The organism is Rhodococcus sp. NPDC057529 (assembly GCF_042802055.1).
GTDB lineage: Bacteria > Actinomycetota > Actinomycetes > Mycobacteriales > Mycobacteriaceae > Rhodococcus_F.
This window is the reverse complement of sequence record NZ_JBHVEY010000001.1, coordinates 612,857-669,457: the sequence shown is the minus strand read 5'-3', so window position 1 is coordinate 669,457 and position 56,601 is coordinate 612,857. Positions and strand designations below refer to the sequence as shown.

Here is a 56,601-nt window from a genome sequence, read left to right as displayed (position 1 = left end):
CGATACCCAGCGCAACCGGCATCGCGAGCACGAGCGCGAACAGCGACACCAGAACCGTCACCTGGAAGAGGTCGAGCACACCGAACGCCATGGCGTTGATGTTCTGGGTGACCCATTCGCGGCTGGTGAGGAAGTTGACCTGGTTCCGGCTCAGCGCCGGAACGGCACGCCAGACGAGGAAGATGCCGATCGCGGCGATGAGGATGGAGATGACGATCGCCGACGTGGTCGCGAGGAACTTGAAGATCCGGTCCCCCGGCCTCGCGACGGCCTTGCCGCGAGGAGTGCCGGTCGGGGTCGGGGTTTCGGCCTTGGTGGAACTCAACTCGGCCTCCGGGGTGCCGTTCGGACCGCCCACCCCGGCCCCGCCGGAAGCGGAGCCGGAGGCGCGAGGTACTGATTCGGTGTGCGCTTCGCTCATCTGCGCTCCCAATCTTTCATCGTCAGAATATCGAGTCATGGGCGGGTCCGAACGACTTACCGTGTGAATCAGCCGATTGCGGCGACCGACGCGTTCAGCTTCTCCTTCATGGAGTCGGGCAGCGGCACGTAACCCTGCTCGGCCAGGTTGTTCTGGCCCTCGTTGGCGGCGCTGGTCAGGAACGACTTGACCGCTGCGGAGGTGTCGGCGTCATAACCCTTCGAGCACACGATCTCGTAGGTGGCGAGCACCAGCGGGTACGCGCCCGCTTCCTTGGTACCGAAGATCGAGGCGAGGTCGAGCGTCAGATCGCCCACACCCGCACCCTTGAACTGCGCACCCTCGATGGCCTTCGCGGCGGACTCGTCGGACAGGGCGACCGGGCCGGAGCCGGTGTCGATCTGCGCTGCCGACAGCTTGTTCTGGTCCGCGTACGACTTCTCGACGTAGGTGATCGATCCGGGCGCGGAGGCCACTGCCTGAGCGACACCGGCGGAACCCTTGGCGCCCTCACCGATGCCACCGGTGAAGTCGGAGCCGGCACCGGTGGTCCAGGCGCCGTTGGAGGCGGCCGTGAGGTACTGCTGGAAGTTGTCGGTGGTTCCCGAGGAATCCGAGCGGATGATCGCGGTGATGTCCTGGTCCGGCAGGGTGGCGCCCGGGTTGAGGGCGGCGATGGCCGGGTCGTTCCACTTCTTGATGGTGCCGTTGAAGATCTTGGCGGTCACTTCACCGTTCAGCACCAGGTCCTCGACGCCGTCGAGGTTGTAGGCCACTGCGACGGGTCCGAAGACGAGGGGAAGGTTCCACGCCTCGCCGCCGACGCAGCGCGCCTTGGCCTGCTCGGCCTGCTCGGCCTTGATCGCCGAGTCGGAACCGGCGAAGTCGATCTGGCCGGCGATGAACTGGGTACGTCCGTCACCGGAACCGCTGGGGTTGTACGCCAGGTTGACGGTCTTGCCCTTTTCCTGGCACACGGAGATGTAGGTGGAGACGAACTGGTCCATGGCGTTCTTCTGCGCCGAGGAGCCGGCCGAGGAGAGGTTGGCCTTGCCCTCGCACGTCGCGTTCGAGGCGGCTGCGTCGACGCCGCTCGACGCGGTGTTGTTGTCGCTGCCACACGCGGCCAAGGTCATGGCACCCAGGGCCACTGCACCGAGCAGGGCGCCACTGCGCTTGAGATTCACCTAGTCCTCCGGAAATACCGTCTCGCCCTCGATCGGGCGGCGACATGAGGCGCGGACCGGGAGGATCCTGCACCAGGCAGCACGGCGCTGCCCACGGAGAAACCTAGGGGTAGCTAATGTCCAGTTGGACCACGATCGGTGAACGGAAAGTGAACAGACCGAGCATTCGCCCATATTTCCGAGACGAACGACGGGTGCCGAAGTAGAGGAGCGCCTCAGGCTCGCGCGTACGCGACGTCGGTGTGGAACCGCTCGAACCCGAGCCGGTCGTAGGTGTGCAGCGCCGACGTGTTGTCGCCCTCGACGTAGAGCAGCACCGCACCGAGCCCGCGGTCGCGCAGGTAGTGCAGTCCGGCGAGTGTGAGCAATCGGCCGAGACCGCGCCCCTGGGCGTCGGGTCCGATGGCCACCACGTAGACCTCGCCGATGGCCGGCTCGTCGCCCTGCTGCGGGTGCACCTTGGTCCAGTGGAATCCGAGCAGCCGCTCCTCGTCCGACGTGGCGAACGCCATGAACAGCCCGGCCGGATCGAACCAGGCCTCCGCGCGGCGTTCGGCCATCTCTCGTTCGGTCCACGACCCCTGCTCGGGATGCCAGGCGAAGGCGGCGGCGTTGACCCGCAGCACCTCCGGATCGTCCTCGACGCCCCGGTACACGCGAAGCGAAATATCCTCCGGAACAACGATTTCCGGAAGTTCCGCCCCGTCGAGCGGGCGCCGGAGCTGTAGCAGTTCACGGGCACCGCTCAGCCCGAGGCGGTGCGCCACCGCCTGTGCCGCGGGCAGGTTGCCGTGCGCCCACACCCGGGTGTCCGGGCCACCCTCGGACAGGACCTCGGTGACCAGTCGGCCACCGACCCCCCGGCCGCGGGCCTCGGGATCGACCACGAGTTCGGCCATCGCGGGGTGCTCGCCACGACCGGGCTGCAACTGCGCGTACCCGACGATCCGATCGGCGTCGGTCTCCACGAGATGACGGACACCGTCGCCACCGGCGCCGGACACGGCGTGCACGCCCTGCTCCGACACGGGCGCGGTTCCGTCCGCCGCGGTCGCGCGGTCGAGCAGCGCGGACACGTCCGCGGCCTGCTTCCCGTCGAGTCGATCGGTCCAGGACTGCACCGAAGCGCTCACTGGATCACGGGTCCTTCCGCGGATTCGAAATCTGCATCTTCGGCGTCGAGGTCGTCGACCGGCGGCACCGGCGCACCCGACTTGCTGCGCGTGGGACGCACGGCCTTGTATCCGACGTTGCGGACTGTACCGATCAAGGATTCGTACTCGCTGCCCAGCTTGGCCCGCAGGCGACGCACGTGGACGTCGACCGTGCGGGTACCACCGAAGAAGTCGTATCCCCACACCTCCTGCAGCAACTGCGCGCGGGTGAAGACGCGACCCGCGTGCTGCGCCAGGTACTTGAGGAGTTCGAACTCCTTGTAGGTGAGGTCGAGGGGGCGGCCACGCAGCCGGGCCGTGTACGTGCCCTCGTCGATGACCAGTTCGCCGAGCGTGATCTTGCCCGACGCCTCCGGGCTGGCGACGCCGCCGGTGCGTCCGACCAGCAGTCGGAGGCGGGCGTCCACCTCGGCCGGTCCGGTGCCCGGGAGCAGGATGTCGTCGAGCCCCCAGTCGGAATTGACTGCCACCAGGCCACCCTCGGTGAGCACCGCCACCACGGGGACCGCTGAACCCGTGCTGCCCAGCAGCCGGCAGAGGCCGCGGGCCGCCGCGAGATCGGTGCGCGCGTCCACCAGGGCGATGTCGGCGGAGCTCGCTTCCAGGAGAGAGGACACCTCCGTCGGGGCAGGCCGCACCGAATGCGCCAGCAGGGCGAGGGCAGGCAGCACTGCCTCGGGGTTGGGGTCGGAGGTAAGAAGCAGTAGCTCCACACAGCCTCCCATCTCGTCGCCGTCGTACCTGGACCGGCCGACGGATCGTTCGTCCGCCGGTCCAGGTAGATCGACACTGAAGGTATCGACACTTTTGTCGGTGACAGAGTAGCGCGCCGCCGTCAAGGTCCGTCGCACCGAACCCCGGCAACCGGCGCGGAGGTTGCACCGGCGCCGCTTGGAACTGTGTCCGTCACAATGGGGCCGTGCGGAAACTCATCATCGGAATCGTCTTCCTCGTGGCACTCGGACTCGTCGTCGACTTCGGTTCGGCGGCCTACGCCGAGTACCGGGTGTCGCGGGAACTGCGGGCCGGCGCGTCCCTCACCGCCGATCCCGAGGTGACGGTGCACGGCTTCCCGTTCCTCACCCAGGCGTGGGACGGAAAGTACGAGAACATCGAGATCCGCGCCCAGGGAGTGAAGAGTGACGTGGTGGGTGAGGTGACCATCGAAACCACCCTGCTCGGCGTGTCCGCGCCGCTGTCCGACCTCGTCGACGGCTCCGTGAAGACCCTTCCGGTCGATCACCTCTCCGGCCGCATGCTCATCGACGCCACCGACCTCGGGCGCTTCCTCGACATCCCCGACCTGCAGGTTTCCGCCCCGCCGGCCAGCAAGTCGGACGGCACCGGCGGTTCCGGCGGCTCCGGGATGCCGACCGCGGGCGGCGTCGTCCTCACCGGCACCGTCCCCGTCGGACCGATCGAGACCACCGTCAGCGTGCAGGCCGACCTGGTCCTCGACGGCGGACAGGTGAAGATCGTCGCCAGCGACTTCTACTTCGGGCCCGAGGGCCACGCCGACTTCACCATCCCCGACCCCCTCGCCCCCGCGATCCTCGGCCTGTTCACCCGGACGATCGACCCGAAGGAACTCCCGTTCGGCGTCCAGCCGACAGAGGTGTACGCGGAGGGCTCCCAGATCGTCATCGAGGGCGTCGGCGACAACGTCACGATCGACCTGAACGAACTGCAGAGCCGATGACCGGAATCACACTGTTACTGATCGCACTGGTCGCGGCCGTGGTGTTCGGGCTCGTCTGGCAGCGTCGCCAGGGGAAGGTCCGGACCACCGGCGAGACGACCGCGGTCGTGACCGGCGAGCGTCGCACGCTCCTCGAGGCGGCGGGTGTCGGACCGGGTTCGGGGCACGGTCGGCAGGCCACCGTTCTCCACTTCTCCGCCGAGTGGTGCGGACCCTGCGCGGCGGTGCGCAGGGTCGTCGGACAGGTCGTCGCGGACCTCGCCGGCGAGCCCGAACCACCCGTGGAGGTGGAAGTCGACATCGACGAGTATCCCGCTCTCGCCAAGGAACTCGGCGTTCTGTCGTTGCCGACGACGTTCATTCTCGACGCCGACCTGCAGCAACGCTTCCGGGTGTCCGGCGTGCCCTCGGCGGCCGACCTGAAGGCGGCGCTCGGACCCCTCACCCGGCCCCCGGCTTCAAAATCCTGAAGAACCGGGTAAACTCGTCGCCGTGCAATCCAGCCACGAGCTCATGCTCACCCGACGCCGCACGGTAGACCTGTGCCGCCTCGGGGCTTGTTGCTGTACCTGTTGCTGATCACCAGGGCTGTCGCTTTCTGCTGACACCGCGGACTCCGCGCACGTGATCGAAACCCGATGACGACGTCGTCCGTCGTTGCTCGGCGCCAGGCAAGCATTCAGGACTCAACGCAGGAGCACTTCTCATGTCCACAACACTCGAGGTCGAGCAGGTCGACGTTCGTGGCCCCCGGTTCGCCGCCTGGGTCACCACCGCCGTCCTCGTCGCCGTCCTCGTCGTGTCGACGTTCTCGCTGGTCGCAGCCGGAATTCTGCTGGCACTGCAGGCGGTCGTCTTCGCGGCAGGTGCGGCCTCCGGGCCGCGGCGCAGCCCGTACGGCCGGATCTTCGGCACCCTCGTCGCGCCGCGACTCGCTCCGGTGAGCGAACGCGAACCGGCCGCACCGCTGCGGTTCGCGCAACTCGTCGGATTCGTCTTTGCCGCCGTCGGCACCGTCGGCTTCCTCGCCGGCTCCGGCATCGTCGGCGCCGTGGCCACCGCATTCGCCCTGTTCGCGGCGTTCCTCAACGCCGCATTCGGGTTCTGTCTCGGCTGCCAGATCTATCCACTCGTCGCACGCCTGAGGCCCGCGGCCTGAAAGTTTCACACCCGGAACCACCGCACGATCCACCCGACACAAGTAAGAACACATCGAAAGGAACACCATGGCTCGCTCCGATGTCCTAGTCTCCGCCGACTGGGCTGAGCAGAACCTCAACGCCCCCAAGACCGTTTTCGTCGAGGTGGATGAGGACACCAGCGCATACGACGGCGGCCACATCGAAGGCGCCATCCGCCTCGACTGGCGGAAGGACCTGCAGGACGGGGTCCGTCGTGACTTCCTGAACCAGCAGCAATTCTCCGACCTCCTGTCGGCCAAGGGTGTCGCCAACGACGACACCATCGTTCTCTACGGTGGCAACAACAACTGGTTCGCGGCATACGCGTACTGGTACTTCAAGCTGTACGGCCACCAGGACGTCAAGCTGATCGACGGCGGCCGCAAGAAGTGGGAGCTCGACGGACGCCCCCTCTCCAAGGAGACCGTGTCCCGCCCGGCCACGCAGTACAAGGCCGACGCACCCGACCTGACGATCCGCGCCTTCCGCGACGAGGTCATCGACGCCATCGGCAACAAGAACCTCGTCGACGTGCGTTCGCCCGACGAGTTCTCCGGCAAGATCCTCGCCCCCGCGCACCTGCCGCAGGAGCAGGCGCAGCAGCGTGGACACGTCCCCACGGCCATCAACATCCCGTGGAGCACCACCGCGAACGAGGACGGCACCTTCAAGTCGGACGACGACCTGGAGAAGCTGTACTCGGAGAAGGGCTACGACGAGTCGAAGCCCACCATCGCGTACTGCCGAATCGGCGAGCGCTCCAGCCACACCTGGTTCGTGCTCAAGGAAATCCTCGGCAAGTCCGATGTCAAGAACTACGACGGCAGCTGGGTCGAATACGGCTCACTCGTCGGCGCACCCATCGAGTTGGAGGTTCACTGAGCCATGTGTGGAGCACCTGTACAGACCCAGACCCTGCCCGCGGGCGTCGACGTCGAGAAGGAAACGGTCATCACCGGCCGCGTTCTCGCCGCTGACGGCCAGCCGATCGGTGGAGCGTTCGTGCGTCTCCTCGACGGCGGCGGAGAGTTCACCGCCGAGGTCGTCGCCTCGGGCACCGGAGACTTCCGCTTCTTCGCCGCTCCCGGCGACTGGACCGTGCGTGCACTGTCCAGCTCCGGCAACGGCACCGCCACGGTGAGCCCGACGAGCGCAGGCGTGCACAACGTCGACGTCACGGTCGGCGAGTAAGACTCGGCACCAACGCAGGAAGGCCCCGCTCCGGCATTCGGAGCGGGGCCTTCTTCGTGCGGCTCCGCCGCCTACTGCTTCTGCGCGAGCGCGGTGATCCAGTCGACGATCTTCTCGCTCTCCCAGTACCAGGGGTCGTTCGGGTTGTTGTTCCAGTAGAACAGGTGCTGAATGAAGCCGAGGAAGATGTACGGCTTGATCACGAGTTCGAAGACGTCCCGGTTGTCCTCGACGAACCCGGGGCCCTCTTTTGCGAGCTTCGCCTTCACGACGTCGGAACCGGGGCCCATCGCCCAGTTCAGCGCCTCGACCATCTGCTCCTGCGACACCTGCGTGTTCCGGTCCGGTCCGTCGGGGTCGTAGGTCCGGTCGGCCACCGTGCGCAGGACGTCGAGGAAGGACTCGTCGGAGGCGAACCAGTCGTCGTGGGTGACGATGTGCACGATCGACCGCGCCGCCATGTTCGTCACCGCGTTCGCGAAGTCGGAGACGGTCTGGCCCGGGTTCAGCAGGGTGAAGTGCAGCTGCCCCAGCACACCGAGCGCCAACTCGAGGACGGCGATCTCCTGCGGCGCGTCGCACGCGATGTCGTAGGGGCGGCACGCGTAGATGATCTTGCCGTCGAGGGCGCCGTAGTCGGCCGGCTCGGAAGACATGAATCCGCCTCCGGCAGGGCCCGGTTCGCCCAGCGACGGGGTGCCCGCCGGGCGGTACGGGTCGCCGACCAGCGCGACACCGGCGATGTCGTCGGCGGTAACCAGAGAATTGCTGTCCCGGTGTCCGAGTTCGCGCGACACCCGTTCGACGACCTCCGCGCCGACGCTGTAACCGAGCAGCACGTACTCGGTGCCGTCGCCGCACTTCGCCTTGCTCTCGTCGAGGATCCTGTTCGTCGACGCCACACCGGCAGCCATCGAATCCTGGTATGTCGGAACAGGTTGCAGCAGACCGAGACCGTACGTGGACGGGTAGGGCACGTACATCCACCCCACCGTCCCCGGCTCGTCCGCGTTCGCCTCGCCGGCCGGCACCGTCACGTTGCCCACCCAGTTCGACCACAGCTGACGGTTCTCGTCAGCCAGAGGGTTGCGGTCCGCCGTCGAGTCGGTAGCACCGGACACCGCGACGATCATGACGTCGGGGCAGTCGGCGGCGTAGTTGTTCGGATCGACACGGTCGGTGTCGTCTTTCCCCGAACCGGCGCTTCCCGACCCTGCACTGCCGGAGTCCGGGGCCGCGACGGCCAGGCCGGGAGCGCCGAACGCGGACACGGTGAGCAGCAGAACCGTCGCCGTGACCGCGGCTCGCGCCAGGCCGGGGAGGGCGGGGCTGGATCGACGCATGAGACCTCCGGGAGGAGCGGGAGACGAGACGACGGCATGAGGATATCCGGAACCGACCGGGTGGTCGCCTTCGAGAAACCGTAGCCGCAGAGACGGTAAGCCGCCTCCCGTTTCGACCGTTCGACGGGTTCGGTTTAGGATGTCACCGTGGTTATCTTCTTCGAGGTACTTCTTGTCCTTGCCGCCGTGTTGATCACGTGGTTCTCGCTCTACACGATCTACCGCCTGGTCACCGACGAGTCGTGAGTCAAACCCCGGACGCAGGCGCAGATCCGCCTTCCGAGCACCCGACTATCAGCGAGCCCGCTGGGGACTCCCCCACCGTGCGTCGTGGTAGCGGTGACGCAGCCGTCGCGGACGCCATCGAGCGTTCCAAGACGACGGCGTCGCGGAACATCCCGCAGCTTCCGGACCTTCCGCTGCCCGAGGACACCGCGAATCTGCGCCTCGGCCCGGATCTGAACAACGAACTTCTCGCGGTCCTGCCGCTCGTGGGTGTCTGGCGCGGTGAAGGGGAAGGCCACGACCCCGACACCGGCGACTACCCCTTCGGGCAGCAGATCATCGTCTCCCACAACGGGGGCAACTACCTCAAGTGGGAATCGCAGACCTGGGTTCTCGACGCCGACGGCGAGTACGTGCGCCCCGACCTCCACGAGACCGGCTTCTGGCGGATCAGCGGAGACGGCATCCCCGGCAGCACCAACGAGGAAGTCGTCGAACTCCTTCTCACCCACAGCTCCGGCATCGTCGAACTCTTCTACGGGCGCGCCCTCACGCAATCGTCGTGGGAACTCGCGACCGACGTCGTGATCCGCAGCACCTCCGGTGTTCTCGTCGGCGGCGCCAAGCGTCTCTACGGCATCGTCGAGGGCGGCGACCTCGCGTACGTCGAGGAACGCATCATCGCCGACGGTGAGCTGCGCCCCCATCTCTCCGCGCGGCTGTCCCGCTACGTTGGCTGACTGCGGCTCCGCCGCCCGTGAGTACTTATTAACCACGGGCCGTTAACAAGTACTCACGGCTCGGGTTATCCACAACCTGCCATTCATCCACAGGCCAGTTGAAATCGGGCCTTCTGGGGCTTTTCCTGTCGGCCGGGTTCCGCACCGTCGCGTCCATGACACCTGCGACGATCGACTTCAAACCCGAGTTCCAACGTGTCCTCGACCACCAGCACGGCCTCGTCACGGCCCGGCAACTGCGTGGGCTGGGCATCACGACCCGGCAGATCCAGCACATGGTGGAGTCGGGCCAGTGGTCGGCGGTTCTGCACGGCGTCTACGCCGTCACCAACGGACCCCTCGATCGGCCGATGATGCTGTGGGCGGCGCTGCTGTTCGGTGGTCCCCGCGCGATTCTCAGCCACCGGACCGCGGCCGAGGAGTGGGCGCTGGTGCGCATCGATCCCGAGGGTCCGATCCACGTCACCGTGCCCTACGGATTGTCCGCGGAGCACCAGGGGCCGACGTATCGCAAGGTCGGACGGCGATCCGACCGCCTGGTTCCCCGCGAGGGCGACCTGAGGTCGGTGGCCTTACGCGACCGGCGTCGCGGCAATGCGGCGGAACTGGCGGGCAAGGCCACGCTGGTCTACGGCTGGGAGGAGGTGACGCGACGCTCGTGTGAGGTCGCGGCGCAGGTGCGGACGGTGCTCGAGCGGGGTGGCTGGAGTGGGTCGAACCCGTGCCCGCGATGCCGTGAGTACTTGTTAACCGCCGGCGGTTAAGAAGTACTCACGGGCGCGAAGCGCACAACGGCCCCCGAGCCTTCCGGTGCTGGTGCACCGGGTCCGATCTGGACCAGACCGGGGGCTCGGGGGCCGGGTAGCTGCCTGGGATTCGCTCGCCGCTCGCGCGGTCAGTGAATTCCGTCAGCGGTAGCGGCTAGCTGGCAGCCACCTCACGTGTCCGTCTGTCATTCAATTTCAGACCACCTCCTTCCTCGTGTACTCAAGAACGTACGCCCCACTCACGGAGTCGGCAACGCATTTTCGCTCTCGGCTTTCTCCACCCGTATCACCAGGTCAGCGCTGGTATCCTGCGGAAGCTGGTGGGTGACGACCACGACGGTGCGCTGCGCGGAGACCAGTCCGCCGTCGCGTGCGAGCAATCTCCGCAGCAGGTCGGCGCCCGCGTCGGCGTCGAGGTGTTCGGTCGGTTCGTCCAGCAGCAGCACCCGAGCGGGCGACAGCAGCGCCCTGGCGAGGAGCAGTCGGCGACGCTGCCCGCCGGACACCGCCCGGGCACCGCCGGCGAGGGTCGTGTGCACGCCCTCCGGCAGCCCCGCCACCCAGTCCCCGAGCCCGACGGACTCCAGGACGGTCACCGCCTCCGCGTCGTCCAGGTCGCCGCGTGCCACCCGCAGGTTCTCGAGCACGGACGTGTCGAAGAGGTGTGCGTCCTCCGCGAAGAATCCGACGTTCCGGCGGAGCGACTCGGACCTGATCTGGTGGAGGTCGATGCCGTCGACCCGGACCGTTCCCGAGCCGGGCGGGAGCAACCCGGCCAGCGTCATCAGGGTGGTCGTCTTCCCCGACCCGCTGCTCCCGACGAGCGCGACCCGGGCACCCGGGCGGAGGTCGACGTCGAGTGGGGCGGTGACCTGCCCGCCGGGCCAGCCGCACCGCAGGTCCTTCGCGACCATGTCTGCCGGTCCGTCGAGGTCCCGGTCTCCGGGGTGCGGATCCGCGACGGCGGCGTCGAGCACGGCGAGGATGCGGCGGGACGCGATGCGGGCCCGCGTGAGCGCGACCGCTGCGGCGGGCAGTGCCGCGGTGGCTTCGAAGGACGACAGCGGCAGGAGCACGAGGATGCCCATCCCCATCGGGCTCATGGTCCCCGACGAGTACAGGTCCATGCCGATGATCAGGGACGCGATGACGCTCACCCCCACGGCCAGCGGTGTGGCGGCGTCCGCGAACGCGCTGGGTGCGGCGGCGCGGTCGGTGGCCGAGACCGCGGCGTGCTCCGCGTCGACGGCCCGCGACACGGCGCGGTCGAGGCGGCCTGCCACGCGCAGTTCCGCGGCGTGATCGAGGGCGGTGACGGCGTCCTCGCTGAACCGGGCGCGCGCCTGCGCCCCCGACGTCTCGGCGAGGCGGGCGGCCCGCGCGGACAACCAGGGCGCCGCGACCCCCGACACCGCGAGCGCGACCGCGAGCACGAGCGCCGCGGCCGGCGAGATCACCGCGAGGATACCGACGGCGGCCACGGCCAGGACGACGGCCACGGCGATCGGGACGAGGGCGCGGACCACGACGTCCCCGAGGGTGTCGACGTCGGCACCGGTGCGCGCGAGGAGTTCGCCGCGGCGCAGTCCGGCCGCGGCCGCGGGGTCTCCGTCGGCGAGCCGCTGGTACAGCCGGGTGCGGGCGGACGTGGTGCCGCGCAGGGCCGTGTCGTGGGTGGCCAGCCGCTCGAGGTAGCGGAAGACGCCGCGGGAGATGCCCAGAGCCCGCACCGCCACGACGGCCACGCTGAGGTCGAGGACGGGCGGCATCTGCCATGCCCTCGTGATCAACCAGGCCGACAGCGCCGCCAGCGCGAGGGCACTGCCCAGGGTCGCGACTCCGGCGGCGACGGCCCGTGCGACCCGTCCCGGTTGCAGGTCGAGGAGCGGCAGCGCCCGGAGCAGCGGGTCACGCGACATCGGCACTCACCTCGATCACCCGGTCGGCGGCGGCGAGCACGGCCGGGCGATGCCCCACCATCACGACCGTCCGGCCGGCGACGGCCAGGCTGCGGAGGGAATCGAGCACGGTCCGCTCCGACGCGTCGTCGAGGTGTGCGGTGGGCTCGTCGAGCACCAGGACCGGACGCCGGGTGGCCAGCACCCGGGTCAGTGCGAGCCGTTGCCGCTGTCCGAGCGACAGTCCCGTTCCCCCGGAACCGACACTCGTGTTCCAGCCGTCGGGGAGTTCGGCGAGGACCTCGTCGAAACCCGTGGCCGCGCAGGCCTGTTCGAGGTCGACGACGTCGCCGATGAGCCGGAGGTTCTCGTCGAGGGTGCCGGGAACGAGGACGGGGTGCTGCGGCAGCCACGCCACCTGCGACCACCACGCGGACCGGTCGAGCGAACTCACGGGGACGCCCGCGACCCGCACCTGTCCGCCCGCGGGTTCGACGAGGCCGAGGAGCGCGTGCACCGCAGTCGATTTCCCGGACCCGTTGGGTCCGGTCAGCACGGTCACCGCGCCGGGTTCGACGGTCCCGGACAGTCCGTGCGGCGCCAGGCCGCGGCGCGACGCGACGTCCACGTCGTCGAACTCGAGGCGCGCCCCGGTGGCGTCCACCACGACCGCACCGTCGGCCGGGTCGGGACGATCGGCATCGATGACCGCGAAGGCCCTGCTCGCGGCGGCCATTCCGTCCTCGGCGGCGTGGAACTGGGTTCCGACCATCCGCAGCGGGAGGTACACCTCGGGGGCGAGGATCAGTGCCACGATCCCGGCTTCGAGTTCCATGCCCCCGTAGACCAGCCGGAGCCCGATGCTCACGGCAACGAGCGCGACGCAGAGGGTGGCGAGCAGTTCCAGCACCATCGAGGAGAGGAACGCCACCCGCAGCGCCGACATCGTGGTGCGGCGGTGTGCGTCGCCGAGTTCGCGCACCCGCGTCGCCGGGCCCTGCTCGCGGCCGAGGGCGCGGAGCGTGGGCAGGCCGGCCAGCAGGTCGAGCAGTTGCGAGGACAGCGTGGTCATCGCGGTCAGCGTCTTGACGGCCTTGCCCCTGGTGAGCAGGCCGATGAGGATCATGAAGACCGGGATGAGCGGCAGCGTGACGACGATGATGGCCGCCGATGTCAGATCCTGGAATGCGATGACCGCCAACGTCGCCGGCGTGAGTGTGCCCGCGAGGACCAGGGCGGGGAGATACCCGGTGAGGTACGGCACGAGTCCGTCGATGCCGCGGGTGAGGACGGTCGCGATCTCGTCGCGCCGCGGGTCGAGTGCGCGCGGCCGCATCCGGGTCGCGACACCGAGCACCTCGCCCTTCAGTTCCGCCACGACCCGCGACGCGGACCGGTGCGCGAACCGGGACTGCGTCCAGGTGCCGAGGACCCGGATCCCCACCGCGGCCGCGAGGACCGTCAGTTCGGTGGACCACCGCCCGAGGTCGGTGGCGTCGTCGACGATGACGCCACCGAGCACCCGGCCGATCACGATCGCCGACACGATGACCATCGCGACGTTGACGATCGACAGGCCGACCGTGAGGACGAGATACCCGCGGGCCGCCGCCGAGTACCGCCACAGGCGGGGATCGACGGGGCGCCGGGAACCACGCTCCCCGGCGGGGCGGGGTGCGTCGCCGACCGCTGTGCTCATCTGCGCTCGAGCGGGAGACCGATCGACGGCGGGATGTGCTTGGTCGAGATCCGTTGACGGAACACCCAGTACGTCCAGCCCTGGTAGATCAGCACCACCGGGGTGAGGAAGGCGGCGGCCCACGTCATCACCTTCAGCGTGTACGGGCTCGACGACGCGTTCTCGATCGTCAGGCTGTACGCGGCGTCCAGTGTGGACGGCATGACGTCGGGGAACAGCGAACCGAACAGCAGGGCCACGGTGCCGATGACGGCGATCGACGTGAGCGCGAACGCCCACCCCTCACGTTCGACGCGGGTCAACGCGACGACCCCGAGGAGGGCGGCGGCCGCGGCCACCACGAGGACCCACGTCCAGCCCGTGCCGTACGCCAACTGTGTCCACAGCACGAACGCGCCTGCCACCGGAACGGCGGGGATCGCCAGCCGGGACGCCAGTTCGACGGCGTCCGTGCGCACTTCGTCGGCCGTCTTCAGGGCGAGGAACACCGCGCCGTGCAGCGCGAACACGAGCGCGGTCGTCAGACCGCCCAGCAGCGCATACGGATTGAGCAGGTCGAAGAGGCCGGAGGTGACCTGCTTGTCGGCGTCGATGTCGACGCCTCGCACGATGTTCGCGAACGCGACGCCCCACAGCACCGCGGGCACCCAGGACCCGAAGACGATGCCCCAGTCGCAGCGCCGGCGCCAGGTGTCGTCGTCGATCTTGCCGCGGTACTCGATGGCGCAGATCCGGACGATGAGGGCGACGAGGATGATCAGCAGCGGCAGGTAGAAGCCGGAGAACAGGGTGGCGTACCACTCGGGGAACGCCGCGAACAGGGCTCCGCCGCCGGTGATGAGCCACACCTCGTTGCCGTCCCACACGGGGCCGATCGTGTTGAGCACCACCCGCCGCCGCGTGTCCCCGTCCGGGTCCTTGCGCCTGCCCAGCACTGGCATGAGCATGCCGACGCCGAAATCGAATCCCTCGAGGACGAAGTACCCGATGAAGAGCACCGCGATCAGGATGAACCACACTTCTTGAAGTCCCATGACCGTCTCCCCTAGTACGCGAACGAGAGTTGCTCGGGCTTGCCCGGTTCTTCGGGCTCGTCGTGGCCGTCACCCGGTGGATGCGCGTCGTGTTCGAGCGGTCCCTCCACCGTGTAGCGGCGGATCAGCGTGAACCACACGACGGCCAGGGCACCGTAGACCACGGTGAACGTGATGAGCGACACCCACACGGTCCATGCCGAATGATGCGAGACACCTTGGTCGACAGTCAGTCTGATCATGTCGACACCGGTCGGGTTGGGTGCCACGACCCACGGCTGGCGGCCCATCTCGGTGAACACCCAGCCCGCGCTGTTGCCGAGGAACGGCGTCGGGATGACCGCGATCGACAACCAGCCGAACCATTTCTTGTCCGGGACGCGACCGCCGCGGGTCATCCACAGGCCGACGACGGCGAGCAGGGCCGACCCGGCAGCCCAGCCGATCATCGCGCGGAACGTCCAGTAGGTGACGAACAGGTTGGGCTTGTAGTTGCCGGGTCCGTACAGCTCCTCGTAGCGGGCCTGGATCTCGGTGACGCCCTCGACGGTGGAGTCGAACGTTCCGTCGGCCAGGAACGAGGTGAGTCCGGGAATCTTGATGAGCTGGGTGATGCTCTCGCAGTTGTTCTGGGTGCCGACGGTGAGGATGGAGAAATCGGCACCGGTTTCGGTGTGGCACAGCGATTCGGCCGACGCCATCTTCATGGGCTGCTGTTCGAACATCAGCTTGCCCTGGATGTCTCCGGTGATCGCGAGTCCGACGCCGGAGGCGACCATCACCCACAGCGCGAGGATCGTGACCGGACGGAACATCGTCCTCGCGGTCTCCTCGTGCTTCTTCGCCACCTCCGGTTCGGTGGCGTCCTTCGCCCTGCGCATGCTGCGCACCATCCACCAGCCGCCGACGCCGGCCACGAACGTGCCCGCGGTGAGGAATGCCCCGGACACGACGTGCGGGAAGGCCGCGAGGGCGGTGTTGTTGGTGAGCAGCGCCCAGATGCTCGTGAGCTCTGCGCGCCCGGTCTCGGGGTTGTAGATCGCTCCGACCGGGTGCTGCATGAACGAGTTGGCGGCGATGATGAAGAACGCGGACGCGTTCACACCGATCGCGACGAGCCAGATGGTGGCGAGGTGGACGAGTTTGGGCAGCCTGCCCCAACCGAAGATCCAGAGTCCGAGGAACGTCGACTCGAGGAAGAACGCGACCAGGCCTTCGAGGGCGAGGGGGGCGCCGAACACGTCGCCGACGAATCGCGAGTACTCGCTCCAGTTCATCCCGAACTGGAATTCCTGCACGATGCCGGTGGCGACGCCGAGCGCGAAGTTGATCAGGAAGAGCTTCCCGAAGAACTTGGTGAGTCGATACCAGTGGGTTTTACCGGTGACCACCCACATCGTCTGCATGACGGCGATGAGCGGGGCGAGCCCGATCGTCAGCGGAACGAGGATGAAGTGATAGACGGTGGTTATGCCGAACTGCCACCGGGAGACGTCCAAGGCATCCATGGCTACTCCGAAACTGGGCCCGTAGGACAGGCTTCAGGGCCGGAGCGTGGGCTTCCGCCCGACCCTTGAAAACAACGTACTGCGGGGTCGTTTCCCCCGCAGGACTTTGCTACTACGAAATGTAGTAGACCTGTCAAGCCTCCGCGGACTCGGCTCCCGACGTCTCGACCGCGAGGTCGACCAGCTCCACGATCTCGTCGGCGAGGGGCGCGTCCGGCAGCGCGAGGCCGTCGATCTTGCGCACCCGGGCAGCCATGGTGATGCTGGAGATGAGCCAAACACCTTCCGCCGTAATGAGATCCGCCGGACGCAGCGCCGCGTACTCGCAGCGGAACCCCTTGCCGGACGCCACCTCGTAGAGGGCCTGCTGGGTGGTGCCCGGCAGAATTCCGTGCTCCGGCGGCGGCGTCAGGAGCGTCTTCTCGCGGGCGATGACCACCGTGGAACGTGGCCCTTCCAACACGTTGCCCTCACTACTGACGAAGATCACATCGTCGGCCCCGAACGTGGCCGCGTACCGCAGGGCGGCCATGTTCGTGGCATACGACAAGGTCTTCGCCCCGAGCAGCTGCCACGGCGCGCTCGCCGACAGATCCACCGAATAGCCCCGGGCCAGTGTGAGTACCGACACTCCGTCGCGCCGCGCGGCCAGGATCCGGTCGGAGACCGGCCCGACGGTGACGAAGGCGGTCGCGTCGCCGCCGGACTCCCGGCCGCGGCTGAGCACGAGGCGCATCGCGCCCTCCCGCTCGGACCCCCACTCCTCGACCGCCAACTCCAACGCCAACCGCCAGTCGTCCAGGTCCTGCACCGGCAGGCCGAGGGCCCGCGCCGACGCGACCAGTCGAGTGAGGTGCGGCTCCACCTTCAGTGCACGACCGCCGCGCACCAACAGCGTCTCGAAGACACCGTCACCGCGCACCACCGCCAGATCGTCCGCGTGCAGCAGCGGGGCATCCGCGTCGCGCACCTCGTGGTCCAGTGTCACCAGCACTCGATCAGACATGAGACCCAGCCTATCGACCCTGCTGACCGCCACCCGAGGTCCATGGTCCCTAGACTGGGTTCGTGGTCGACAAACTGCCCGTCTCACCCAGTCCACTCGTCACGGCCCCTGGTGCGGTCCCCGCGCCCGAAGGCTCCCCCGACGCCGGCGTCGCCTGGCACCACGGCGATCCGCTCGGCGAACAACGCAGCGCCGAGCGTTCCGCGGTGGTCGTCGACCGCTCCCACCGGTTCGTCATCGCGATCAGCGGACCCGAACGACTCACCTGGCTGCACACCATCTCCAGCCAGCACGTCGCCGCGCTCGCCGACGGCTCGAGCGCCGAGAACCTCAGCCTCGACGTCAACGGCCGCGTCGAACACCACTTCGTCCAGACCGACCTCGACGGCGTCACCTGGATCGACACCGAAGCCGACCGCGGACCCGACCTTCTCTCGTTCCTCACCAAAATGGTGTTCTGGTCCAAGGCCGAGCCCCGCGACGGCAACGAACTCGCCGTCCTCAGTGTGATCGGCCCCGACGCCACGGCCGTCCTCGACGCCGCCGGGGTCGCCGTGCCCGCCGAGCCGTATGCCGCGGCCGCAGTGGCCGGCGGCGGTTTCGTCCGCCGCATGCCGTGGCCGACCGCCGACTCCTTCGACCTGCTGGTCCCGCGGGAAGGCCTCGCGACGTGGTGGGGCCGGCTCACCTCCGCCGGCGCCGCCCCCGCCGGAACGTGGGCGTTCGAGGCACTCCGGGTGGCTGCCGTGCGTCCCCGGATCGGGCTCGACACCGACGACCGCACCATCCCGCACGAGGTCCGCTGGATCGGCGGTCCCGCCGAGCACGGCGCCGTCCACCTCGAGAAGGGCTGCTACCGCGGTCAGGAGACCGTCGCCCGCGTCCACAACCTCGGCAAACCGCCGCGGCACCTGGTCCTGCTGCACCTCGACGGCAGCGCCGAGGGCAGGCCGGAACCGGGTGACCCGGTGACGGCGGGCGGCCGCGCGGTCGGACGGATCGGCACGGTGATCGACCACCACGAACTCGGCCCCATCGCGCTGGCCCTCGTCAAACGGTCCGTCCCCACCGACACCGAATTGGTGACCGGCCCGTGCGCGGCGTCCATCGACCCCGACTCCGTACCCGTCGACGACGCGGTCCAGGCGGGCCGCGCCGCCGTCGACCGGCTCCGCGGCCGGTGAGCGGGACGACCGCGGCGGCCGGCGAGGTGCTGGCCGTCTGCGTGCTGCACACCGAACGCGACAGCGGCACCCGGCGGGTGACCCGCACGGCGATCGACAAGCGACCCGTCGACGGCCCGGTGTCCGTCACGACCGCCGGACTGGCCGGCGACCGTGTCTGCGACACCGAATACCACGGCGGGCCGTTCAAGGCCGTCTACGCGTACCAGGAGGACGAGGCACAGCGCTGGGCGACGGAACTCGGCCGGGAACTGCCCCCGGGATGGTTCGGCGAGAACCTCCGCCTGGACGGCATCGCCGCGAGCGACGCCGTGATCGGCGAGCGCTGGCGGATCGGCTCCACCGAACTGGAGGTGTCCGGCCCGCGAACACCGTGCGGCACGTTCGGCGTGTGGGCCGCCGAGCCGCGGTGGGTCAAGCGGTTCTCCGAACGCGGCGACACGGGCGCCTACCTGCGGGTGGTGACCGAGGGGTCGATCACCGCAGGCGACGCCGTCCACCGCATCCACGTGCCCGGGCACGGCGTCACCGTCCGCGATCTGTTCACCGGCCGCGACCCGGAACAATTCGTGGCTCTACTCGAACAGCAGGAGAACCTCGCTCCGACCGTCGCGGACAAGGCCCGCCGACGGATCGCCGGACTGGAAGTGCAGGTCACGTATTGAGCATCGAACTGGTCGAGGTCGTCCGTTCCGGATTCCGTGAGTGCGTCCACCGCGGTTCGGCGGTGATTCTGAGCGCGGACGGCGAGATCGCGCTCGCCCTCGGCGAGGTGCACACGCCGATCTACCCGCGGTCGTCGAACAAGCCGTGGCAGGCCGTGACGATGCTGAGGAACGGCTTCGAACCGACCAGTTCCGAAGAACTCGCGATCGCGACCGCATCCCACGAGGGCGAGTCGGACCACATCGAACTCGTCGAGCGGCTGCTCGCCCGGTACGGCCTCGACGAGGATCAGCTCCGGTGCCCCGCGGATCTACCCTCCAACGAGCTCGCCCGGGCCGAACTGCTGGCCGCCGGAGAACTCCCCCGCCCCGTGTACATGAATTGCTCCGGCAAGCACGCGGCGATGCTGGCCACCTGCCTGACCGCCGACTGGCCCCTGGACAGCTACCTGGAGCCGACGCATCCCCTGCAACTCGCGGTGGTCGAGACACTCGGCTCGATCAGCGGCGACGTCGACGCCGAACTCGGCATCGACGGATGCGGGCTGCCGATCGTCCCGCTGTCGCTGACGCACCTGGCGCGGGCGTTCGCGCGGCTCGTCACCGCCGAACCCGGATCCCCCGAACTCGCCGTCGCCGACGCCGTCCGCGAGCACCCCTATCTCGTCTCGGGTACCGGAAAGGACGACGCGCGCCTGATGCCGGTCGTACCCGGGCTGATGACGAAGGCCGGCGCCGACGGGGTCTACGCGGGCGCTCTCCCCGACGGCTCGGCGTTCGCGCTGAAGATCGACGACGGTCACGAACGGGCCCGGTTGCCCCTCGCCGCAGCACTTCTCCACCGGATGGGCGCCGAATGGACCGAGGATCTGGCGGCCCTCGCATCGCAGCCCGTGCTCGGCGGCGGCGTCCGGGTGGGGACGGTCCGGGCAATTCCGGGAGTGTTCTGAAGTCGAAATACCGGCATCGGGGCAGCTCGCGACCTCGATGAGACTAAACAGACACCTGTTCGGGGTGTGGATGGAAGCGCGAGGGACTTTTCCACGCTAGAGTGTGGGGCAGGAACTTACACACTCAAACGGGGCCGCCAAATTCCCCAGGCCGCCCCGCGAAAGCGCGAGGGGGTCAGCCATGGGCCGCGGCCGGGCTAAGGCAAAGCAGACCAAGGTTGCACGCGAGCTGAAGTACAGCGTACCGACCACGGATTTTGACAGCCTGCAACGAGAGCTCTCAGGTGGGTCGTCCAACTCGCATCGGGACGAGGTCTTCGCTGACCAGCGTGCCGACAGGGAGGGTCACTCCCGGGAGGACGACGACGACTGGCGGCGCTGAGATCTGAAGACACAGAAATGAGGGGGAGCCGATACCGGCTCCCCCTCATTTCCACATCTTCAGCCGGTCGGGGCCACTAGCTCGCCCCGTTCCGACCGACGGCGTCCGACCCTCAGAACCTCGGGTGATCGCCGGCGAGAATCGCGCGCTCGGCGGACACGTCGTGCGACTTCTTGATGCTGCCCAGCGTCCAGCAGTCGATGTGCCGCGCCGTCAGGACGGCCAGTGCACGATCGACGTCCTCGGGCGCCACGATCGCGACCATGCCGACGCCCATGTTGAACGTCTGCTCCATCTCGGCCCGCTCAACGCGTCCGCGCTGCGCGATCATCGCGAAGATCGGAGCGGGGCTCCACGTGCCGCGGTCGAGTTCGGCAACCAGGCCCTTCGGCATGACCCGCGCGAGGTTGTTGGCCAGTCCACCACCGGTGACGTGGCAGAACGTGCGCACGTCGGTCTCGGCGGCCAGCGCCAGGCAGTCCTTGGCGTAGATCTTCGTGGGCTCGAGCATCTCCTCACCCAGGGTGCGGCCGAACTCGTCGACGTGCGCCGTCAGGCTCATGTGATCGATCTCGAGCAGCACCTTGCGGGCCAGCGAGTAACCGTTGGAATGCAGACCGGACGAACCCATCGCGATCACGACGTCGCCGGGACGGACCCGGTCGGGGCCCAGCACCTGATCGGCCTCGACCACGCCGACACCGGTCGCGGACAGGTCGTAGTCGCCGTCCGCCATCACGCCGGGGTGCTCGGCCGTCTCGCCACCGAGCAGCGCGCACCCGGCCTGGATGCAGCCTTCGGCGATGCCGCTGACGAGTTCGGCGACCCGCTCCGGGACGACCCGCCCGACGGCGATGTAGTCCTGCAGGAACAGCGGCTCGGCGCCGCAGACGACGAGGTCGTCGACGACCATCGCGACCAGGTCGAGGCCCACGGTGTCGTGCTTGTCGAGTGCCTGGGCGACGGCGAGCTTGGTGCCCACACCGTCCGTGGACGCCGCGAGCAGCGGCTCCTTGTAGTCACCCTTGAGCGAGAACAGTCCCGCGAATCCACCGAGACCACCGAGAACCTCGGGACGGCTGGCGCGCTTGGCCAAGGGAGCGAAGAGTTCCACCGCCCGATCGCCTGCGGCGATGTCCACTCCTGCGGCGGCGTAGGACGCGCCAGGGCGACTTGTCGGATCCTCGGTCATGTGGTTGTTACTCCAGCCTTCTGTTGCTCGTCAAAATCGTGTCGGTCGGGCAATCGAGTGCTGTGATTGCGTCCTTACGGTACCGGAGTACGTTCTCCGGCCGGCTCCCGATGTACCGGCCTACGGCCGACTGAGGGCGTTCGCGTTGTCGTTCTCCCGCGTCGCGGGACCGCCTGCCGCGCTCTCGAGCATTCCTTCGAGAACGTTCTTTCCGATCGACGTCTCCGTGGGGAGCGCGATGGGGTACGTGCCGTCGAAGCAGGCCGCGCACAGTCGTGACGCCGGCTGTTCGGTGGCCGCGATCATGCCGTCGATGGAGATGTAGCCGAGGGTGTCGGCGCCGATGGAGCGGCGCACCCCTTCGAGCATCTCGTCGAAGCTGCCGGGCTCGCCGCTACCGCCCGCACCGTTGGCGATCAACTCGGCCGGGGAGGCGAAGTCGATGCCGTAGAAGCAGGGCCACTTGACCGGCGGCGACGCGATCCGGACGTGGATCTCCAGGGCGCCTGCCTCGCGGAGCATCCGGATGAGCGCGCGCTGGGTGTTGCCGCGGACGATCGAATCGTCCACCACCACGAGGCGCTTGCCGCGGATGACTTCCTTCAGCGGGTTGAGTTTGAGGCGGATACCGAGCTGGCGGATCGTCTGCGAGGGCTGGATGAAGGTGCGGCCCACGTAGGCGTTCTTCATCAGACCCTGGCCGTACGGAATGCCCGACCCCTGCGCGTACCCGACCGCGGCGGGAGTGCCCGATTCGGGGACCGGGATGACGAGGTCGCCCTCGGCGGGGTGCTCGGTGGCGAGGCGACGACCGATCTCGACGCGGGTCGAGTGCACCGAACGTCCGCCGATGACGCTGTCCGGACGCGCCAGGTACACGTACTCGAACACGCAGCCCTTGGGCTCGGGGTTCGCGAAGCGGGAGGAGCGGACGCCGTCGGCGTCGATGGCGAGGAGTTCGCCGGGTTCGATGTCGCGGACGAACGACGCGCCGACGATGTCGAGTGCGGCCGTCTCGCTGGCCACCACCCAGCCGCGGTCCAGTCGTCCGAGGCACAGGGGGCGGATGCCGTGCGGGTCACGCGCCGCGTAGAGCGTGTGCTCGTCCATGAACGTGAGGCAGAACGCGCCGCGCAGCGTCGGCAGCAGCGTCATGGCCGCCTGCTCGATGGTGCTGTCCGCGGCGGCGTGCGCGAGGAGGGCGCCGACGACGTCCGAGTCGGACGTGGCGCCGCCGGGGCGCTTGTCGTTGACGAGGCCCGCCGCACGGGCGCGCTGCGCCAGTTCCGCCGTGTTGACGAGGTTGCCGTTGTGGCCGAGGGCGATGCCGCTGCCCGCCGCGGTGGTGCGGAAGATCGGCTGCGCGTTCTCCCACGTGGTCGAGCCCGTGGTGGAGTAGCGACAGTGACCGACGGCGACGTGGCCCGGCATCGCTGCCAGGGTCTGCTCGTCGAACACCTGGCTGACCAACCCGAGGTCCTTGAAGACCAGCACCTGCGAACCGTCGGCGACGGCGATGCCCGCCGCTTCCTGACCACGGTGCTGCAGGGCATAAAGCCCGTAGTAGGTGAGTTTCGCCACATCCTCTCCCGGCGCCCAGACGCCGAAGACTCCGCATTCTTCGCGGGGCTCGTTCTCGTCCTCGTCGGACGGGTTCGAAGAGAGAAGATTAGGACTGTGGACCGACAGATCGGCTCTGGTCACCGGGGTGCTCCCTGGGGATGGGCGTGTGAGGGGCAAGGTCAGTCTACGTGCCCCGCGCCGCAGCTTCGCCCACGGTGCCGATCGAACCGGTCCGACTCCCGGATCACCGGCCGAAAATGGACCAGTTTCGGTCCGGCAGCCGCGGCGTGATCGGGACGCCCCAGCGCGGAGGGAAGCCCGCAACGGCTGGTGCGCGGTGGCCGGGGTGACTACACGCGCAGCAACGGCAGCCAGTGGGCGATCTCCCCGGCACGGCTCCCCGACACCGACACCTCGCCGCCGGACGTCGCGCCGTCGAAATCCAATAGTCCCGTCACCAGCAGCAGCCACGTCCGCGGATCCGTCTCCACGACGTTGGGCGGGGTGCCGCGGGTGTGCCGGGGACCCTCGATGCACTGGACCGCGACGAACGGGGGAACCCGGACCTCCACGCTCGAACCGGGGGCCACCTGCTCGAGCGTCCGTGCGCTGAGCCGGACCGCCGCGGCCAGCCGGGTGCGGGACGGCTTCTCCTCGGTGTCGCCGCGCAACCACGGTCCGACGTCGAGTACGGCGGCCCTCAGTTCGGCGGGATCTACGGCTCGACGCGACGGCATACGCTCAATCTACTGCGCGGTCCCGCGCGGCCTCGGCGACCACCACCCCGCCGACGTTGACCGAAAGATGCAGCAGTGCAGGGGCTACGACGCTGCCGCTGCGCCGGCGCAACCACTCGAACAGCCACGCGGTGGAACCGGTGAGCAGCACGCTCGCGCCGATCGGGTCACCGGCGATCCGGGCCGCGCGCACGTGCCACAGCCCGAACGCCACGGCGTGCAGGGCGTACGCGATGGTGGGTGTCCAGCCCCGGCGCAGCATCGCGGACAGGACGCTGCGGAACAGCAGTTCCTCGTGCGCGACGGTCCCCACGGGGATCCGGAACCCCACCCAGCCGGCGACATCGGTGGCGCGGTCGCCGGTCGGAATCCGCCTGCGCGCGGCGGGCACGCTCAGCGCGATCGCGTATCCGCCGAGCGGGATCACCGACGCCACCGCGCCGTACCGCAGCCCGGTCCGCACCGCCGGCGCGGACAGCCCGAGTTCGTCGACGCCGTACCCCGCCGCCCTGGCGGCGCCCACCACCGACAGCCCGAGTACGCCGCCCGCGACGGCCCGCCCGTACGGGCCGAGCCCCGAACCGGGCAGCACCACGTTGTTCCACAGCACGGCCGCCGCCGCACCGGCCACGGAGGCGAGCCTCGTCACTTCTCCGGACCCTCCGTCCCGGCGAGGGATTCGAGGGTGGACCGGACGCGTTCGGTGTCGGCGGGCGTCCACCCCTCGGGCTGCGCGACGGTGATCCAGCCGTCGAGGACGAGGGTCCCGTAATTGTGGCCGTGCCCGTCCGGCACGCCGGCGGCATTCGTGAGGTCGGCGGACACCTGCCAGAACGTCACGAACGGAAACCATTTCATCGACGGCGAACGATCGTCGCCCGGCGGTTCCTTCAACCAGTCGGGGCGGGTGAACGCGAGGTCGGGCGACCACCACACGACGGGATCGGACGGGTGCTGGACGTACAGGATGCGCGGCGACAACCACTCCCCCGGGTCTTCGACCATGTCGGCGGAGTCGTCGGCGAACCGCACCACCAGACCCGCCGCGTACTCGGGGTCGACCTCGGGAGTGCCGGGGTCGCGGCGCTGAACCAGCTGACCCCACAGCCGGTTCGAGTTGGGCGGCCCGACCCACAGCACGCCGTCGACGGTCTGCCGGATGTCGCTCAGCGTGTCGAAGGCGCCCTCGCCGGCCTGGGTGCCGAGACTTTCGCCGTAGACGAGCAGCTTGGGGCGGGTTTCCTCGGGTTCCTGCAACCACCGTTCGTGCACCCGGTCGATCAGCATCTTTCCCGCCTCGGCGGCCTTCTCCCGGTCTGCGAGGAACGAGATCCAGCTCGGCAGGAACGAGTACTGGCTCGCCACCAATGCTGTGTCGCCGTTGTGGACCAACTCGATCGCCTGCGCCGCAGTGGGATTGACCCAGCCCGTGCCGGTGGTGGGGATGACGACGAGGACCTTGCGGGCGAACGCGCCGGTCCGCTCGAGTTCGTCGATGACGATGTCCATGCGTTCGTCGGGGTCCTCGGCGGTCTCGAGTCCGGCGTAGACCCGGATCGGATCCTTCGCCGGGGTGCCGTTGGCCGCCGTGAGTTCGTCGGCGTCGAGGCCGCGGGACACGAAGTTCCGGCCCTCGTAGCCGAGGGTGTCCCAGGGCGCCAGCGACTCCGGGCTGCCCGACTTCTCCGGATCGAGCGGCTGTTCGACACCGTCGCGGGTCGTCGAATTCTGCAGACTGAACGCCGCATTCGTCGCGGCGTAGACGCCGCGCATCAGGACACCGTCGACGAGCAGGAAGAACAGCACCGTCACGATGAGGATGCCGACGGTGGTGGCCGTCGGGATCGCGAGGTGCCATCGCCGGATGAGTCGTCCCGCGATCCACCGCACCAGTTCGCGGGCCAGTCGCCACACCGAGATGACCGCCGCACCCACGAGCAGGCTCAGACCGCCCGTGCGGATGTAGCCGGTGGTGGTGGTGCCCTCCGCCCCCATCAGCGCGGCGAGTTCCCGCTGCCACGCCGCGGAGTACGCGAGCATCACGAGGCTGACGACCACGCACGTCACCGTCACGAGCACGCGCAGGCCGGTCGACCACGGTTCCGGCAGCGGCCACCACGACCGGTTCTTCAGGACGTAGCGGCGGGCCAGCCAGCCGATCGCGGTACCCACCGCATACCCGATCGCGGCGTTGATGCCGCCGATCAGCCCCTGGAACAACCAGTCGCGGGGCAGCAGCGACGGCGTCAGCGACCAGCAGAAGAACAGCGTCGCGAACGCGATACCGGTGAAGTCGAGGCGAAGGAAACGCCAGGTCCGGTCGAGCCGGGGACCGTGGAGGAGTGCAGGATCGACTAGCCGCGAGAGTTCCCGCGGCCCCCTGTCAACCCTCTCCAATGCCCCCGATTCGACCATTCATCACCCGAACAATGCCGGCAGAGTTCCCTCGAACGTCGTACGCAGCTCGGCCAGCGAGACCGAGAACTGGCCCTGGACCTCGACGGAATCGGACCCCTCGTCCACCACACCGATACGCACCCACGGCAGATTACGGGCCGTGCACATACCGGTAAAGCGAGTTTCCTCGGTACGCGGAACCGCGACCAGCACCCGGCCCGACGACTCCGAGAACAGCGTCACGAACGGATCCGCGTCCTCGGGAAGCAGGATCCGGCAGCCCGTCTCCCCGGCCAGCGCGGCCTCGACGACGGCCTGCGCCAGACCCCCCTCGGACAGGTCGTGCGCCGCCGACACCAGACCGTCGCGTGACGCCGCCAGCAGGATGTCGGCCAGCAACTGCTCCCGGGCGAGGTCGACCTTCGGCGGGACGCCGCCGAGGTGGCCGTGCTCGACCTGCGACCAGATGGACCCGTCGAACTCGTCGCGGGTCTCGCCGAGCAGGATCAGCGTCTCGCCCGGTTCCAGCCCGAGACCGGTCGGGATGCGCCGGTGCACGTCGTCGATGACACCGAGCACCGCCACCACCGGGGTCGGCAGGATCGCGGTCGACCCGGTCTGGTTGTAGAAGCTGACGTTGCCGCCGGTGACCGGGATGCCGAGCGTCGCGCAGCCGTCCGCCAGACCGCGGACCGCCTGCTGGAACTGCCACATCACGCCCGGGTCCTCCGGGGACCCGAAGTTCAGGCAGTTGCTGACGGCCTTGGGAGTGGCGCCGGTGACGGCGACGTTGCGGAACGCCTCCGCGAGCGCCAGCTGCGCACCGGCGTACGGGTCGAGCGCGGTATAGCGGCCGGACGCGTCGGTGGCGAGCGCGATGCCGCGGCCCGTTTTCTCGTCGACCCGGATCACCCCGGAGTCGGCGTTCTCGGCCAGGACGGTGTTGCCGCGCACGTACCGGTCGTACTGCTCGGTGATCCACTTGCGGCTGCACAGCGCCGGGGACGCGAGCATCTTCAGCAGCGTCGCCTTCAGCTCCTCGGCGGACTCCGGGCGCGTCAGGCCGGCGGTGGTGTTCGCGACCAGCGCGTCCTGGCTCGCGGGACGCTGCACGGGGCGCTCGTACACCGGGCCCTCATGGGCGACGGTGCGCGGCGGCACGTCGACGACGGTCTCGCCGTGCCAGGAGATGGTCAGCCGCTCGCCGTCGGTGACCTCACCGATGACGGTGGCCAGGACGTCCCACTTCTTGCAGACCTCCATGAACGCGTCCACGTTCTCCGGGGTGACGACCGCGCACATGCGTTCCTGCGACTCGCTGGAGAGCACCTCGGCGGCGGTCATGCCGGTGGCTCGCATCGGGACCTGCTCGAGGTTGATGTGCATGCCGCCGTCGCCGGCCGCGGCCAGCTCCGACGTGGCGCAGGACAGCCCGGCCCCGCCGAGGTCCTGGATACCGACCACCAGCTTCGCGGCATAAAGCTCGAGACAGCACTCGATGAGCACCTTCTCGGTGAACGGGTCACCCACCTGCACCGCAGGCAGCTTCTTCCGGCTTTTCGATGCTCCAGCTCCGCCTTCGGCTTCGTGTTCGTCCCCACTTTCGTCGCCGTCGAACGTCTCCGACGCCAGCACGGACACGCCGCCGATGCCGTCGAGGCCGGTCCGCGCACCGAACAGGATGATCTTGTTGCCGGCGCCGGACGCGAACGCCAGGTGCAGGTCCTCGACCCGCATCGTCCCGGCACACAGCGCGTTGACCAGCGGGTTACCGGCGTACGACTCGTCGAACACGGTCTCGCCGCCGATGTTGGGCAGACCCAGCGAGTTGCCGTAGCCGCCGACACCGCGCACCACACCGTCGACGACGCGCCGGGTGTCGGGGGCGTCCGCCGCACCGAAACGCAGCTGGTCCATCACCGCGATGGGACGGGCGCCCATGGCCATGATGTCGCGGACGATGCCGCCGACGCCGGTGGCCGCGCCCTGGTAGGGCTCCACGTAGGAGGGGTGGTTGTGGCTCTCCACCTTGAACGTGACCGCCCAGCCGTCGCCGATGTCGACGACGCCGGCGTTCTCGCCGATACCCGCGAGCATCGACGACCGCATCTCGTCGGTCGTGGTCTCACCGAAGTACCTCAGGTGCACCTTCGACGACTTGTAGGAGCAGTGCTCACTCCACATCACCGAGTACATCGCGAGCTCGGCCTCGGTGGGGCGCCGGCCCAGGATCTCCTTGATGCGGGCGTACTCGTCGTCCTTGAGACCCAGCTCCTTGAAAGGCTGTGCGACGTCGGGGGTCGCGGTGGCGGCGGTGACGGTATCGACCGGGTGTGCTGACACTGGAGGTGGGGTCCCTTCCCTACGGGAGTCAAGAGAGGCAAGCCGGGAGTCACGGTCGGCGCAAGCCGGGTGGCGACGAGCCGTACGTCAGTCTATCCGGCGGCTCCTTCCGGTACCGACCTGGCGCTCCTCGCCCCTTCCCCGTCACGCCGTCGGTGTGAGGAAGGCCGCAAGGGCGTCGGAATACGCTCGCACGTCACGGGCGCCCATCAGCTCCCGCGACGAGTGCATCCCGAGCTGGGCGGCGCCGACGTCGACGGTGCTCAGCCCCGTCCTGGACGCGGTGATCGGGCCGATGGTCGAACCGCACGGCAGATCGGCCCTGTGCACGTACCGCTGCAGCGGCACACCCGCCTGGTCGCAGGCGAGCGCGAACGCCCCGGCCCCGGCCGCGTCGGTGGCGTAGCGCAGGTTCTGGTTGACCTTGAGCACCGGTCCCCCGTTGACGGCGATGTGGTGGGCGGGCTCGTGTCGGTCCGGGTAATTGGGGTGGGTCGCGTGCGCCATGTCCCCGGACGCGCAGATCGATCCGGCCATCGTCTGCAGGAATTCTTCGCGACCACCGCCGCGGCCGAGGACGATGCGTTCGAGCACGGTGCTCAGGAGATCGGAGAACGCGCCCCGATCGGACATGCTCCCCACCTCCTCGTGGTCGAACAGCGCGAGCACCGGCACCCGATCCCCGGGATTCTCGGCCGCCGCGAGCAGCGCCTGGGTGCCCGCGTAGCAGGTGCCCTGGTTGTCGAGCCGCGGCGCGCTGACGAGGTCCTGTTCGGTTCCGACCAGGGCGCTGGGCGCGAGATCGTGAGTCATCAGTTCCCACCCGAGCACCGCGTCGGCAGGCACCTCCGCCCGCTCGGCGACGAAGTCGATGAACGACCGGCGGTCGGCACCCACGCCCCACACGCCGTTGAGGTGACGCTGCGGATCGAGGTGCACGCCCTTGCGGTCCTCGGACAGGTGGATGGCCAGTTGCGGGACGCGCAGGATCGGTTCGTCGACGCGGACGAGCTTCTCCTCCACAGCGTTGCCTGCCCGCACGCTCAGTCGCCCGGAGATGCCCAGGTCGCGGTCGAGCCACGAGTTGAGCCACGCGCCGCCGTACGGTTCGAGGCCCACCAGCTGCCACCCCGCCGACGAGAGGTCGGGGTGCTGCTTGACGCGCAGGTTCGGGCTGTCGGTGTGCCCGCCGACGATGCGGAACGGCGCCGTCCGGCCCACCCCCTCGGTGCTCCATGCGATGAGGGATCCGCCGCGCACCAGGAAGTACCGGCCGGGCTCGCCGGGCCACGAGTCGGTCTCGTGCAACTCGGTGAAACCGTTGCCGGTCAGCAACATCGACACCGTCGCGCACACATGGAACGGCGACGGTGAGGCATCGACGAAGGTGCAGAGTCCCTGGGCGTCGGCCCACGTGGTGGAAGGCATGGGTCAATCATGCAGGACCCGCTGTCACGGGTGGGGACCCGAGACGCAGAACTGGTTGCCGTCGGGATCGGCGAGAGTGACCCATCGGAAATCGCCCATCTCGTGCCGCCCGACCTCCGTCGCGCCGTCGGCACTCAGCCTGCCGACCTCGCCGTCGAGATCTTCGGACGCCAGGTCGAGGTGGATGCGGTTCTTCCCCGGAGTGGGATCGTCGACCTTCTGGAACGCCAGCTTCTGCGCGGAATCCGGGAGGGCGACGACGTAGAACCAGCCGTCGTTCTCCTGCTCGACCGTGCCTGCCGTCTGCTTCGCCCACCAGTTCGCGAGCGGCCCCGGATCGGTGGTGTCGAACGTGATCATGCCGAGTGTGAGTGCCATGCCCGCACAGTAGCCGTGACCACCGACACGTTTCGCGGCTTCACAGGAACTCCTCAATGACCCGGACGGCGGCGTCCACGCCACCGGCAGAACGCAACTCGGCGGCGAGTTCCGCGCTGCGGCGACGGACCGGTTCGGCGTCGACCCGGGCGAGCGCGTCCCGCAGTTCGGCCGCGGAGACGTCCGAACTGTCCACGCGCACCGCCACTCCCGCGGCGACGAGCGCGTCGGCGTTCTCGAACTGGTCGGTGGCCTGCGGCGCGGCGATCATCGGGGTCCCCGTGAACATGCCCTCGCTGGACCCGCCCATGCCTGCGTGGGTGAGGAACGCGTCGGCCTGCCCCAGGATGTCGAACTGCGGCACCCAGCGGTGGACTTCGACGTTGCCGGGCACGGCGCCGAGTTCACCGACGTCGACGTGTTGCCCGATCTGCAGGACGACGTGCCAGCCGTCGAGGTCGCCGAACGCCTCGATGCAGCGGCGGTAGAAGTCGGCGTGATCGGTGAACGCGGTGCCGAGCGAGACGAGCAGCACCTTGTGCGCGCCCGCCGGACGCTCCCACCGGCCTTCGGCGGGCCGCCGGGTGGGCAGCGCCGGTCCGACGAATGTGTAGACGTCCTCGTCGACCCGGTCGGCGTGGGGCTGCATCGATTTCGCGATCAGCACCACCGCCCGGGCCGGGCGCCCGTAGAACTCGTCCGGGTCGGTCGCGACCCCGTTGTCCCGCAGCAGTTTCCCCTGCCGCTCGTACAGCGCGGCACCGCGCGGGTCGGCCCGCATGGTGTCCACGAACGACTTCATGTCGTCCTCGTAGCCCTCCCAGGCGACGTACGTCGGCGACAGTTGCACGATCGGCACGTTCCATTCCTCGGCGAGGACGCGGGCGGGGCCTCCCGCGATGTCGTAGAGGAACAGGTCGGGGCGGTCGTCCTCGTACAGTCTCCGCAGTTGCGGCAGCATCGACTCGTACTCGGCCTGGAACAGGGTGAGGTGATCGATGGTGTCGCCGTCCCAGGACTTTCCGGACTCGTCCGCCGCGCCCGCGGTGTTCACGCGCGGCAACGTCGAGGCGTACTCCTTGAATTCCGCCCCGGTGCTCTCGACGACGTCCTTCACCGCGGCGTCGTTGGCGTACGTGACGCGGTGCCCGCGCCCGACGAGTTCTCGGAGAATCTCCAGGCTGGGGTTGACGTGCCCCGGCGCCGGGATGCTGACCATGGCGATGTGTGAGCGGGTCATCTTCATCCTTTCCGAGACGGAACGGTCCGTCTCGTTACATGGTGGCACCGGACCACAGACGAGTCAAGACGATACGTCTCGTCTGGTCTAGGATCCGTTCATGCCGTCCGCCGACAATCCCCGCCGATCCGAACGGTCCCGCGGCGCGATCCTGCAGGCCACTCAGGAGCTGATCCGCGAACAGCCCTACGCGAAGATCAGCATCGAAGGCATCGCCGCACGCGCGAAGGTCGGGAAACAGACCATCTACCGCTGGTGGCGGTCCAAGGGCGCGCTCGTCGTGGACGCCCTGCACGAACAGAACGCGGCCGGCGCCCAGGAGGCCCTGGCCCTGCCCGACACCGGTGACCTCGCCGCGGACATGAAACTGGTGCTCCGCGCGACCGTCGACGAGTTCACGTCCCCCGATGTCGAACCGCTGTTCCGGGCGCTGTCCATCGAATCGCTGCAGGACCCAGCCCTGCGGGAACAGATCGTCGCACGGATCTACCGGCCGCAGTTCGAGTTCGTCGCGGCGCGGTTCCGCTCGGCGCAGGACGCCGGGCAGGTGCGACCCGACGTCGACCTCGCCCTGGCGTTCGAGTTGTTCATGGCGCCGATGTTCTACCGCTGGCAGTCCGGAGCCCATCCCCTCACCCACGAGCACGCGGACGCCGTCGTCGACCTGGCGATGCGCGCCCTCGCACCCTGAGCGCAGATCAGCGAACGTCTTCTACGAACCCGAAATCGCTGTGTGCCAGGTCCTCGACATGGACGGTGCGCCCGGACGCGTCGGCGAGCGGGATCTTCCAGTTCGCGTACTGGGTCGCGTCGGTGCCCGGCTGATTCTGGATGCGATACTCCCCCACCAGGTCGGCGAGCGCGACACCCGACAGCAGCGACGGACTCCGGTTGATCAGCCGGTACAGCGCCTTCACCGTGTCGGGGATCGACGCGTCCTCCGCCAGCAATCCGCGGTCGCGCGCCAGTTGCAGGACGGCCTCGCGTTGCTGCGCGTCGTGTTCATTCTCGAGTTCGAGGTCCCGTTCGAGGAGCCCGAGCCGTGACCGCAGTTCGATGTGCTCGCCGGCGAGGTACCCGGCGGTCGGCGGAAGATCGTGCGTGGTCACGGATGTCAGGCACAGCGTCCGGTACTCCTCCGGCGGCGTCGGCCGCTCGCCGTCGTGCTCGAACCACAGGATCGACGTCCCGAGGATGCCGCGCTCGGCGAGGTAGTCCTGCACGGCGAGTTCGAACACCCCGAGATCTTCGCCGATCACGACGGCGCCGGCCCGCTCCGCCTCGAGCGCGAGGATCCCGATGAGCGCCTCGTGGTCGTAGGTGACGTACGTTCCGTCCGCAGGCGTCTGCGCGTCGGCGGGGATCCACCACAGCCGGAACAGCCCCAGGATGTGGTCGACCCGCAGACCGCCCGCATGCTTCAGGACGGTGCGCAGCATGTCGCGGTACGGGGCGTACCCCAGTTCCGCCAGCCGATCCGGCCGCCACGGCGGCTGATTCCACTGCTGGCCCTGCTGATTGAAGTCGTCTGGAGGAGCGCCGACGGTAATGCCCTCTGCCAGAGCAGTTCCCAGCGACCACGCGTCCGCACCCCCACGCTGGACGCCGACGGCGAGATCGTGCACGATCCCGATGTCCATGCCCGCCGCGCGGGCCGCGGCCTGTGCGCCGGAAAGCTGTTCGTCGCACACCCATTGCAGCCACGAGTAGAACTCCACCCGCGGCGCGAGCTTGCGCCGCTGCGCCTGCACCCAGTCGCTGTCCGGCGCTTGCGCTTTCGTCCGCCACCGGGGGTCGTCGGGCGGCAGTTTCTCGGTGAGCGCGCACCACGTGGCGAAGTCCCGCAGGCCGTCGCCCTCGACGCGGCAGAACTCCTCGAACGCGTGCTGCCTGCTCGGGCTGCGCTCGACCCGGAAGATCCGTTCGAGCACCCGGAGTTTGGCCCGGTACGACGGGTTGCGCGCTATCCGGTCGGAGCGGTCGTTCGCCCGCGCGAATCGCGCTGCGGCGTCGCGCATCCGCGCATGGCGTCGCGTCGACAGGTACGCCGCCTCCGGGATGTCCTCGACGCGGACGTACAGCGGATTGACATACCGGCGGGTGGTCGGCAGGTACGGCGACGCCTCGATCGGTGGCCGGGGCTGCGCCGCATGCAGCGGATTGACGAGAACGTAGTCGGCGCCGTGGACGGAACCGAAGATCGACGCGAGATCCGCGAGGTCGCCGAAATCCCCCACACCCCAGGACCGACGCGACCGGATCGAGTACAACTGGGTGAGCACACCCCAGCGCCTGCGGTCGCGCAGCGCATCGGACGTCGACAACCGCGCCGGTGTCACCACGAGGGTGCACGACGAGGAGGTGCCCGAGGTGGACGCCCGCACCGTGTGCCACCCGCACGGAACCTCGGAGGGCACGGCGAACGTCGCGCGCCCCACCAGAACACCGTCGACCTCCCGCGGATCGACCCACACCTGGAGTTGGCGGGCCCGGACCGTCCCGCCCGACTCCGTGTCGATGGTGACGTCCACGTCCTCCCCGTGCGGGACGTGGACCACGAAACGGGTCTCGGATCCGTCCGTTCCGACGACGACGGGCGGCAGCATCCGCCGCCACGGCGCCACGTCGCGCTCGGACAGGGCGCACCGAACCTCGTCCTCCGTTCCGGCGGGGACGTCGAGCGCGGCGAGGACGCTGCGGAGCGTGTCGTCGCCCACGTCGTGATGCCGCTGATCCCAACCCCGGTACGACGTCGCCACCCCGTGCCGGGCCGCGAGATCACGCAACTGCTCGGTGTACGTCACCCGTCGATCGTGCCAGTTCGCCTCGGGTTCCGCGCGTCTTCCGGATCGCCGCCGCGGCCGTCGGACCCGCCGGCGTGATTGGCAGTGCGGCGGGTGGGGTAACTGTTCGGTAATCAGACGCACGGCGTCCACGGTGAGCGCCCGGTGGCACTCGGTTGGTCGACACCGATGCGCCCGGCAACCGAGGAGTCTTCAATGCTGCTACGTCTTCCCGGAGTCTATCGCCCGCAACACGATACGCAGTTGCTGGCCGGTGTCCTCGCGGCGGAGCCACTCGGTCCCCACTCCCGGGTACTCGATCTGTGTGCCGGGACCGGCGCGCTGAGCGTGGCCGCCGCGGCCGCCGGAGCGGGCCGGGTGACAGCGGTGGACGTGTCGCGGCGGGCGGCGATCAGCATCCGGCTCAATGCACTGGCCCGCGGGCACCGGATCCGGGTGATCCACGGCGACCTCACCGAACACGTCCGCGAAGACCGGTTCGACCTCGTCGTGTCCAACCCGCCGTACGTCCCGGCACCCGTCGACACCGTGCCCGACCGCGGTCCGGCGCGCGCCTGGGACGCGGGGAAGAACGGTCGCGCACTGCTCGACCGGATCTGCCTCCAGGCCCCCGACCTTCTCGTCGACGGCGGGGTTCTGCTGCTCGCGCAGTCCGGCCTGAGCGGAGTCGAGAAGACGCTGACGATGCTCGAGGAACAGAACATGACGGTCGACGTCGCCGCGACGGCCGAGATCCCGTTCGGACCCGTCCTCGTCGAACGGCGGGAGATGCTCGAGCGGCGAGGGCTCATCGAGGTCGGCCAGACGCTCGAGGAAATCGTGGTGATCCGCGCCGTCAGATAGGCATCGCGTGATGGCGCCGTGCGTGGCCGAGGCCCGCACGGCGCCGTCGGGTCAGGCAGAGATGACGCTGTCGAGCACGGAATAGAACATGCCGAGTCCGTCGTCGCTGGGCCCGGTGAGGGCCTCGGTGGCGTGCTCGGGGTGCGGCATGAGGCCTACCACGCGGCCGTTGGCCGAGGAGATGCCGGCGATGCCGCGCTGCGAACCGTTCGGGTTGTCGCCGGCGTAGCGGAACACCACACGGCCCTCACCCTCGAGTTCGTCGAGGACGTTCGCCGACGCCTGGTAGCGGCCCTCGCCGGACTTGAGCGGGACGAGGATCTCGGCGCCCGTCTCGTAGCGGGACGTCCACGCCGTCGACGTGGCCTCGACCTTCAGCCACTCGTCGCGGCAGATGAAGTGCAGGCCCTCGTTGCGGGTGAGCGCGCCGGGCAGCAGGCCCGCTTCGCACAGGACCTGGAAGCCGTTGCAGATACCGAGCACGGGCATGCCGCCCTGCGCGGCCTGGACGACCTTTCCCATGACGGGCGCGAACCGCGCGATGGCGCCGCACCGCAGGTAGTCGCCGTAGGAGAAGCCACCGGGGACGATGACGGCGTCGACACCCTTGAGGTCGGCGTCGCCGTGCCACAGGCTCACGGCCTCGCCGCCGGCGAGGGTCACGGCGCGGGCGGCGTCGACGTCGTCGAGGGTGCCGGGGAAGGTGATGACTCCGACGCGGGCGCTCATGCTTCGACGCGCCTCACGGTCCAGTCCTCGATCACCGTGTTGGCCAGCAGGGCCTCGGCGATCTTCTCGAGCTGAGCGTCGTCGACACTGCCGTCGACCTCGAGCTCGAACCGCTTGCCCTGACGGACATCGGAAACTCCAGCGAAGCCGAGCCGCGGCAGCGCTCCGACAATGGCCTGCCCCTGGGGGTCGAGAATCTCGGCCTTGGGCATGACTTCGACGACGACACGGGCCACGTGCTGCTCCTTGTTGTTGTGCGCGAGCCCAGAGTGGAACACCGGGCACCCGGGAGTTTACCGGGCTACCTGCCTGCGGTTCGCATCGGACGAACGGGACGAGCCATGCATGCAGGCGCATACTCGAATTCATGCGACTGACTCACTTCGGCCACAGCTGCGTCCTCGTCGAGTTGAACGGTTCCACCATCCTCTTCGATCCGGGCAACTTCTCGCACGGATTCGAGGGCATCACCGGACTGGACGCGATCCTCGTCACGCACCAGCACCCCGACCACGTCGACCAGCAGCGACTACCCGCCCTCGTGGAGGCGAACCCCGGCGCGGCGCTGTACTCCGACCCGCAGACCGCCGCCCAGCTCGGCGGCGCGTGGACGGGAGTGCACGCCGGCGACGAATTCGACATCGGCGACGTGCACGTCACCGGCACGGGCGGCAGGCACGCGGTGATCCACCCCGACATTCCCGTGATCGACAACACGGCGTTCCTGCTCGGCGACACCGGCAACCCCGCCCGGCTGATGCACCCCGGCGACTCCCTGTTCGTGCCGGAACAGAAAGTCGACGTGCTGGCCCTGCCCGCCGCGGCGCCGTGGCTGAAGATCTCCGAGGCCATCGACTACCTGCGCGCCGTCGCACCGCGGGTCGCGGTGCCCATCCACCAGGCGATCATCGCGAACGAGGCCACCGGCATCTTCTACGGTCGCTACTCGGACATGGCACCGGAGGGCACGGAGTTCCGCACGATGCCGAGCGAGTCGAGCGTCGAGGTGGCGTGACCTGTGAGTACTTGTTAACCGCCGGCGGTTAACAAGTACTCACGGGTCAGGCGGCACCGATCTGCGAGATCCGCCGCTCCCACCGGTACACGCCGGGCCGCGCGTCGTGGAAGAGCGCGAGGTCGACGGCGTCGAGCATCGCCTGCCGCGGTCCCGACGTGCCCAGCTGCTTGGCGGTGACGGCGAGACGCACCACTCCGCCGCGTTTGGCGGTGCGTCCGGAGCCCAGGACGAGGGCCCGGCACCACCACGGTTCGGCGCGGAACCCCTCCCCGATCCCCAGCACCCGCGACCGCACCGACGTCCCGCGTTCGAGGTCGTGGATGGCGGTCATCGCGGCGAGCAGCCGGAACCCGGCGGACGGCAGTGCCGCGACGGCGCCCTGCGACGCCAGCCAGCGGGGCGGGGCGAACAGCCTGGTGCGCAGCCCGGTCTGTTCCATCACCCGGTCGGCCGCGAGCAGTCGCAGTCGCGCCTCGTGTTCGGGCAGCGCGGCGAACTCGGCCCGCCGGCGTTTGGTGGCGGCCTGGTCGTATCCGTGCAGGACGACGGCGTCGCCGCGGGATCGGCGCGCACGGAGCCAGTCCTGCGTCGCGGGGTCGTTGACCAGGCGGTACTTGTCTTTCAGGCGTGGGGCGACGAGCAGCGACAGCGGCACGCCGCGCGCATCCATCTCCTCGGCGAACGCGGCCGCGAAGTCGCGCGTCTCGTCCTTGATCCCCGACACCGACACGATCAGCTGTCCGGTCATGGGTCCCAGCGTGACAGGTGAACGTGAACAGGGGGCAAAGCTCGTGCGCCTTTCCGGTAGTGGGAGCTACCGGAAAGGCGCACGAGCGGCGGAGCCACCTACTTCGGCAGGACCGCCTCGATGGCCTCGACGACCTCGGGGGCGTCCGGTTCGGTGCGCGGGCGGAACCGCTTGACGACGGTGCCGTCGGGTGCGACGAGGAATTTCTCGAAGTTCCACTGGATGTCGCCCGCGGCGCCCTCGGCGTCGGCGGCCTTGGTCAGTTCCTCGTACAGCGGGTGCCGGTTCTCACCGTTCACCTCGATCTTCTCGAGCAGCGGAAACGTGACGCCGTAGGTGGTGGAGCAGAAGGTCTCGATCTCTTCGGCGGTGCCGGGTTCCTGCCCCATGAACTGGTTGCACGGGACGCCGATCACGGTCAGCCCGCGGTCGGCGTAGTCGGTGGCGAGCTTCTCGAGGCCCTTGTACTGCGGGGTCAGTCCACACTTCGAGGCGACGTTCACCACGAGGACGGCGCGGCCGTCGTATTCGCCGAGGGAGGTCGGGGTGCCGCCGAGTGTGTTGATACCGATGTTCTGAACAGGTGTCGTCATGCGCACCAACGTAGCCAACAAACCTCTGTGCGCCCAGGCTTCGAATCGCCCGGGCGCACAGAGGTTTCCTTCGGAGGGGTGTCAGCTCTTCACGAGGACCTTCGGCTCGTCGCCGGCAGGGGTCTCCGTGGCTTGCTCTTCCACGACCTCGCCGTGGCCGTCGTCGACCATGGTGGACTCGTCGAACGGGAGCTTGCCGTCGAGGACGGTGCGGACGCGGTCGTTGTCGATCGTGTTGGTCCACGAACCGACGAGCAGGGTGGCGACGGCGTTGCCGGAGAAGTTCGTGACCGCACGGGCCTCGGACATGAACCGGTCGATACCGACGATGAGGCCGACGCCGTCGAGCAGTTCGGGACGGTGGCTCTGCAGGCCGCCCGCGAGGGTGGCGAGCCCGGCGCCGCTGACTCCGGCAGCACCCTTGGACGCGATGATCATGAACACCAGCAGCGACAGCTGCTCGGGGAAGGACAGCGGCTGGCCCATCGCGTCGGCGATGAAGATCGAGGCCATCGTCAGGTAGATCGCCGTGCCGTCGAGGTTGAACGAGTAGCCGGTGGGGACGACGACTCCGACGGTGGTGCGCTCGACGCCGACGTGTTCCATCTTGGCGATCAGGCGGGGCAGGGCCGACTCGGAGGAGGAGGTGGCGAAGATCAGCAGGTATTCACGGGCCAGGTATCGGACGAGCTTGAAGATCGAGACGCCTGCGACGACGCGGAGCACGGATCCGAGGACACCGAACACGAAGATCAGGCAGGTGAGGTAGAAGCCGAGCATGAGCGTGGCGAGCTGGACGACGGCGCCGAGACCGGTCTGGCCGACGACGTTCGCGATGGCACCGAACGCACCGATCGGTGCGAGCCACAGGATCATCGACAGGATCTTGAAGACGAGCTTCTGGACGGAGCCGACGGCGCGGAGGATCGGTTCACCCTGCTTGCCGAGAGCCTGCAGCCCGAAGCCGACGAGCAGCGCCACGAACAGGGTCTGCAGCACGCTTCCCTCGGTCAGCGCGGACATCAGCGACGTGGGGATGATCGACTGGAGGAAGTCCATGGTGCCGCCGGCGCCGTGGGCCTTCTCGGCGAGCGCCGCACCCGTGCTCGCGGTGTCGGCGCTGATGTTCAGGCCGGTTCCCGGGTCGAGCAGGTTGCCCACGAGCAGACCGATGCCGAGCGCAACCGTGGACATGCCGATGAAGTAGGTGAGGGCGAGCCCGCCGACCTTGCCGACCTTCGCGGCGGCCTTCACCGATCCGATGCCGAGGACGATCGTGCAGAAGATGACCGGGCTGATCATCATCTTGATCAGGTCGACGAACATCGTGCCGAGCACGCCGAGCGACTTGCCGGCTCCGGGAGCCAGCCACCCGACGAGGATGCCCGCGACGACGGCGACGATGACCCCCATGTACAACCAGTGGGTCCGGTCGCGTTTCTTGGTCTTCCCTGTCGCAGTACTCATGGGATTGTCCTCCAATTCGAGTGGCAAGCTGATCGGTGAGGCCGGCTAGTGACCGCGATCACGTCTTGGAAGAATCTTCTAAGCGATCGCTTGGCTGGTGAAGTTTGTGTTCATTACGTTCAGGAGAAATGCATTGCCGCACCATCCGCCGAGACGGCCCATGAGCGTCGCGAGGCAGCTCTTTCTCCTCCAGCTCGTGGTGTTGGTGCTGGTCATCGCGGCCGGCACGGCGCTTGCCATCGTGGACCAGCGTCGCGACAGCGACGAGACCACGCGACGAGCCGTCACCGCCGTCGCCACCACGCTCGCGCTGTCGGACGGCACGGTGGAGGCGTTGCGCTCCCCCGATCCGACAGCCGTTCTCCAACCGCAGACCGAGCGGATCCGCGCCGCGACGGGCACCGACTTCATCGTCGTGATGACCCCCGCAGGCATCCGCTTCACCCACACCAACCCGGAGCTGATCGGCGGCGTGTTCTCCGGGAACATCGAGCGCGCGCTCCGCGGGGAGACGTTCACGGAGACGTACGCCGGTTCGCTGGGACCGTCGATCCGGGCGGTGACACCGGTGTACGACGGCGACCGGATCGCGGGCCTGGTGTCCGTCGGCGTCACCCGGGCGAAGATCGGCGACCAGTTCGCCGCGAGCCTGCCGACCATCTTCGCGGTCGCCGCGATCGGCCTGGCGGTGTCGGCGGCGGGTTCGTTCCTGCTGAGCAGGCGCCTGCGCCGTCAGACGCTTGGGATGGCCCCGGACGAACTGCGGCAGATGTACGAGCACCACGACGCCGTCCTGCACTCGATCGGCGAGGGCCTGGTGGTCCTCGGCCGCGACGGCGGTGACACGGCGCGCGCCGAGGTGGTCAACGACGAGGCGCGCCGCCTCCTCGGCCTCCCGGAGGGCCCCGTCCCGGTGTCCGCGTTGCCGGAGTCGCTGCGGCAGTCGCACGAGGGCGATTCCCGGGACGAGGTGCACGTGACCGCGGACCGCGTGCTGCTGGTCAGCCGGGAACCCGTCACGTGGGAGGGGCAGCGGCTCGGCACGGTGCTGACCCTGCGTGATCGCACCGAATTGCAGAGCATCATGGGCGAACTCGACTCCGTTCGCGGTTTCGCGGAGTCGCTGCGGTCGCAGGCCCACGAGTCGGCGAACCGGCTGCACACGATCATCACGATGGTCGAACTGGGCCGTTACGACGACGCGATCGCGTTCGCCACCGAGGATCTGCGGTTGTCGCAGGAGCTGATCGACCGCCTGATGGCGGCGGTGCACGAACCGGCGCTGGCCGCACTACTGCTCGGCAAGGTGGGGGTGGCCGCGGAGCGGGGAGTCGACCTGACCGTCACCGAGGACACCGCTCTCGGGCCCGTGGCGCCTCTCAGTGCGCGTGAACTCGTCACGCTGGTGGGTAATCTCGTGGACAACGCGATCGACGCCGCCCGCGGTGCGGCAGCGTCCCCCGGAGAGGATGCGTGGGTGGAAGTGACGGTCCGTCAGGAGGATTCGACGATGGTGGTGCGGGTGGCCGACAGCGGTCCCGGCATTCCCGCCGACGAACTCGACAAGGCGGTCACGCGCGGCTATTCCACAAAGTCGGGCCAGCGTGGGCTGGGGCTGGCGCTGGTGGCGCAGGTGGTGGCCCGGCACGGCGGGACGATCCACACGGAGCCGTCGCTCGGATCGATGATCGTCGTCGAGATCCCGATCGAGGGGGCCGCCTCGTGATCCGGGTGATGATCGTCGAGGACGAACCGCTCATCGCCGAGGCTCATCGCGCGTATGTGGAACGCGTACCGGGCTTTTCGGTCCACACCGTCGTGCACGACGGCAGCGGGGCGATGCGCGCGGTCGCCGCCGCGAACGCCGGCGACGACCCCATCGATCTGGTGCTGCTCGACATCGGCCTGCCGGATGCGAGCGGACTGGACGTGGCCGCGGCGTTGAGCGGCGTGCGACCGAGTCCCGACGTGATCGCCGTGACGTCGGCCCGCGACCTCGAGATGGTCCGCACCGCTGTGGCGCGCGGGATCGCGCTGTATCTGCTGAAGCCGTTCACGTTCGCGGCGTTCCGCGACAAATTGGAGCGGTACCGGGAATTCCGCGACGCTCTGCCGGCGGGAAGCAATGCGCTGAGTCAGCACGACATCGACCGGGCGATGTCTGCCCTGCGCACCTCGGACGAGCGCGCGGCGTCCCCGAAAGGCGTTGCACCCCAGACCCTCGATCACGTCGCCGCCTGCGTCCGCGACGCGGCCGGACCGCTGACGGCGGCCGAGGTGGCGGCAGGGATCGGGGTCTCCCGGGTCACGGCCTGGCGGTATCTCGAACGGCTCGCCGACGACGGGGTGCTCACCCGGCACACCGAGTACGGCCGGGCGGGGCGCCCGCAGGTCCGGTATGCGCTGCGCTGAAGTGCCGAACCGGGGTTGTGACCTACATCACATCGGTGGACGATTGTAGAGGAGTCACCTCCGGCTCGTAGTCACTCAGTCAAGGACCGTCACAATGTCTAGCAGAATTGCCACCACACTCGCCGCGATCGCATTGACCCTGTCACTCGGCACGCTCGCTGCCCCCGCAGCCGTCGCCGCACCCGCCGCCCCGTCACCGACACCCGCAGTCGGTTCCATCGCGGTCTGCCTGAACCTGCCCCTGGGGTCGGCCAGCATCAGTTTCTGCATCTGAGCCCGGCGAGACGGAAAGTGGCCTGACAAACCGACTTCCGCCTCGCCCGCCGACGCGAACCACACGCCGGGATCGGAGCCTCGGCGCGGGTGGCGCAGTACCTAGTTGCCGATCGTGTCGAGCACCCAGGCGAATTCGAACGCTACTTCTTTCCACTTCTCGTAGCGTCCGCTGACGCCGCCGTGCCCGGCGCTCATCTCCGTCTTGAGGAGAAGTGGCGAGTCACCGGTCTTGGTGGCCCGCAGTTTGGCGACCCACTTCGCCGGTTCGACGTACAGCACCCTGGTGTCGTTGATGCTGGTGATCGCCAGGATCGCCGGGTAGTCCTTGGCCTCGACGTTCTCGTACGGACTGTACGAGCGCATGTATTCGTAGACCTCGGCGTTCTCCAGCGGGTTGCCCCACTCGTCCCATTCGATGACGGTCAGCGGCAGCGACGGGTCGAGGATCGACGTCAGCGGATCCACGAAGGGCACGTTGGCGAGGATGCCGGCGAACAGTTCGGGAGCCAGGTTGGCCACCGCACCCATCAGCAGGCCGCCCGCGCTGCCGCCGTCGGCGACCAACTGCTGCGGCACGGTGCGTCCGGTGTCGATCAAATGCCGTGCGCTCGAGACGAAATCGGTGAAGGTGTTCTTCTTCGTGAGCGTCTTGCCGGTCTCGTACCAGTGCCTGCCCATCTCGCCGCCGCCGCGCACGTGCGCGACCACGAACACGACGCCGCGGTCGAGCAGCGACAGCCGGGCGACCGAGAACGCGGGATCCATGCTGGCCTCGTACGAGCCGTACCCGTAGAGGAGCGTGGGGGCGGGGCCGTCGGCGCCGTTCGTCGTGCGCCGGACGATCGAGAGCGGGATGCGCGTCCCGTCCTCGGCGACGGCCCAGTCGCGTTGCTGCTCGTAGTTGCGTGCGTCGAAGTCGCCGAGCACGGGTTGCGACTTGCGCAGCGCGAGTTCGCCCGTCGACAGCACGTAGTCGTACACCTGGCCGGGCGTGATGAACGACGTGAACGCCATCCGCAGTGTCGGCTGCCGCCATTCCGGGTTGGCGCCGAGCCCGACGCTGAACAGTTCCTCGTCGAATTCGATCTCCGTGAACTCGCCGTAGCCGTCGTCGCCGAGCGGCCAGACGGCCAGCCGGGTCAACGCCTCGCGGCGGTAGCCGAGCACCAGGTGATCGGCGAACGCGTCGACCTCCTCCAACCGCACGTCGGAGCGGTGCGGAATGAGGATGGTCAGCGACGTCGGGTCGGACACCGGCGCCTCGGCGAGCACGAAGTTCTCAGCCTTCTCACCGTCGACGACGTCGTTGTGCATGATCAGAAAGCGGTCTTCGCCGGCGACGACGGCGTGTTCGACGCCGTACTCGACGCCCTCGCGCCGCGGCAGCACCACCCGGAACTCGCCCTCGGGATTCTCCGATTCGAGCACCCAGCCCTCGCTGGTGATCTTCGACCCCACCCAGATCATGAGGTACTTCTCGCTCCGGGTGGACCCGACCGACACCCAGAACCGCTCGTCGGGTTCGTGGAACACGGTGACGTCCTGCGCGCGGTCGGTGCCGAGCTTGTGCCGCCACACGGTGTCGGGGCGCCAGGATTCGTCGACGGTGAGATAGAAGACGTGACTGTGGTCGATGGCCCAGGTGGCGCCGGGCGCGGTGTCGGGGATCTCGTCGGGCAGCAGTTCCCCGGTCTCGAGATTCTTGAAGCGCAGCGTGTACCGCTCGTCGCCGACCACGTCGACCGAGTACGCGAGGAGCGTGCCGTCGTGGCTGAGAGAGAAGGCGCCGACGGAGAAGAAGTCGTGGCCCTCGGCCTCGGCGTTGCCGTCGAGCAGAACCTGCTCACCGGGCAGTTCGACGCCCGGGGCCAGTTCCGGCGGGGTCCAGTCGTCGGCGCCCGCGATCGGGGCCCGGCACTGCACGCCGTACTGCTTGCCCTCGATGGTGCGGGCGTAGTACCACCAGTCGCCCATCCGGGTGGGAACCGACATGTCGGTTTCCTGCGTGCGGGACTTGATCTCCTGGAAGATCTGGTCCCGCAGCGGCGCGAGATGCGCGGTCTGCTGCTCGGTGTACGCGTTCTCGGCCTCGAGATATGCGACGACCTCGGCGTCTTCCTTGGCGCGCAGCCACTCGTACTCGTCGACGAACGTGTGACCGTGGTGGACACGTTCGGTGGCGACCTTCTTCGCGACCGGCGGGGTGAGCTTCGCGCCTTCGGCGGTCATGTGTCAGCCCACCCAGTCCGCGAACGACAGGCCCGAGATCCGCTCGTAGGCCTCGATGTACCGCGCGCGGGTCGCCTCCACGATCTCCGCGGGCAGCGGCGGCGGCGGGGTGTCGGATGCCCGGTCCCAACCCGATTCGGGTCCGGTGAGCCAGTTGCGGACGAACTGCTTGTCGAAGCTGGGCTGCACCTTCCCGGCCTCGTAGCCGTCGGCGGGCCAGTACCGCGACGAGTCGGGGGTGAGGACCTCGTCGGCGAGAATCAGGTTGTTCTGCGCGTCCAGTCCGAATTCGAGTTTGGTGTCGGCGAGGATGATGCCCCGGTCCGCGGCGAAGTTCGATGCCCGGCCGTAGACGTCGAGGGTGTCGTCGCGCAGTTTCACGGCCAGATCCTGACCGACCTTCTCGACCACGGCCTCGAAGCTGATGTTCTCGTCGTGCTCGCCGAGTTCGGCCTTGCTGGCGGGTGTGAAGATCGGGTCGGGCAGCTGGCTCGCCTCCACCAGGCCCTCGGGCAGGGCGACCCCGCAGACCGCGCCGGTCTCGTTGTAGTCGATCAGCCCCGACCCGGTGAGGTAGCCGCGGGCGACGCACTCGACGGGGACCATCTTCAGCTTCCGGACCACCAGCGCGCGGCCGAGGACCGCTTCGGGGATCCGGCTGTCGTCGGGTTCGCCGGCCAGATGGTTGTTGCCGCCGAGGACGCCGAAGAAGAAGACGCTCATCGCGGTGAGCACCCGCCCCTTGTCCGGGATCGGGGTGCTGAGGACGTGGTCGTAGGCGGAGATCCGGTCGCTCGCGACCAACAGGAGGTGCTCGTCGTCGATCGTGTAGAGGTCGCGGACCTTGCCACCGGCCAGATGGGCGTATGAATCGAGTGAGGGGCGCACGGTGATCCAGCCTATCGGTCGGGCACCGACCGCCGGTCGCTGACCGTGCGTTCCGCGACCGGTTCCACGGCCGCGGAACACTTCGCCGCCCGATGTCGTTACCGTTGTTCAGGAACTCTTGTGAGCGCGGTAACGGGAAAGGTGTGCAATGGCGACGGACACGGCCCCGGTGGACGTCGGATTCCGTTCGGAACGCGGACCGATCCTCGTGTCGCTGATGCTCACGACGTCGCTGGTCGCGCTCGACGCGACGATCATCTCCACCGCGGTGTTCACCATCGTCGGGGATCTCGGCGGGTTCACGCAGTTCCCGTGGCTGTTCTCGATCTACCTGCTCACCCAGGCCGTGTCGGTACCGATCTACGGCAAGCTGGCGGACATCTTCGGCCGGAAACCCGTGATGCTCCTCGGCATCGCCCTGTTCGGCGTCGGCTCGGTGCTGTGCGGGATCGCGTGGAGCATGCCCGCGCTCATCGCGTTCCGCGCGGTGCAGGGACTCGGCGCCGGAGCGGTTCAGCCGATGAGCATGACCATCGCCGGCGACATCTACACGCTCGCCGAACGCGCCAAGGCCCAGGGCTACCTGGCCAGCGTCTGGGGAATGTCGGCGGTGGTCGGCCCGACCCTCGGCGGCCTGTTCTCCGAGTACCTCTCGTGGCGGTGGATCTTCTTCGTCAACATTCCCCTGTGCCTGCTCGCGGCCGTGATGCTGATCCGCACCTTCGACGAGAAGGGGGTGCGCACCGAGCGGTCCGTCGACTACGCCGGCGCCGGCATCCTGGCGGTCGGGGCGACGCTGCTCATCCTGGGACTCCTCGAAGGCGGGCAGGCCTGGGCGTGGAGTTCACCGGTCAGCCTCGGAATCTTCGCCGCGGGATTCGTATTCCTCATCGCGTTCGTCCTCGTGGAACGACGCGCCGCCGAACCGGTCCTGCCGCTGTGGGTGTTCACCCGCAGGGTTCTCGCGGCCAGCAATCTCGTCTCCCTGCTGGTCGGTGCCATCGTCCTCGGCCTGACCACCTACGTCCCCACGTTCACCCAGGGCGTGCTCGGGACGGGCGCACTCGTGGCCGGGTTCGCGCTGGCCACGCTGACCATCGGCTGGCCGATCGCCGCGTCGCAGTCCGGTCGGGTGTACCTGCGCTTCGGCTTCCGGTTCACGGCCACCGCGGGCAGCCTGCTGGTCGTGGCGGGCACCGCCCTCACCCTGGTCCTGTCCATCGAGTCGGCGGTGTGGCAGGTGGCGATCTGCTGCTTCGTCATCGGCGGCGGCATGGGTCTCGTCGCGAGCCCCACCCTCATCGCGGCGCAGTCGAGCGTCGACTGGTCCGAGCGCGGCGTCGTCACGTCCACCAACATGTTCGCCCGGTCCATCGGCAGCGCCGTGGGGGTCGCCCTGTTCGGCGCCCTCGTCAACGCACGACTGGGCGGCGACGACAACCCGGCGCCGGTCGATCTGGCCGGCGCCCTGCATCTGGTGTTCCTGGCCGCCCTCGGCGCGGCCGTCGTCCTCGTCCTCGCCGCGGCGGCGATGCCGAAATCCGCGGCCGCGCCGGAGGTCGAGCCGACCGCACCGGCGTCCGACCGTCAGCACTGAAGGAGACACCGTGCCCGACAAGTGCGTCGACGTGCTCGTCGCGTCGTATCTCGAGCAGGACCTGGTCGACAGGATCGCAGACAGCGACCCGCGGGTCCGGGTGTCGTACGCCCCCGAACTGCTCCCCCGGCCCCGGTGGCACAGCGATCACGTCGGGGTGCCGCGCGAACTGACGGCCGGCGAGCACGACCGGTGGACGTCGATGCTGCGGACCGCCGACGTCATGTTCGATTTCGACTGGCGCCACCCCGAACGCACCCTCGAACAGTCGCCGAATCTGCACTGGATTCAGGCGACGTCCGCGGGCGCCGGACAGCTGATCGAGAGGTTCGGGCTGTCCCACGCGCCGCTGACGGTGACGACCGCCGCGGGTGTCCACGCCGACCCGTTGGCGGAGTTCGCGCTCGCCGGCATCCTCCACTTCGCGCGTGGACTTCCCCGACTCATCGCGGACCGGCGCGACCGGACGTGGCGCAAACAGGAGACGACCGAACTCGCGGGACGGCACGCGTTGATCGTGGGCGCGGGCAAGATCGGCTCGCGCACAGCGGAACTGCTCCGCTGCTTCTCCGTCACCGCCACCGGCGTCGCCCGCACACCGCGACCTGCCGGCGCCCCCTTCGACGTCGTGACCACCACGGATCGGATCGCCGAGCATCTGCCCACCGCCGACATCCTCGTCGTCTCCTGCGCCCTCACCGAGCACACGCGCGGCCTGATCGGACGCCGCGAACTCGCCGCTCTCCCCGACGGCGCACTGGTCGTCAATGTCGGCCGGGGGCCCGTCGTCGACGAAGACGCCCTCGTGGAAGCACTGTCGGCGGGCCGCCTGGGCGGCGCGGTCCTGGACGTCACGTCGACCGAACCGCTGCGGGAGGATTCGCCGCTGTGGTCGGCCGACAACGTCATCCTCAGCCCGCACAGCGCAGCCAACGTGCCGTCGGAGAACGGGAAGATCGTCGATCTGTTCGTCGAGAATCTCGGACGCTACCTGTCGGGTGACGCCGCCCTGATCAACGAGTTCGACTTCGACGCGGGTTACTGACGGCCGCCGCCGACCGGTACCGCGTCACGCAGAATTCGAGCCCCCGAATGCCAGTCGGCGGAGCCGGACCCAGTCCACCGGCCGGGCCGGCGGGCGGACACCGGGACGGTTGCGTGGAACCCGTACCCGCAGCGCCCCGGGAGTGACGGTGCACCGTACGGGCGTGGGGATCACGAGGGCTTCGCCGTCGATCCCGGCGGGAATCGAGGGCGTGTCTGCGGTGATGACGACCTCGCGACCGGAATGCTGGATCAGCCCCGCCTGGCGCGCACGACGAAGCAGAGCCACGGCCTGCCGCGTGCTGCTCACCGAGATCGTCACCACGCCGAGGGTGCCGCGGTCGAGTCGCGGGCGGCGTCCGAGACCGGCCAGATCGTAGATCTCGTACGGCCCGTTGCTCACCAGAACGGCCTGGGGTCCCTCGACCGTACTGTCCCCGAAACGGGCGAGGAGGCGTGCCCCGCGCTGCCCCTCGATCAGGTCGGGAAGCATCCGCAGGGTCGTTTCGGTCTTGTCGTCCCGATAGGCGGGGCTCTGTACCACCTCGGCGTAGGCGCCGAACGAGGCGTTGTTGACGAAGGTTCGTTCGCCGACCTTGCCGAGGTCGATGCGCAGTTCGATCCCGTCCGTCAGCGCGTCGAGGCAGCGGGACGGATCCTCGCGGTCCAATCCGAGATCCAACGCGAAGTGGTTGCGGGTGCCCGCGCTGATCACCAGGAACGGGAGGTCGTGCTCGGCGGCGATGCCGGCGACCAGCGCCTGTGTGCCGTCGCCGCCTGCCACGCCGAGCAGATCGGCGCCGCGTGCCACCGCGTCCCTGGCCAGCGCTTCGACGTCCACCGTCCCCGGTCCTTCGAGCAGGGCCACCTCAGCGCCGAGTGCCTCGGCTCGTTTCTTCAGATCGAACTTCCCGACCTTCCCGCCACCCGAGTGCGGATTCATCACCAGGAAGGCGTGTTTCGGCGGCACGGCCGGATGCTCGGGCATCACCCAGTCCGAGCGATCCCGGCCGAGGGCGGCGCGGGCGCAGACGACGGCGAGCGCGGCGAGCGCCGCGGCGAGCAGCACCACCCACAGCAGCCGGGCGCTGACGAGCAGCCAGAGCACGACGATCGGAGTCAGAATGAGCACGACCAGCGATATCCAGCGGAGCGCGCCGCGGCTCGTGAGGAACCAGAACAGCGCCGCGACCTCCACCACCGCAGCGCCGACGGCCACGATCAGCAGCGTCAGGGTGTGCAATCCGGCGAACACCAGCAGCACGGCAACCGAGGCGAAGATCGCCAGGTAGGTGGCCCGGGCCAGCCAACGTCGGCGCCCGCTCGCAGGATCCGCAGATTCTGCCGAGTCCCTCTCGTGGAGTGCCATCGCCACCACCTCGCCATTTCCGGGCGTCCCTCTTCAGTATCCATCACGAGTGCGCTCCGTCGCGGGCACTTCCCACGCGGAGGGTGTTCGCGCCGCGTACTGTCGCGCCTCGTCCATGAGCGTCCGCGCGGGTGGCGTGAGGTGGCTCTGCCGGCAGACGGCGGCGACGTGGAGGTAGGACTCGGGGACGATGCGGTGCACGGTGGCGCCCGCCTGCCGCGCCGACGGCGCCCAGGACGACGGCATGACGGCCTGGCCGAATCCGCTGAGCACCATCGGCAGGATCGACGTGCGGTGCGCGACCTCGGCGACGATGGTGGCCGCGACGCCGCTGGCGAGCACCTCGTCGACGAGGGTCCGCATCAACGATCCCCGCTGCGACACGATCAACCGGAATCCGGACAGCTCCGATCTCCGAATCTCCGGGCGCTCCGGCGTTTCGGCGCCCGGCCCGGAGATGAGGATCAGCGGCTGGCTTTCCAGCGCGACGACGTCGAGTTCGGGGGCACGCACCGCGGCGGGGGAACCGAGGATCCCGACCTCGCAGACGCCGGTGCGCACGGCGTGCAGAACCTCCTCGGGTGTGAACGCCGCCTCGGCGTTGACGGTGACCGACGGATAGGTGCGGCTGAAACGGGTGAGGATCGTGGTGAGGGGTTCGATCCCGGGTGACGGCATCGTGATCAGGTCGACGCGGCCGGCACGCAGTCCCTTCAGCGCATCGACGGACGCCTTCGCGTCCTCGAGGTCGCGCAGCACCACCCGGGCCGGGCCGACGAGTGTTTCGCCGGCGTCGCTGAGTACCAGCCGGCGTCCGACGCGGTGGAAGAGCGGCACCCCCAGTTCCCGTTCGAGCGCGGATATCGACTGCGAGAGGGACGGCTGCGCGATCAGCAGTGTTTCCGCCGCGCGGTTGATGCCACCCTGATCGACCACCGCCAGGAAGTACCGCAACTGCCGCGCGTCCACCGGCTCACCTCGTTTTCGTTCACCTCGCGCCGAAACGCTGTCCAGGCCACTCACTCTACCTGCGAAAACACTCGTCGATTAGGTGAAACCTATAAGGCGAATCACTTCTTGGTCATGGACGCTGCGCAAGTGTGACGGGTTAATGGATGCATCACACACTGTGACGAGCACAACACGATGGAGGCAACGACATGGCACCGCAGACGTTCACGATTGCATCGATCCCCGCCGACGGCGTCGGCAAGGAGGTCGTCGCTGCCGGACGGCGCGTGCTCGACGTCCTCGCAGAACAGTCCGGTGGGCGTTTCGCCTTCGAGTGGGAAGAGTTCCCCTGGGGCTGCGGGTACTACGAGCAGACCGGGAAGATGATGGCCGACGACGGCCTCGACACCCTGAAGGCCTTCGACGCCATCTACTTCGGAGCGGTCGGCTGGGAGAACGTCCCCGACCACATCAGCCTCTGGGGGCTGCGGCTCAACATCACCCAGAACTTCGACCAATGGGCGAACGTGCGACCGGTGAAGTTCCTCCCCGGCGTGCAGTCCCCGCTGCGCAAGGCGGACGACACCGAACTCGACTGGGTCGTCGTCCGGGAGAACAGCGAAGGCGAATACGCCGGCCTCGGCGGACGTAACCTCAGCGGCCGCGGACCGGGCAACGAGGTCGCACTGCAGACCGCGCTGTTCACCGAGAAGGGATGCGAGCGCATCATGCGCTTCGCGTTCGACCTGGCCCGCACCCGCACGGTGAAGAAGGTCTCCAGCGTCACCAAGTCCAACGCCCAGCAGTACGGCATGGTCCTGTGGGACGACGTCTTCAAGCGCGTTTCCCTCGACTACCCGGATGTCGCGACCGAAAGCGTCCTCGTCGACGCGATGAGCGCGAAGTTCATCCTGCACCCGGAGGAACTGTCCGTGGTGGTGGCGTCGAACCTCAACGCCGACATCCTCTCCGACCTCGGCTCCGCGCTCGCGGGAAGCCTCGGGGTTGCGGCGAGCGCGAACCTCAACCCGGAGCGCCGCTTCCCCAGCATGTTCGAACCCGTCCACGGTTCCGCCCCCGACATCGCGGGCCAGGGCATCAGCAACCCGATCGGCGCGATCGCCAGCGCCGCCCTGATGCTCGACCACTTCGGCCTGCACGACGAGGCCCGCCGCGTCGAAGCCGCCATCGAAGCCGCCACCGCGAGCGGCGCACTGACCCGCGACATCGGCGGCACATCGGACACCGCGGCCGTCACCGAAGCGATCGTGCACGCCCTGCAGACCGCACTGACCCCTGCCTGACCGACCCACACACACAGCCGGCCCGACTCGGCATGATCTGCCGGGTCGGGCCGTCACTGCTCGAACGGTCGGTAACTCTCGGCCACCCGTCTTCATACCTGAACACTCTCACCCGAGGTGAATGTCATGGAAACACTCAGCAGCGCAGCGAGTTACCCACAGGTGACCGTGAAGAAACCCTGGTACAGGCAACTGTACTTCTGGGTCCTGATCGCGATCGTGCTCGGCATCCTGGTCGGGTGGCTCTGGCCCGACACCGGCGAGGCGATGGAGCCGATCGGCACCACCTTCATCACGGCGATGAAGATGCTGATCTGCCCGATCGTGTTCCTGACGATCGTCGGCGGCATCGCGAGTGTCGCGGACCTGAAGAAGGTCGGGCTGACCGGAATCAAGGCGCTGACCTACTTCCAGGTCGGAACGATCCTCGCGCTGCTGACCGGACTCGTCGCGATCAACCTCTTCCGCCTCGGGGACGGGGTGAACGCCGACGCGTCCTCCCTCGAAACCACGGAATCCGCAAGCAAACTCATCCAGGCCGGCGAGGAGAAACAGTGGTGGGAGTTCATCACCCACCTGGTCCCGGACAGCGTGTTCGGCCCGTTCGTCGAGGGTGACATCCTGCAGGTCATCTTCCTCGCCGTCATCTTCGGTGTGGCAATCAACGCGGTGGGACAGATCGCCGCGCCGATCCGGGACGCCGTCGAACGCCTCACCGCGGTGGTGTTCAAGGTCCTGAGTTTCATCATGAAACTCGCACCGCTCGGCGCGTTCGGCGCCATGGCCTTCGCCATCGGAAAGTACGGCGTCTCCACGCTCACCAGCCTCGGCAGCCTGATCCTGCTGTTCTACGTCACGTCCGCGTTCTTCGTCGTCGTGGTCCTCGGATCCGTCATGGCGTATCTGCGGCTCAACATCTTCCGCATGCTCGGCTTCTTCAAGGAAGAACTGCTGCTCATTCTCGGCACCTCCACCGCCGAGCCCGCGCTGCCCGGTTTGATGCGCAAACTGGAGTACGCCGGAGTCAAGAAGCCCACGGTGGGTCTGGTCGTGCCCACCGGCTACAGTTTCAACCTCGACGGCGCCGCCATCTATCTCTCCCTCGCCGCGCTGTACATCGCGCAGGCCACCAACACCGACCTGTCGATCCCTCAGCAACTCGGCCTGCTCGGCGTCATGCTCCTCACGTCCAAGGGCGCCGCAGGTGTCGCCGGAGGCGGATTCATCGCCCTGACAGCCACATTGAGCACCCTCGGCACCATCCCCGCGGCCGGCATCATGCTCATCTTCGGTATCGACAAGTTCATGTCCGAATGCCGCGCCCTGGTGAACTTCATCGGCAACGCCGTCGCCACCCTGTTCGTCGCCAAATGGAACCACGAACTCGACGTCGACCGGGCTCGCCGCGTATTCGCCGGGGAGGTCCTTCCCGCACCCGAGGGTGAGGTCGAGAACGACTTCGACCTGGAGGTGCTGGAGCAGGAACCACGACCGGAACGCATCGACCACGAGCGACTCGACCCCGCGCACGCCACGCGGCGGTGACCTCAGCCACAGCGCAGGCGGAATCGGATTCGCCGCCATGCTACGCTGTCGAGTCGGGCACGTTCGAATATCGGGGCAGATCTCGGTGCAGGCCGACGCGGGAAGCGTCGGCCTGCACCATTTCCGTGCCCGTGTCGCGCACCGATCCGACACTGATTGACCGGAGCGGGAAACGGGACCGAATGTGTTGGCGAGTCCCGGCTGTCAGCCGAATGCCTTGGCCCGATTCTTCAGGTCGAACTTCCCGACCCTGCCACACGTATTGTCCGAGTCAGCCTTTCGACCCGGACTCGTACTGGAGAGCGGGACCGAGGAGCAGTCCGCCGTCGATCACGAGTTCGGCGCCTGTGGCGAATGCGGCTTCGGGTGAGGTCAGGTACAACAGGGCGCTGGTGATTTCCTCGGGCTCCGCGAGACGCTGCACCGCGTAGGGCTCCGGCGAATAGAAGTCGCCGATCGGCTGTTGCCCGGGGACCGTGGGCCTGGTGATCAGCGGCGTGGAGACGACGCCGGGGTGAATGGAGTTGACCCGAATGTTGTCGCGGCCCAGTTCCAACGCCGCGGTACGGGTCAGCCCGCGCAGCGCCCACTTGCTGGCGACGTACGGGGAGTAGAACGCGGTGCCGCCGTGAGCCATCGTCGACGCGATGTTGACGATGACGCCGCCCCCCGCACGCCGCATGGACGGCGCCGCCGTCTTGATTCCGAGGAACTGCCCGGTCAGGTTCACGCCCAGGACTCGCTCCCACACCGCGAGGTCCGTGTGCTCGATCGGCGCGGCCGGATTCTGGATGCCCGCGTTGTTCACGAGGATGTCCATCGGCCCGAACCGTTCCTCGGTCTCGGCGACGACTGCTCGCCACTCTCTCTCGTCGGCGACGTTCAGCCGGACGAATGTCGATCGGTCGCCGAGTTCGGCGACCAAGGCCCGACTCTCGTCCTCGGAGATGCCCGCCACGACGACGTTGGCGCCCTCGCGGTGATAGGCCCGTACGTGGCTGGCTCCCTGTCCACCGGCACCGCCGGTGACGAGCACCGTCTTGTTCTCGAAGCGTCCCATGACGCAATCTCCCGTCAATCAATGGTGAGTCAACCGACTCACCATGGTGACGGTATCGCTTCGCCAAATGGTGAGTCAAGTGACTCGCCTCGTGGTTTGGCACACTGATCCCATGCCCGCCGAACCCTCGACGTATCACCGGCGCGTCGCCGAGCAGAAGCGCACGGCGATCGTCGACGCCGCCACCGCGCTGTTCCTCGAATCCGGCTACGACCGCACCTCCCTGGCAAAGGTCGCCGACCTCGCAGGGGTCTCGAAGGCCACCCTCTTCAAACAGTTTCCGACCAAGGCCGCACTGTTCGAGGCGATCGTCACCGAAGCGTGGAACATCGACGGTGCCGATGAGATCCGTCCGGGACCCGGCGATCTCGAGGCCGGCCTGACGTCGATCGGACGCGGTTACGTGGACCTGCTCACCCGACCCGGCATGACGGATCTGTTCCGCATCGTCATCGCCGAGGTCCCGCGCTTCCCCGAACTCGGTAACACGCAGTTCGATCTCGGCAAGATGCCGTACTTCGACTCGGTGCGCAGGTACCTCGACGCCGAGCGTCAGGCGGGAACCGCAGACATCGAAGACACCGAACTCGCGGCCACCCAGTTCCTCGGCATGATCTCGAATTTCGTCTTCTGGCCCCGACTCCTGCTCGTGAACTGGTCACCTGCAGCCGATACGATGTCCCGCGTCGTGGACGAGGCCGTCGCGATGATGATCGCGAGATACGGCGGGTCGGCCCCCTGACCGTTCGAGGCTCCCCTGACCGTTCGAGGCTCCCCTGACCGTCCGAGGCTCCCCGGACCGGCGCCACCTCCGACCGCACACGCGGAACGGCCCCACCACCAGGCAGGGCCGTTTTCGCAGGCGGTACGCCGATCAGCGCACGCGAGCGGCGTCCAACCGTCCTTCGGCCATCCGGTCGGCCGCACGACCCGGCGCGATCGACTCCGCAACGGAGCGATCGAAGATCGCGATCACCGTCTCGTGGATGGCGTCGACGCGGCCACGCACCTCGTCGACGGTGGCTCCATCGCGTTCGCCGGCGACCTGGATCAGTCCACCGGCGTTGGCGACGTAGTCGGGTACCCAGATGACCCCACGATCGTGGAGCTGCGTGTCGATCCCCGGTTCGAGCAGCTGATTGTTGGCGGCGCCACACACGATCGATGCCGCCAGTCGCCCGAGCGATTTCTCGTTGAGGGTGCCTCCGAGCGCACAGGGTGCGTACACGTCCAGCCTTTCAGCAAGGACGTCACCGGTCGTCGTCACCCCCGGGAACCGGTCGGCCACCAGTGCCAGGGCATCGCGGCTGACATCGGTGGCGACGACGCGTGCGCCGTCCGCGACGAGCAGGGAGATGAGTTCGGACCCGACCTTTCCGACGCCCTCGACGCCGACCACCCGATCCTTCAGGGTCGGTTCCCCCCACGCGACGGTGGCGGCGGCTCGCATCCCCTGGTAGACACCGAGCGCGGTCATGGGTCCACTGTCGCCCGAACCTCCGGCGGATGCCGACCGCCCGACGACGTGGTCGGTCGCCTCACCGATGATGTCGAGGTCAAACGTGCCGGTGCCGACATCGCCGGCAGAAATGTAACGGCCACCGAGGGTTTCGATGAACCGGCCGTAGGCGCGCAACAGTGCGGGCGTCTTCTTCTCGGCCGGGTTGCCGATGATGACGGCCTTTCCACCGCCGAGGGAGACGCCGGCCACCGCGGCCTTGTAGGTCATCCCGCGGGAGAGGCGGAGCACGTCGGTGAGTGCGGAACCCTGGTCGGGATACGGGTAGAAGCGTGTGCCGCCCAGTGCCGGTCCGAGCACGGTCGAGTGGATGCCGATGATGGCACGGAGCCCGGTCACTGCGTCTTCGCAGAAGACGACCTGTTCGTGGGGAAAGCCGGGTATCGCGTCCGCGCGGTCGAAAACGGCGGGGTCGTTGGTGATGTCGTGGACGTCAGCGGTGACGGACATGGGTTCCTTCTTCGTGGCTGGTGGTCGGATCGGTCATCCGTGGGCGTGGAGGGGCTGCCCGGCGAGCGCAAGGTGCGCCTCGCCGAGTGCTTCTGCTTGGGTGGGGTGCGCGTGGACGAGCGCGGCCACATCCTCGGGATAGGCATTCCAGTTGACGATCAGCTGGGCCTCGCCGACCAGTTCACTGATCCGGTCCCCCACCATGTGGACACCGACGACCGG

The 56,601-nt window shown here is 68.6% G+C and carries 54 protein-coding genes (2 of these 54 only partly in view); 22 read left to right on the top strand and 32 right to left on the bottom strand.

The features are described 5' to 3' along the window. The 4 genes from pstC to ACFU5V_RS03045 all read right to left on the bottom strand — a co-directional run. A protein-coding gene (gene pstC, locus ACFU5V_RS03060) for a phosphate ABC transporter permease subunit PstC (RefSeq protein ID WP_378440180.1) crosses the window boundary here: on the bottom strand, positions 1–421 show its 5' portion. Its footprint begins 653 nt before the window's first position; only the first 421 of its 1,074 coding nucleotides appear in the window; its start codon is at positions 419–421; the stop codon falls past the left edge of the window. Between the two features lie 68 nt (positions 422–489). Further along, positions 490–1,608, bottom strand: coding sequence for a phosphate ABC transporter substrate-binding protein PstS (pstS, locus tag ACFU5V_RS03055; RefSeq protein ID WP_378696698.1), 1,119 nt, complete (start codon positions 1,606–1,608; stop codon positions 490–492). A 215-nt stretch (positions 1,609–1,823) separates the two neighbouring features. Next, a complete protein-coding gene (gene mshD, locus ACFU5V_RS03050) occupies positions 1,824–2,741 on the bottom strand; it encodes a mycothiol synthase (RefSeq protein ID WP_378440184.1) in 918 nt (305 codons plus the stop codon). Then, positions 2,738–3,496: a response regulator transcription factor gene (locus ACFU5V_RS03045; protein WP_043825261.1), complete on the bottom strand. Its 759-nt coding sequence runs from the start codon at positions 3,494–3,496 to the stop codon at positions 2,738–2,740. Before ACFU5V_RS03045 ends, mshD begins: the two co-directional genes overlap by 4 nt. Positions 3,497–3,702: 206 nt before the next feature. On the opposite strand from ACFU5V_RS03045, the gene ACFU5V_RS03040 reads away from it, so the two are divergent. The 5 genes from ACFU5V_RS03040 (at position 3,703) to ACFU5V_RS03020 (ending at position 6,854) form a co-directional block, all read left to right on the top strand. Beyond that, a complete protein-coding gene (locus ACFU5V_RS03040) occupies positions 3,703–4,482 on the top strand; it encodes an LmeA family phospholipid-binding protein (RefSeq protein WP_378696695.1) in 780 nt (259 codons plus the stop codon). Beyond that, positions 4,479–4,952 (top strand): thioredoxin family protein, encoded by a 474-nt coding sequence (locus ACFU5V_RS03035; RefSeq protein ID WP_378696693.1) that lies wholly within the window; start codon positions 4,479–4,481, stop codon positions 4,950–4,952. The genes ACFU5V_RS03040 and ACFU5V_RS03035 overlap by 4 nt, the downstream gene beginning before the upstream one ends. Positions 4,953–5,188: 236 nt before the next feature. Continuing rightward, the gene (locus ACFU5V_RS03030; RefSeq protein ID WP_378696691.1) at positions 5,189–5,641 is read left to right on the top strand and encodes a DUF4395 domain-containing protein; all 453 of its coding nucleotides are present in this window, start codon (positions 5,189–5,191) and stop codon (positions 5,639–5,641) included. Between the two features lie 67 nt (positions 5,642–5,708). Beyond that, positions 5,709–6,545 (top strand): sulfurtransferase, encoded by an 837-nt coding sequence (locus ACFU5V_RS03025; protein WP_087557690.1) that lies wholly within the window; start codon positions 5,709–5,711, stop codon positions 6,543–6,545. 3 nt (positions 6,546–6,548) lie between these two features. Then, positions 6,549–6,854 (top strand): DUF1416 domain-containing protein, encoded by a 306-nt coding sequence (locus tag ACFU5V_RS03020; RefSeq protein ID WP_072943045.1) that lies wholly within the window; start codon positions 6,549–6,551, stop codon positions 6,852–6,854. 71 nt (positions 6,855–6,925) lie between these two features. On the opposite strand, the gene ACFU5V_RS03015 is transcribed toward ACFU5V_RS03020, so the two are convergent. Further along, the gene (locus ACFU5V_RS03015) at positions 6,926–8,197 is read right to left on the bottom strand and encodes a cutinase family protein (protein WP_378696689.1); all 1,272 of its coding nucleotides are present in this window, start codon (positions 8,195–8,197) and stop codon (positions 6,926–6,928) included. A gap of 242 nt (positions 8,198–8,439) precedes the next feature. Between ACFU5V_RS03015 and ACFU5V_RS03010 the strand changes: the two genes are divergently transcribed. Together ACFU5V_RS03010 and ACFU5V_RS03005 are read left to right on the top strand one after the other, a co-directional pair. Then, positions 8,440–9,162: an FABP family protein gene (locus ACFU5V_RS03010; protein ID WP_378433562.1), complete on the top strand. Its 723-nt coding sequence runs from the start codon at positions 8,440–8,442 to the stop codon at positions 9,160–9,162. Between the two features lie 98 nt (positions 9,163–9,260). Beyond that, a complete protein-coding gene (locus tag ACFU5V_RS03005; protein ID WP_378696687.1) occupies positions 9,261–9,926 on the top strand; it encodes a type IV toxin-antitoxin system AbiEi family antitoxin domain-containing protein in 666 nt (221 codons plus the stop codon). Positions 9,927–10,168: 242 nt separating this feature from the next. Here the strand turns inward: ACFU5V_RS03005 and cydC are convergent, their stop codons facing one another. The 5 genes from cydC to ACFU5V_RS02980 form a co-directional block, all read right to left on the bottom strand. Continuing rightward, positions 10,169–11,848: a thiol reductant ABC exporter subunit CydC gene (gene cydC / locus ACFU5V_RS03000; RefSeq protein ID WP_378696685.1), complete on the bottom strand. Its 1,680-nt coding sequence runs from the start codon at positions 11,846–11,848 to the stop codon at positions 10,169–10,171. After that, positions 11,838–13,526, bottom strand: coding sequence for a thiol reductant ABC exporter subunit CydD (gene cydD / locus ACFU5V_RS02995; protein ID WP_378433559.1), 1,689 nt, complete (start codon positions 13,524–13,526; stop codon positions 11,838–11,840). Before cydD ends, cydC begins: the two co-directional genes overlap by 11 nt. Beyond that, the gene (gene cydB, locus ACFU5V_RS02990; protein WP_378433558.1) at positions 13,523–14,560 is read right to left on the bottom strand and encodes a cytochrome d ubiquinol oxidase subunit II; all 1,038 of its coding nucleotides are present in this window, start codon (positions 14,558–14,560) and stop codon (positions 13,523–13,525) included. The genes cydD and cydB overlap by 4 nt, the downstream gene beginning before the upstream one ends. A gap of 11 nt (positions 14,561–14,571) precedes the next feature. After that, entirely contained in the window at positions 14,572–16,068 is a 1,497-nt protein-coding gene (locus tag ACFU5V_RS02985; RefSeq protein WP_378433557.1) for a cytochrome ubiquinol oxidase subunit I, read from the bottom strand. Positions 16,069–16,201: 133 nt separating this feature from the next. After that, positions 16,202–17,074: an aminodeoxychorismate lyase gene (locus ACFU5V_RS02980; RefSeq protein ID WP_378433556.1), complete on the bottom strand. Its 873-nt coding sequence runs from the start codon at positions 17,072–17,074 to the stop codon at positions 16,202–16,204. A gap of 62 nt (positions 17,075–17,136) precedes the next feature. On the opposite strand from ACFU5V_RS02980, the gene ACFU5V_RS02975 reads away from it, so the two are divergent. The 4 genes from ACFU5V_RS02975 (at position 17,137) to ACFU5V_RS02960 (ending at position 20,255) form a co-directional block, all read left to right on the top strand. Then, complete coding sequence (locus tag ACFU5V_RS02975; RefSeq protein WP_378433555.1) at positions 17,137–18,258, top strand: YgfZ/GcvT domain-containing protein; 1,122 nt, start codon at positions 17,137–17,139, stop codon at positions 18,256–18,258. Then, entirely contained in the window at positions 18,255–18,923 is a 669-nt protein-coding gene (locus ACFU5V_RS02970; protein WP_378433554.1) for an MOSC domain-containing protein, read from the top strand. Before ACFU5V_RS02975 ends, ACFU5V_RS02970 begins: the two co-directional genes overlap by 4 nt. Then, positions 18,920–19,873, top strand: a complete 954-nt coding sequence (locus tag ACFU5V_RS02965) for an asparaginase (RefSeq protein ID WP_378433553.1) — start codon at positions 18,920–18,922, stop codon at positions 19,871–19,873. Before ACFU5V_RS02970 ends, ACFU5V_RS02965 begins: the two co-directional genes overlap by 4 nt. Before the next feature lie 181 nt (positions 19,874–20,054). Continuing rightward, positions 20,055–20,255, top strand: coding sequence for a DUF3073 domain-containing protein (locus tag ACFU5V_RS02960; protein ID WP_005244376.1), 201 nt, complete (start codon positions 20,055–20,057; stop codon positions 20,253–20,255). Positions 20,256–20,367: 112 nt separating this feature from the next. On the opposite strand, the gene purM is transcribed toward ACFU5V_RS02960, so the two are convergent. The 9 genes from purM to ACFU5V_RS02915 form a co-directional block, all read right to left on the bottom strand. Continuing rightward, entirely contained in the window at positions 20,368–21,447 is a 1,080-nt protein-coding gene (purM, locus tag ACFU5V_RS02955; RefSeq protein ID WP_005244377.1) for a phosphoribosylformylglycinamidine cyclo-ligase, read from the bottom strand. Positions 21,448–21,567: 120 nt separating this feature from the next. Next, positions 21,568–23,151 (bottom strand): amidophosphoribosyltransferase, encoded by a 1,584-nt coding sequence (gene purF, locus ACFU5V_RS02950; protein WP_378433552.1) that lies wholly within the window; start codon positions 23,149–23,151, stop codon positions 21,568–21,570. 209 nt (positions 23,152–23,360) lie between these two features. Continuing rightward, positions 23,361–23,747, bottom strand: coding sequence for a sterol carrier family protein (locus tag ACFU5V_RS02945; protein ID WP_378433551.1), 387 nt, complete (start codon positions 23,745–23,747; stop codon positions 23,361–23,363). A gap of 4 nt (positions 23,748–23,751) precedes the next feature. Further along, positions 23,752–24,396 carry a CPBP family intramembrane glutamic endopeptidase gene (locus ACFU5V_RS02940; protein ID WP_378696682.1) on the bottom strand — a complete coding sequence of 215 codons (645 nt, stop codon included), beginning with the start codon at positions 24,394–24,396 and terminating at the stop codon, positions 23,752–23,754. Then, the gene (locus tag ACFU5V_RS02935; RefSeq protein WP_378433549.1) at positions 24,393–26,162 is read right to left on the bottom strand and encodes an alpha/beta hydrolase; all 1,770 of its coding nucleotides are present in this window, start codon (positions 26,160–26,162) and stop codon (positions 24,393–24,395) included. The genes ACFU5V_RS02940 and ACFU5V_RS02935 overlap by 4 nt, the downstream gene beginning before the upstream one ends. A gap of 3 nt (positions 26,163–26,165) precedes the next feature. After that, positions 26,166–28,487, bottom strand: coding sequence for a phosphoribosylformylglycinamidine synthase subunit PurL (gene purL, locus ACFU5V_RS02930; protein WP_378696680.1), 2,322 nt, complete (start codon positions 28,485–28,487; stop codon positions 26,166–26,168). A 144-nt stretch (positions 28,488–28,631) separates the two neighbouring features. After that, positions 28,632–29,915, bottom strand: coding sequence for a M18 family aminopeptidase (locus ACFU5V_RS02925; protein WP_378696678.1), 1,284 nt, complete (start codon positions 29,913–29,915; stop codon positions 28,632–28,634). 24 nt (positions 29,916–29,939) lie between these two features. Continuing rightward, positions 29,940–30,293 carry a VOC family protein gene (locus tag ACFU5V_RS02920; protein ID WP_378433546.1) on the bottom strand — a complete coding sequence of 118 codons (354 nt, stop codon included), beginning with the start codon at positions 30,291–30,293 and terminating at the stop codon, positions 29,940–29,942. A 40-nt stretch (positions 30,294–30,333) separates the two neighbouring features. Then, entirely contained in the window at positions 30,334–31,539 is a 1,206-nt protein-coding gene (locus ACFU5V_RS02915; RefSeq protein ID WP_378696676.1) for a macrolide family glycosyltransferase, read from the bottom strand. Positions 31,540–31,633: 94 nt separating this feature from the next. Here ACFU5V_RS02915 and ACFU5V_RS02910 point away from each other — a divergent pair, with 94 nt between their 5' ends. Continuing rightward, positions 31,634–32,224: a TetR/AcrR family transcriptional regulator gene (locus ACFU5V_RS02910; RefSeq protein WP_378433544.1), complete on the top strand. Its 591-nt coding sequence runs from the start codon at positions 31,634–31,636 to the stop codon at positions 32,222–32,224. 7 nt (positions 32,225–32,231) lie between these two features. On the opposite strand, the gene malQ is transcribed toward ACFU5V_RS02910, so the two are convergent. After that, positions 32,232–34,337, bottom strand: a complete 2,106-nt coding sequence (gene malQ, locus ACFU5V_RS02905; RefSeq protein ID WP_378696674.1) for a 4-alpha-glucanotransferase — start codon at positions 34,335–34,337, stop codon at positions 32,232–32,234. 195 nt (positions 34,338–34,532) lie between these two features. Between malQ and ACFU5V_RS02900 the strand changes: the two genes are divergently transcribed. Continuing rightward, a complete protein-coding gene (locus tag ACFU5V_RS02900) occupies positions 34,533–35,180 on the top strand; it encodes a HemK2/MTQ2 family protein methyltransferase (protein WP_378433542.1) in 648 nt (215 codons plus the stop codon). Between the two features lie 51 nt (positions 35,181–35,231). Here ACFU5V_RS02900 and purQ read toward each other — a convergent pair whose 3' ends face one another. Then, on the bottom strand, positions 35,232–35,909 hold the full coding sequence (purQ, locus tag ACFU5V_RS02895; RefSeq protein WP_276138190.1) for a phosphoribosylformylglycinamidine synthase subunit PurQ: 678 nt from the start codon (positions 35,907–35,909) through the stop codon (positions 35,232–35,234). Further along, positions 35,906–36,145, bottom strand: coding sequence for a phosphoribosylformylglycinamidine synthase subunit PurS (purS, locus tag ACFU5V_RS02890; RefSeq protein WP_005244409.1), 240 nt, complete (start codon positions 36,143–36,145; stop codon positions 35,906–35,908). Before purS ends, purQ begins: the two co-directional genes overlap by 4 nt. Positions 36,146–36,276: 131 nt before the next feature. On the opposite strand from purS, the gene ACFU5V_RS02885 reads away from it, so the two are divergent. Continuing rightward, positions 36,277–36,924 (top strand): MBL fold metallo-hydrolase, encoded by a 648-nt coding sequence (locus ACFU5V_RS02885; protein ID WP_378442391.1) that lies wholly within the window; start codon positions 36,277–36,279, stop codon positions 36,922–36,924. 46 nt (positions 36,925–36,970) lie between these two features. Here ACFU5V_RS02885 and ACFU5V_RS02880 read toward each other — a convergent pair whose 3' ends face one another. From ACFU5V_RS02880 to ACFU5V_RS02870, 3 genes are all read right to left on the bottom strand, one after another. Next, entirely contained in the window at positions 36,971–37,675 is a 705-nt protein-coding gene (locus ACFU5V_RS02880; protein ID WP_378442393.1) for a DUF2334 domain-containing protein, read from the bottom strand. A gap of 98 nt (positions 37,676–37,773) precedes the next feature. Further along, a complete protein-coding gene (locus tag ACFU5V_RS02875; RefSeq protein ID WP_219456744.1) occupies positions 37,774–38,268 on the bottom strand; it encodes a glutathione peroxidase in 495 nt (164 codons plus the stop codon). Positions 38,269–38,349: 81 nt separating this feature from the next. After that, on the bottom strand, positions 38,350–39,735 hold the full coding sequence (locus ACFU5V_RS02870) for a cation:dicarboxylate symporter family transporter (RefSeq protein WP_378696669.1): 1,386 nt from the start codon (positions 39,733–39,735) through the stop codon (positions 38,350–38,352). Positions 39,736–39,895: 160 nt separating this feature from the next. Between ACFU5V_RS02870 and ACFU5V_RS02865 the strand changes: the two genes are divergently transcribed. The 3 genes from ACFU5V_RS02865 (at position 39,896) to ACFU5V_RS02855 (ending at position 42,421) form a co-directional block, all read left to right on the top strand. Next, positions 39,896–41,461 (top strand): ATP-binding protein, encoded by a 1,566-nt coding sequence (locus ACFU5V_RS02865; RefSeq protein ID WP_378696667.1) that lies wholly within the window; start codon positions 39,896–39,898, stop codon positions 41,459–41,461. Further along, positions 41,458–42,147 (top strand): response regulator, encoded by a 690-nt coding sequence (locus ACFU5V_RS02860; RefSeq protein ID WP_378440056.1) that lies wholly within the window; start codon positions 41,458–41,460, stop codon positions 42,145–42,147. Before ACFU5V_RS02865 ends, ACFU5V_RS02860 begins: the two co-directional genes overlap by 4 nt. A gap of 94 nt (positions 42,148–42,241) precedes the next feature. Then, entirely contained in the window at positions 42,242–42,421 is a 180-nt protein-coding gene (locus ACFU5V_RS02855; RefSeq protein ID WP_015888663.1) for a hypothetical protein, read from the top strand. A gap of 101 nt (positions 42,422–42,522) precedes the next feature. Here ACFU5V_RS02855 and ACFU5V_RS02850 read toward each other — a convergent pair whose 3' ends face one another. Beyond that, the gene (locus tag ACFU5V_RS02850; protein WP_378440053.1) at positions 42,523–44,652 is read right to left on the bottom strand and encodes a S9 family peptidase; all 2,130 of its coding nucleotides are present in this window, start codon (positions 44,650–44,652) and stop codon (positions 42,523–42,525) included. A gap of 3 nt (positions 44,653–44,655) precedes the next feature. Next, positions 44,656–45,540: a phosphoribosylaminoimidazolesuccinocarboxamide synthase gene (locus tag ACFU5V_RS02845; protein ID WP_378440051.1), complete on the bottom strand. Its 885-nt coding sequence runs from the start codon at positions 45,538–45,540 to the stop codon at positions 44,656–44,658. A gap of 148 nt (positions 45,541–45,688) precedes the next feature. Here ACFU5V_RS02845 and ACFU5V_RS02840 point away from each other — a divergent pair, with 148 nt between their 5' ends. Next, positions 45,689–47,137: an MDR family MFS transporter gene (locus ACFU5V_RS02840; RefSeq protein WP_378696663.1), complete on the top strand. Its 1,449-nt coding sequence runs from the start codon at positions 45,689–45,691 to the stop codon at positions 47,135–47,137. 10 nt (positions 47,138–47,147) lie between these two features. Further along, on the top strand, positions 47,148–48,182 hold the full coding sequence (locus ACFU5V_RS02835; protein ID WP_378696660.1) for a D-2-hydroxyacid dehydrogenase: 1,035 nt from the start codon (positions 47,148–47,150) through the stop codon (positions 48,180–48,182). Between the two features lie 24 nt (positions 48,183–48,206). On the opposite strand, the gene ACFU5V_RS02830 is transcribed toward ACFU5V_RS02835, so the two are convergent. Further along, a complete protein-coding gene (locus ACFU5V_RS02830) occupies positions 48,207–49,550 on the bottom strand; it encodes a diacylglycerol/lipid kinase family protein (RefSeq protein ID WP_378696658.1) in 1,344 nt (447 codons plus the stop codon). Between the two features lie 33 nt (positions 49,551–49,583). After that, entirely contained in the window at positions 49,584–50,519 is a 936-nt protein-coding gene (locus ACFU5V_RS02825; RefSeq protein ID WP_378696656.1) for a LysR family transcriptional regulator, read from the bottom strand. Positions 50,520–50,710: 191 nt separating this feature from the next. Here ACFU5V_RS02825 and ACFU5V_RS02820 point away from each other — a divergent pair, with 191 nt between their 5' ends. Together ACFU5V_RS02820 and dctA are read left to right on the top strand one after the other, a co-directional pair. Continuing rightward, positions 50,711–51,805, top strand: coding sequence for a tartrate dehydrogenase (locus ACFU5V_RS02820; RefSeq protein WP_378696654.1), 1,095 nt, complete (start codon positions 50,711–50,713; stop codon positions 51,803–51,805). A gap of 126 nt (positions 51,806–51,931) precedes the next feature. Continuing rightward, on the top strand, positions 51,932–53,350 hold the full coding sequence (gene dctA, locus ACFU5V_RS02815; protein ID WP_378433827.1) for a C4-dicarboxylate transporter DctA: 1,419 nt from the start codon (positions 51,932–51,934) through the stop codon (positions 53,348–53,350). Positions 53,351–53,621: 271 nt separating this feature from the next. On the opposite strand, the gene ACFU5V_RS02810 is transcribed toward dctA, so the two are convergent. After that, the gene (locus tag ACFU5V_RS02810) at positions 53,622–54,410 is read right to left on the bottom strand and encodes an SDR family NAD(P)-dependent oxidoreductase (protein WP_378696652.1); all 789 of its coding nucleotides are present in this window, start codon (positions 54,408–54,410) and stop codon (positions 53,622–53,624) included. A gap of 112 nt (positions 54,411–54,522) precedes the next feature. Here ACFU5V_RS02810 and ACFU5V_RS02805 point away from each other — a divergent pair, with 112 nt between their 5' ends. Beyond that, positions 54,523–55,152, top strand: a complete 630-nt coding sequence (locus ACFU5V_RS02805; RefSeq protein ID WP_378696650.1) for a TetR/AcrR family transcriptional regulator — start codon at positions 54,523–54,525, stop codon at positions 55,150–55,152. A 132-nt stretch (positions 55,153–55,284) separates the two neighbouring features. Here ACFU5V_RS02805 and ACFU5V_RS02800 read toward each other — a convergent pair whose 3' ends face one another. After that, positions 55,285–56,379 (bottom strand): Glu/Leu/Phe/Val dehydrogenase, encoded by a 1,095-nt coding sequence (locus tag ACFU5V_RS02800; protein ID WP_378696648.1) that lies wholly within the window; start codon positions 56,377–56,379, stop codon positions 55,285–55,287. A 33-nt stretch (positions 56,380–56,412) separates the two neighbouring features. Then, positions 56,413–56,601, bottom strand: partial view of a dihydrolipoyl dehydrogenase gene (gene lpdA, locus ACFU5V_RS02795; RefSeq protein WP_378696646.1) — the 3' portion only. 1,194 nt of this gene lie beyond the right edge of the window; 189 of the gene's 1,383 nt are visible here — the last part of the coding sequence; its start codon lies beyond the right edge, outside the window; the stop codon is at positions 56,413–56,415.

Excerpts from the sequence above, each read along its gene's own strand:
- ACFU5V_RS02925 (WP_378696678.1), bottom strand. The coding sequence starts at position 29,915 with ATGCCTTCCACCACGTGGGCCGACGCCCAGGGACTCTGCACCTTCGTC.
- ACFU5V_RS02865 (WP_378696667.1), top strand. The coding sequence starts at position 39,896 with ATGAGCGTCGCGAGGCAGCTCTTTCTCCTCCAGCTCGTGGTGTTGGTG.
- cydD (WP_378433559.1), bottom strand. The coding sequence starts at position 13,526 with ATGAGCACAGCGGTCGGCGACGCACCCCGCCCCGCCGGGGAGCGTGGT.
- ACFU5V_RS02915 (WP_378696676.1), bottom strand. The coding sequence starts at position 31,539 with ATGAAGATGACCCGCTCACACATCGCCATGGTCAGCATCCCGGCGCCG.
- ACFU5V_RS02820 (WP_378696654.1), top strand. The coding sequence starts at position 50,711 with ATGGCACCGCAGACGTTCACGATTGCATCGATCCCCGCCGACGGCGTC.
- ACFU5V_RS02840 (WP_378696663.1), top strand. The coding sequence starts at position 45,689 with ATGGCGACGGACACGGCCCCGGTGGACGTCGGATTCCGTTCGGAACGC.
- ACFU5V_RS02850 (WP_378440053.1), bottom strand. The coding sequence starts at position 44,652 with ATGACCGCCGAAGGCGCGAAGCTCACCCCGCCGGTCGCGAAGAAGGTC.
- ACFU5V_RS02885 (WP_378442391.1), top strand. The coding sequence starts at position 36,277 with ATGCGACTGACTCACTTCGGCCACAGCTGCGTCCTCGTCGAGTTGAAC.
- ACFU5V_RS03020 (WP_072943045.1), top strand. The coding sequence starts at position 6,549 with ATGTGTGGAGCACCTGTACAGACCCAGACCCTGCCCGCGGGCGTCGAC.
- ACFU5V_RS02800 (WP_378696648.1), bottom strand. The coding sequence starts at position 56,379 with ATGTCCGTCACCGCTGACGTCCACGACATCACCAACGACCCCGCCGTT.
- ACFU5V_RS02945 (WP_378433551.1), bottom strand. The coding sequence starts at position 23,747 with ATGCCGTCGCGTCGAGCCGTAGATCCCGCCGAACTGAGGGCCGCCGTA.
- ACFU5V_RS02985 (WP_378433557.1), bottom strand. The coding sequence starts at position 16,068 with ATGGATGCCTTGGACGTCTCCCGGTGGCAGTTCGGCATAACCACCGTC.
- ACFU5V_RS02875 (WP_219456744.1), bottom strand. The coding sequence starts at position 38,268 with ATGACGACACCTGTTCAGAACATCGGTATCAACACACTCGGCGGCACC.
- cydB (WP_378433558.1), bottom strand. The coding sequence starts at position 14,560 with ATGGGACTTCAAGAAGTGTGGTTCATCCTGATCGCGGTGCTCTTCATC.
- ACFU5V_RS03015 (WP_378696689.1), bottom strand. The coding sequence starts at position 8,197 with ATGCGTCGATCCAGCCCCGCCCTCCCCGGCCTGGCGCGAGCCGCGGTC.
- purQ (WP_276138190.1), bottom strand. The coding sequence starts at position 35,909 with ATGAGCGCCCGCGTCGGAGTCATCACCTTCCCCGGCACCCTCGACGAC.
- ACFU5V_RS03030 (WP_378696691.1), top strand. The coding sequence starts at position 5,189 with ATGTCCACAACACTCGAGGTCGAGCAGGTCGACGTTCGTGGCCCCCGG.
- ACFU5V_RS03035 (WP_378696693.1), top strand. The coding sequence starts at position 4,479 with ATGACCGGAATCACACTGTTACTGATCGCACTGGTCGCGGCCGTGGTG.
- ACFU5V_RS02870 (WP_378696669.1), bottom strand. The coding sequence starts at position 39,735 with ATGAGTACTGCGACAGGGAAGACCAAGAAACGCGACCGGACCCACTGG.
- ACFU5V_RS03025 (WP_087557690.1), top strand. The coding sequence starts at position 5,709 with ATGGCTCGCTCCGATGTCCTAGTCTCCGCCGACTGGGCTGAGCAGAAC.
- ACFU5V_RS02980 (WP_378433556.1), bottom strand. The coding sequence starts at position 17,074 with ATGTCTGATCGAGTGCTGGTGACACTGGACCACGAGGTGCGCGACGCG.
- ACFU5V_RS02910 (WP_378433544.1), top strand. The coding sequence starts at position 31,634 with ATGCCGTCCGCCGACAATCCCCGCCGATCCGAACGGTCCCGCGGCGCG.
- cydC (WP_378696685.1), bottom strand. The coding sequence starts at position 11,848 with ATGTCGCGTGACCCGCTGCTCCGGGCGCTGCCGCTCCTCGACCTGCAA.
- ACFU5V_RS02855 (WP_015888663.1), top strand. The coding sequence starts at position 42,242 with ATGTCTAGCAGAATTGCCACCACACTCGCCGCGATCGCATTGACCCTG.
- ACFU5V_RS02900 (WP_378433542.1), top strand. The coding sequence starts at position 34,533 with ATGCTGCTACGTCTTCCCGGAGTCTATCGCCCGCAACACGATACGCAG.
- ACFU5V_RS02880 (WP_378442393.1), bottom strand. The coding sequence starts at position 37,675 with ATGACCGGACAGCTGATCGTGTCGGTGTCGGGGATCAAGGACGAGACG.
- purM (WP_005244377.1), bottom strand. The coding sequence starts at position 21,447 with ATGACCGAGGATCCGACAAGTCGCCCTGGCGCGTCCTACGCCGCCGCA.
- dctA (WP_378433827.1), top strand. The coding sequence starts at position 51,932 with ATGGAAACACTCAGCAGCGCAGCGAGTTACCCACAGGTGACCGTGAAG.
- ACFU5V_RS02960 (WP_005244376.1), top strand. The coding sequence starts at position 20,055 with ATGGGCCGCGGCCGGGCTAAGGCAAAGCAGACCAAGGTTGCACGCGAG.
- ACFU5V_RS02805 (WP_378696650.1), top strand. The coding sequence starts at position 54,523 with ATGCCCGCCGAACCCTCGACGTATCACCGGCGCGTCGCCGAGCAGAAG.
- ACFU5V_RS02830 (WP_378696658.1), bottom strand. The coding sequence starts at position 49,550 with ATGGCACTCCACGAGAGGGACTCGGCAGAATCTGCGGATCCTGCGAGC.
- ACFU5V_RS02810 (WP_378696652.1), bottom strand. The coding sequence starts at position 54,410 with ATGGGACGCTTCGAGAACAAGACGGTGCTCGTCACCGGCGGTGCCGGT.
- ACFU5V_RS02935 (WP_378433549.1), bottom strand. The coding sequence starts at position 26,162 with ATGGTCGAATCGGGGGCATTGGAGAGGGTTGACAGGGGGCCGCGGGAA.
- ACFU5V_RS02920 (WP_378433546.1), bottom strand. The coding sequence starts at position 30,293 with ATGGCACTCACACTCGGCATGATCACGTTCGACACCACCGATCCGGGG.